52 protein-coding genes (1 of these 52 running past the window's edge) are annotated in these 57,671 nt (G+C 49.3%); 29 read left to right on the forward strand and 23 right to left on the reverse strand.

Annotated elements, in window-relative coordinates; genetic code table 11:
* Positions 1-175 precede the first annotated feature (175 nt).
* From AC27IB_RS06595 to AC27IB_RS06605, 3 genes are all read left to right on the forward strand, one after another.
* The gene (locus AC27IB_RS06595; protein ID WP_487119749.1) at positions 176-1,594 is read left to right on the forward strand and encodes a M20/M25/M40 family metallo-hydrolase; all 1,419 of its coding nucleotides are present in this window, start codon (positions 176-178) and stop codon (positions 1,592-1,594) included.
* A gap of 159 nt (positions 1,595-1,753) precedes the next feature.
* Entirely contained in the window at positions 1,754-2,674 is a 921-nt protein-coding gene (locus AC27IB_RS06600; protein WP_487119751.1) for a 6-phosphogluconolactonase, read from the forward strand.
* 313 nt (positions 2,675-2,987) lie between these two features.
* A complete protein-coding gene (locus AC27IB_RS06605) occupies positions 2,988-3,344 on the forward strand; it encodes a hypothetical protein (RefSeq protein ID WP_487119753.1) in 357 nt (118 codons plus the stop codon).
* 328 nt (positions 3,345-3,672) lie between these two features.
* Here the strand turns inward: AC27IB_RS06605 and cspD are convergent, their stop codons facing one another.
* Positions 3,673-3,891, reverse strand: a complete 219-nt coding sequence (gene cspD, locus AC27IB_RS06610) for a cold shock domain-containing protein CspD (RefSeq protein WP_070175905.1) — start codon at positions 3,889-3,891, stop codon at positions 3,673-3,675.
* A gap of 210 nt (positions 3,892-4,101) precedes the next feature.
* Between cspD and clpS the strand changes: the two genes are divergently transcribed.
* A complete protein-coding gene (gene clpS, locus AC27IB_RS06615) occupies positions 4,102-4,422 on the forward strand; it encodes an ATP-dependent Clp protease adapter ClpS (protein ID WP_105933968.1) in 321 nt (106 codons plus the stop codon).
* 27 nt (positions 4,423-4,449) lie between these two features.
* Positions 4,450-6,729: an ATP-dependent Clp protease ATP-binding subunit ClpA gene (gene clpA / locus AC27IB_RS06620; protein ID WP_296044316.1), complete on the forward strand. Its 2,280-nt coding sequence runs from the start codon at positions 4,450-4,452 to the stop codon at positions 6,727-6,729.
* 99 nt (positions 6,730-6,828) lie between these two features.
* Here clpA and infA read toward each other — a convergent pair whose 3' ends face one another.
* The 4 genes from infA to trxB form a co-directional block, all read right to left on the reverse strand.
* The gene (gene infA, locus AC27IB_RS06625) at positions 6,829-7,047 is read right to left on the reverse strand and encodes a translation initiation factor IF-1 (protein WP_014949333.1); all 219 of its coding nucleotides are present in this window, start codon (positions 7,045-7,047) and stop codon (positions 6,829-6,831) included.
* Positions 7,048-7,153: 106 nt separating this feature from the next.
* The gene (locus AC27IB_RS06630; RefSeq protein WP_487119758.1) at positions 7,154-7,918 is read right to left on the reverse strand and encodes an arginyltransferase; all 765 of its coding nucleotides are present in this window, start codon (positions 7,916-7,918) and stop codon (positions 7,154-7,156) included.
* 4 nt (positions 7,919-7,922) lie between these two features.
* The gene (gene aat / locus AC27IB_RS06635; RefSeq protein ID WP_487119760.1) at positions 7,923-8,657 is read right to left on the reverse strand and encodes a leucyl/phenylalanyl-tRNA--protein transferase; all 735 of its coding nucleotides are present in this window, start codon (positions 8,655-8,657) and stop codon (positions 7,923-7,925) included.
* A gap of 50 nt (positions 8,658-8,707) precedes the next feature.
* Positions 8,708-9,661: a thioredoxin-disulfide reductase gene (trxB, locus tag AC27IB_RS06640; RefSeq protein WP_296044337.1), complete on the reverse strand. Its 954-nt coding sequence runs from the start codon at positions 9,659-9,661 to the stop codon at positions 8,708-8,710.
* Positions 9,662-10,015: 354 nt separating this feature from the next.
* Between trxB and yfbV the strand changes: the two genes are divergently transcribed.
* Entirely contained in the window at positions 10,016-10,462 is a 447-nt protein-coding gene (gene yfbV / locus AC27IB_RS06645) for a terminus macrodomain insulation protein YfbV (protein ID WP_296044339.1), read from the forward strand.
* Here yfbV and AC27IB_RS06650 read toward each other — a convergent pair.
* The 3 genes from AC27IB_RS06650 to AC27IB_RS06660 form a co-directional block, all read right to left on the reverse strand.
* Positions 10,443-10,961, reverse strand: a complete 519-nt coding sequence (locus AC27IB_RS06650; RefSeq protein ID WP_487119763.1) for a SprT family zinc-dependent metalloprotease — start codon at positions 10,959-10,961, stop codon at positions 10,443-10,445. The two genes, yfbV and AC27IB_RS06650, sit on opposite strands and share 20 nt — an antisense overlap.
* Complete coding sequence (sppA, locus tag AC27IB_RS06655; protein WP_487119764.1) at positions 10,958-12,832, reverse strand: signal peptide peptidase SppA; 1,875 nt, start codon at positions 12,830-12,832, stop codon at positions 10,958-10,960. The genes AC27IB_RS06650 and sppA overlap by 4 nt, the downstream gene beginning before the upstream one ends.
* Before the next feature lie 90 nt (positions 12,833-12,922).
* Positions 12,923-13,111: a hypothetical protein gene (locus AC27IB_RS06660; protein WP_487119766.1), complete on the reverse strand. Its 189-nt coding sequence runs from the start codon at positions 13,109-13,111 to the stop codon at positions 12,923-12,925.
* 107 nt (positions 13,112-13,218) lie between these two features.
* Here AC27IB_RS06660 and AC27IB_RS06665 point away from each other — a divergent pair, with 107 nt between their 5' ends.
* Both AC27IB_RS06665 and AC27IB_RS06670 read left to right on the forward strand, forming a co-directional pair.
* The gene (locus AC27IB_RS06665; RefSeq protein ID WP_487119976.1) at positions 13,219-13,791 is read left to right on the forward strand and encodes an HvfX family Cu-binding RiPP maturation protein; all 573 of its coding nucleotides are present in this window, start codon (positions 13,219-13,221) and stop codon (positions 13,789-13,791) included.
* A gap of 112 nt (positions 13,792-13,903) precedes the next feature.
* Positions 13,904-14,455 carry an NAD(P)H nitroreductase gene (locus tag AC27IB_RS06670; RefSeq protein ID WP_487119768.1) on the forward strand — a complete coding sequence of 184 codons (552 nt, stop codon included), beginning with the start codon at positions 13,904-13,906 and terminating at the stop codon, positions 14,453-14,455.
* A gap of 71 nt (positions 14,456-14,526) precedes the next feature.
* Here the strand turns inward: AC27IB_RS06670 and AC27IB_RS06675 are convergent, their stop codons facing one another.
* The 3 genes from AC27IB_RS06675 to AC27IB_RS06685 form a co-directional block, all read right to left on the reverse strand.
* Positions 14,527-14,931 carry a DUF4168 domain-containing protein gene (locus AC27IB_RS06675; protein WP_487119770.1) on the reverse strand — a complete coding sequence of 135 codons (405 nt, stop codon included), beginning with the start codon at positions 14,929-14,931 and terminating at the stop codon, positions 14,527-14,529.
* Positions 14,932-15,381: 450 nt separating this feature from the next.
* Entirely contained in the window at positions 15,382-16,818 is a 1,437-nt protein-coding gene (pyk, locus tag AC27IB_RS06680; protein ID WP_296044347.1) for a pyruvate kinase, read from the reverse strand.
* A gap of 294 nt (positions 16,819-17,112) precedes the next feature.
* Positions 17,113-17,970: a MurR/RpiR family transcriptional regulator gene (locus AC27IB_RS06685; protein WP_296044348.1), complete on the reverse strand. Its 858-nt coding sequence runs from the start codon at positions 17,968-17,970 to the stop codon at positions 17,113-17,115.
* Between the two features lie 544 nt (positions 17,971-18,514).
* On the opposite strand from AC27IB_RS06685, the gene zwf reads away from it, so the two are divergent.
* From zwf to AC27IB_RS06710, 5 genes are read left to right on the forward strand one after another with little or no spacing between them, the layout of a single operon-like run.
* Positions 18,515-20,008 (forward strand): glucose-6-phosphate dehydrogenase, encoded by a 1,494-nt coding sequence (gene zwf, locus AC27IB_RS06690; protein WP_487119773.1) that lies wholly within the window; start codon positions 18,515-18,517, stop codon positions 20,006-20,008.
* Between the two features lie 2 nt (positions 20,009-20,010).
* A complete protein-coding gene (gene pgl / locus AC27IB_RS06695; RefSeq protein ID WP_487119775.1) occupies positions 20,011-20,703 on the forward strand; it encodes a 6-phosphogluconolactonase in 693 nt (230 codons plus the stop codon).
* A gap of 9 nt (positions 20,704-20,712) precedes the next feature.
* Entirely contained in the window at positions 20,713-22,542 is a 1,830-nt protein-coding gene (gene edd / locus AC27IB_RS06700; RefSeq protein WP_487119777.1) for a phosphogluconate dehydratase, read from the forward strand.
* Positions 22,539-23,489: a glucokinase gene (locus AC27IB_RS06705; protein ID WP_487119779.1), complete on the forward strand. Its 951-nt coding sequence runs from the start codon at positions 22,539-22,541 to the stop codon at positions 23,487-23,489. Before edd ends, AC27IB_RS06705 begins: the two co-directional genes overlap by 4 nt.
* A 4-nt stretch (positions 23,490-23,493) precedes the next feature.
* Positions 23,494-24,135, forward strand: a complete 642-nt coding sequence (locus AC27IB_RS06710; RefSeq protein WP_296044353.1) for a bifunctional 4-hydroxy-2-oxoglutarate aldolase/2-dehydro-3-deoxy-phosphogluconate aldolase — start codon at positions 23,494-23,496, stop codon at positions 24,133-24,135.
* Positions 24,136-24,213: 78 nt separating this feature from the next.
* Here AC27IB_RS06710 and AC27IB_RS06715 read toward each other — a convergent pair whose 3' ends face one another.
* On the reverse strand, positions 24,214-25,059 hold the full coding sequence (locus AC27IB_RS06715; RefSeq protein ID WP_487119781.1) for a D-hexose-6-phosphate mutarotase: 846 nt from the start codon (positions 25,057-25,059) through the stop codon (positions 24,214-24,216).
* Positions 25,060-25,375: 316 nt separating this feature from the next.
* Positions 25,376-26,371 carry a type I glyceraldehyde-3-phosphate dehydrogenase gene (gap, locus tag AC27IB_RS06720; protein ID WP_487119783.1) on the reverse strand — a complete coding sequence of 332 codons (996 nt, stop codon included), beginning with the start codon at positions 26,369-26,371 and terminating at the stop codon, positions 25,376-25,378.
* A gap of 232 nt (positions 26,372-26,603) precedes the next feature.
* Here gap and malQ point away from each other — a divergent pair, with 232 nt between their 5' ends.
* From malQ to msrB, 5 genes are all read left to right on the forward strand, one after another.
* Complete coding sequence (gene malQ, locus AC27IB_RS06725; protein ID WP_487119785.1) at positions 26,604-28,814, forward strand: 4-alpha-glucanotransferase; 2,211 nt, start codon at positions 26,604-26,606, stop codon at positions 28,812-28,814.
* A 37-nt stretch (positions 28,815-28,851) separates the two neighbouring features.
* Positions 28,852-31,038 carry a 1,4-alpha-glucan branching protein GlgB gene (gene glgB / locus AC27IB_RS06730; RefSeq protein ID WP_296044359.1) on the forward strand — a complete coding sequence of 729 codons (2,187 nt, stop codon included), beginning with the start codon at positions 28,852-28,854 and terminating at the stop codon, positions 31,036-31,038.
* 2 nt (positions 31,039-31,040) lie between these two features.
* Positions 31,041-33,119: a glycogen debranching protein GlgX gene (gene glgX, locus AC27IB_RS06735; RefSeq protein ID WP_487119787.1), complete on the forward strand. Its 2,079-nt coding sequence runs from the start codon at positions 31,041-31,043 to the stop codon at positions 33,117-33,119.
* 198 nt (positions 33,120-33,317) lie between these two features.
* Complete coding sequence (gndA, locus tag AC27IB_RS06740; protein ID WP_296044362.1) at positions 33,318-34,862, forward strand: NADP-dependent phosphogluconate dehydrogenase; 1,545 nt, start codon at positions 33,318-33,320, stop codon at positions 34,860-34,862.
* A gap of 27 nt (positions 34,863-34,889) precedes the next feature.
* The gene (gene msrB, locus AC27IB_RS06745; protein ID WP_296044364.1) at positions 34,890-35,270 is read left to right on the forward strand and encodes a peptide-methionine (R)-S-oxide reductase MsrB; all 381 of its coding nucleotides are present in this window, start codon (positions 34,890-34,892) and stop codon (positions 35,268-35,270) included.
* 136 nt (positions 35,271-35,406) lie between these two features.
* Here msrB and AC27IB_RS06750 read toward each other — a convergent pair whose 3' ends face one another.
* On the reverse strand, positions 35,407-36,219 hold the full coding sequence (locus AC27IB_RS06750) for a DUF2989 domain-containing protein (protein WP_296044366.1): 813 nt from the start codon (positions 36,217-36,219) through the stop codon (positions 35,407-35,409).
* A gap of 205 nt (positions 36,220-36,424) precedes the next feature.
* Here AC27IB_RS06750 and AC27IB_RS06755 point away from each other — a divergent pair, with 205 nt between their 5' ends.
* The 7 genes from AC27IB_RS06755 to AC27IB_RS06785 all read left to right on the forward strand — a co-directional run bounded on the left by AC27IB_RS06755 (position 36,425) and on the right by AC27IB_RS06785 (position 44,696).
* Complete coding sequence (locus AC27IB_RS06755) at positions 36,425-37,870, forward strand: glyceraldehyde-3-phosphate dehydrogenase (protein WP_487119790.1); 1,446 nt, start codon at positions 36,425-36,427, stop codon at positions 37,868-37,870.
* Between the two features lie 192 nt (positions 37,871-38,062).
* Positions 38,063-39,193, forward strand: coding sequence for a M14 family metallopeptidase (locus AC27IB_RS06760; protein WP_296044369.1), 1,131 nt, complete (start codon positions 38,063-38,065; stop codon positions 39,191-39,193).
* Between the two features lie 34 nt (positions 39,194-39,227).
* Positions 39,228-40,895 carry an alanine/glycine:cation symporter family protein gene (locus tag AC27IB_RS06765; RefSeq protein WP_296044372.1) on the forward strand — a complete coding sequence of 556 codons (1,668 nt, stop codon included), beginning with the start codon at positions 39,228-39,230 and terminating at the stop codon, positions 40,893-40,895.
* 192 nt (positions 40,896-41,087) lie between these two features.
* Entirely contained in the window at positions 41,088-41,417 is a 330-nt protein-coding gene (locus tag AC27IB_RS06770) for a hypothetical protein (protein ID WP_296044374.1), read from the forward strand.
* Positions 41,414-41,707: a YeaC family protein gene (locus AC27IB_RS06775; protein WP_487119793.1), complete on the forward strand. Its 294-nt coding sequence runs from the start codon at positions 41,414-41,416 to the stop codon at positions 41,705-41,707. The genes AC27IB_RS06770 and AC27IB_RS06775 overlap by 4 nt, the downstream gene beginning before the upstream one ends.
* Positions 41,697-44,477, forward strand: a complete 2,781-nt coding sequence (locus AC27IB_RS06780) for a DUF349 domain-containing protein (protein WP_487119795.1) — start codon at positions 41,697-41,699, stop codon at positions 44,475-44,477. Before AC27IB_RS06775 ends, AC27IB_RS06780 begins: the two co-directional genes overlap by 11 nt.
* 3 nt (positions 44,478-44,480) lie before the next feature.
* Positions 44,481-44,696 carry a hypothetical protein gene (locus tag AC27IB_RS06785; protein ID WP_487119797.1) on the forward strand — a complete coding sequence of 72 codons (216 nt, stop codon included), beginning with the start codon at positions 44,481-44,483 and terminating at the stop codon, positions 44,694-44,696.
* A gap of 45 nt (positions 44,697-44,741) precedes the next feature.
* On the opposite strand, the gene AC27IB_RS06790 is transcribed toward AC27IB_RS06785, so the two are convergent.
* The gene (locus tag AC27IB_RS06790) at positions 44,742-45,578 is read right to left on the reverse strand and encodes a DUF2797 domain-containing protein (RefSeq protein ID WP_487119799.1); all 837 of its coding nucleotides are present in this window, start codon (positions 45,576-45,578) and stop codon (positions 44,742-44,744) included.
* Between the two features lie 15 nt (positions 45,579-45,593).
* Complete coding sequence (ansA, locus tag AC27IB_RS06795) at positions 45,594-46,601, reverse strand: asparaginase (RefSeq protein WP_487119801.1); 1,008 nt, start codon at positions 46,599-46,601, stop codon at positions 45,594-45,596.
* A gap of 155 nt (positions 46,602-46,756) precedes the next feature.
* Between ansA and AC27IB_RS06800 the strand changes: the two genes are divergently transcribed.
* From AC27IB_RS06800 to AC27IB_RS06815, 4 genes are all read left to right on the forward strand, one after another.
* Positions 46,757-47,575, forward strand: coding sequence for an SAM-dependent methyltransferase (locus AC27IB_RS06800; RefSeq protein ID WP_487119803.1), 819 nt, complete (start codon positions 46,757-46,759; stop codon positions 47,573-47,575).
* Between the two features lie 17 nt (positions 47,576-47,592).
* Positions 47,593-47,787, forward strand: a complete 195-nt coding sequence (locus tag AC27IB_RS06805; protein ID WP_487119806.1) for a hypothetical protein — start codon at positions 47,593-47,595, stop codon at positions 47,785-47,787.
* Between the two features lie 86 nt (positions 47,788-47,873).
* The gene (locus AC27IB_RS06810; protein ID WP_487119808.1) at positions 47,874-49,553 is read left to right on the forward strand and encodes a diguanylate cyclase; all 1,680 of its coding nucleotides are present in this window, start codon (positions 47,874-47,876) and stop codon (positions 49,551-49,553) included.
* Positions 49,554-49,672: 119 nt separating this feature from the next.
* The gene (locus AC27IB_RS06815; RefSeq protein WP_487119810.1) at positions 49,673-51,454 is read left to right on the forward strand and encodes a GGDEF domain-containing protein; all 1,782 of its coding nucleotides are present in this window, start codon (positions 49,673-49,675) and stop codon (positions 51,452-51,454) included.
* Here AC27IB_RS06815 and lipA read toward each other — a convergent pair.
* The 7 genes from lipA to mrdA form a co-directional block, all read right to left on the reverse strand.
* On the reverse strand, positions 51,447-52,409 hold the full coding sequence (gene lipA, locus AC27IB_RS06820) for a lipoyl synthase (protein WP_296044393.1): 963 nt from the start codon (positions 52,407-52,409) through the stop codon (positions 51,447-51,449). The genes AC27IB_RS06815 and lipA overlap by 8 nt on opposite strands.
* Complete coding sequence (gene lipB, locus AC27IB_RS06825; protein WP_296044395.1) at positions 52,402-53,073, reverse strand: lipoyl(octanoyl) transferase LipB; 672 nt, start codon at positions 53,071-53,073, stop codon at positions 52,402-52,404. Before lipB ends, lipA begins: the two co-directional genes overlap by 8 nt.
* Positions 53,074-53,346 (reverse strand): DUF493 family protein YbeD, encoded by a 273-nt coding sequence (ybeD, locus tag AC27IB_RS06830; protein ID WP_487119813.1) that lies wholly within the window; start codon positions 53,344-53,346, stop codon positions 53,074-53,076.
* 93 nt (positions 53,347-53,439) lie between these two features.
* Positions 53,440-54,633: a serine hydrolase gene (locus tag AC27IB_RS06835; protein WP_487119815.1), complete on the reverse strand. Its 1,194-nt coding sequence runs from the start codon at positions 54,631-54,633 to the stop codon at positions 53,440-53,442.
* A 136-nt stretch (positions 54,634-54,769) separates the two neighbouring features.
* Positions 54,770-55,693, reverse strand: coding sequence for a septal ring lytic transglycosylase RlpA family protein (locus AC27IB_RS06840; RefSeq protein ID WP_487119817.1), 924 nt, complete (start codon positions 55,691-55,693; stop codon positions 54,770-54,772).
* Positions 55,693-56,808 (reverse strand): rod shape-determining protein RodA, encoded by a 1,116-nt coding sequence (gene rodA, locus AC27IB_RS06845; protein WP_487119819.1) that lies wholly within the window; start codon positions 56,806-56,808, stop codon positions 55,693-55,695. The genes AC27IB_RS06840 and rodA overlap by 1 nt, the downstream gene beginning before the upstream one ends.
* Positions 56,805-57,671, reverse strand: the end of a protein-coding gene (gene mrdA, locus AC27IB_RS06850) for a penicillin-binding protein 2 (RefSeq protein WP_487119821.1). The gene runs 1,041 nt beyond the window's last position; the window shows 867 of its 1,908 coding nt (coding positions 1,042-1,908); its start codon lies off the right edge, out of view; its stop codon occupies positions 56,805-56,807. The genes rodA and mrdA overlap by 4 nt, the downstream gene beginning before the upstream one ends.

Consider the following 57,671-nt stretch of genomic DNA (forward strand, 5'->3'; position numbering starts at 1 on the left):
GGCTTTGGCCGGTTTTTTTTTGCGCCTGGGTTTGTGTTTGATAAAGCAGCGTATTTCGCCCGGTAATAGCGTTATTGCTCGCCGAAACGTTACCACCAACTGCTAGCAGTAAAATGAATTGATACGGATCGTGTTGGTCTCTGCTATCTTTTAGTGAGCATAGGGAGAAAGCGCAATGACACGATTTACTCGCAAGGTTACCACACTGTTTTGCTCACTGTTGTGCTGGGCGGCAACCGCCATCACGCCAGCAATAGCCGCTGTTGATAAAAACAGTGAGCATGCCAGAACAACCTACCGGATCTATAAAACCATCGTTGAGATGGACTCCTCAAAAACGAGTGGTGGGGCGACCCCTGTTGCCCGATATCTGGCATCTGAATTTCGTCAGGCGGGGTTTGCTGATGCGGCAATAGAAGTGATCCCTGTAGAGCATACCTCAGCCCTAGTTGTAACTTATAAAGGCCGTGCTGGAAGTCAGCACCCGCCCATTCTGTTTTTGGGACACATGGATGTGGTTAAAGCTCTGGCTTCAGACTGGCAACGGGCACCCTTCACTTTATCCGAAGATAACGGTTACTTTTTTGGCCGCGGTACCCTCGACAATAAGTTTGGTGTGGCGCAGATATCTGGCGCATTCATTGCGCTCAGAAAAGCCGGTTACCTACCTGATCGGGATCTTATTATCGCGTTTTCGGGCGATGAAGAGTCGGGCATGGTGAGCACCCGTTATCTGGCCTCACGAGAAGATTTGACGAAAGCGGCGTATGCCTTAAACACCGATGCCGGTGGTGGAGTGCTATCTGGCAAAGGCAAGGCGGTGGTATATCGAGTCCAGGCGGCTGAAAAAACCTATGTTAGCTTTCAATTAGAGGTGAAAAATCCTGGTGGTCATAGCTCAAGGCCCCGTAGCGATAATGCAATATATGAACTTGCTGCAGCGCTCAGAGAAATTCAGGCCTACCGTTTTCCGGTTATGACTACCCCCATGACCCTTAACTACCTTAAACAAGCGGGGAAATTATCGGGCGGAGAGAGCGGTGAAACACTGCTGCAGTTTGCCAACGACCCGACCGATCGGGAAGCCGCTGACAAGCTGTTTAATGAGCCGGAATATGTGGGGACTACCCGCACCACCTGTGTTGCCACTATGTTGTCTGGCGGCCATGCGGAAAATGCGTTGCCGCAATCGGCCACGGCCACGGTGAACTGCCGGGTGTTTCCGGGCTCGGATGTCGAAGGGGTCAAAGCCTCGTTACAAAAAGCAATTGATAATCAAAATGTTACCATTACCACCATAACAGATTACGTTGAAAGTCCGGTATCGGAACTGCGTGAGGATGTGCTGAACGCCATTACCGGTTCGGTTTATCTACGGTACCCGGATGTGCCCATCATGCCTTACCTGGAATCCGGTGGTACCGATGGCATGCATTTTCGCCGGGCCGGCGTTCCTACCTGGGGGATAAGTGGCTTGTTTCTTAATCCGAAAGACATGTTTGCCCATGGGTTAAACGAGCGCGTACCGGTTGCAGGATTTTATGATTCCCTGACTCACTGGCCTCATATTATTAAAGCTCTGGCGGGTGAGTAACCTCTTGTAAAGCGAGCGAGATAAGGTAAAAGGATATGCTTTGCTGTGCACGACTCAAGTATAAATGCTACCGGTGGCACTGGTAATTTTAGTGGGTAATTGATACCGTTTGGCTGCTTATTATTATTCACTTTTATTTTACATGTTGAAGGTTGAGTTATGACTACCGCGAGCACCTTGTTTAAGCGCGATGAAAAAAATGGCAACGTTTGGCTAGAGAAAACAGAGTCCGGCACAGTAGAGTACATCGACAAGGGATTACAGCCCCAGGTGATGCAGTCAGAAGCGGCTGTTGGTCATGCCATGTTGGATGAACTTATAGCGGTTGCCGAGAGTAAAAAGGGCGACATTAATATTGCTTTACTGGGGGGAAGGGGCGCACAGCAATTACATAAGTTGCTTGGCGAAAAAGCGACCACCTCTGAGCTGGATGATATTCTGAGCCGTTTAAATGTATTTACTCAGGATGCCCTGGCACCCATGGCAATGGGTAACAGCCTCAGTTTTGTGCGGGATTTTGAACGTATTCTTGGCGACTCGTTTTTTCAGAAGATAAAAAGTTTCACACCGATGCAAACCGATACCGCCGATCTGGAAGCTGCGTTAACCCGCTATCTCGAAAAGCTTGAGCAGTTGGGTGGGTTGGATATCTTTTTTATTGGTCATGGGCCCGAGGCCGACGAAGCATCGCACCTGGCCTATATAAAACCTTTTTCCGGGGCTAAAGCTGAGCATATGGCCGGTTTGATACCCATTTCAAGCTCTATTTTGGAACATCACATTAGTAAATTTAAAGCGGGTGGAAGTGATATTAGCCCGACTGATGAGGCACAATGCCGTGCGGCTAAGTATATTCTGACGCTGGGGCCAGCGGCCATATTGTCGGCAGAAAAGATAGTCCAGTCGGTTGTAGATGCCGAAACCGCGCCGGCGAAAGTGAAAACTTACGCAAAGGTGTTGAATACGCCAATAAGTCAGGATAGCGCGATAGCTGAGCAACAGCTTGATGCCAATCCCGGCTTGTGGATCCGTTTGCACGACAATGTGAAATCTTTTGTGCTGCCAAACGTGATGATATAGAGCCAGTAAACAAAGCAGTGCAGGGAGCACCGTTCTGTTGGTTTAATGGAGTATAGCCGAATTGTTAGCCATAATTTGGCTGTTAACGTATGGTGTAATCAATAGAACAATAAAGGGAGAGACAGTAATTCCATACCATCTCTCCCTGCATCATTTAAAAAGCTTAGCCTGTTAAATCACTATCAGAAGCGTTTTTCAACGCTAGCATAGAAGTAACGTTTATAAGACAAAGACAAGTTGGCGAAATAATTACCCGGCTTCAGTTTTAGCTGCAAATCAACAACTGGGCATAGACCGTAGCCAATCAGATCTTATGGTTGAAAAGATAATTGAACTCTATAAAAGCGGAGTTGATGTATCGAAACAACCAACTTTCTTCGAAGCCAATCCATCGATTCGTGAGTTAGCATACTTCTTGGGAGGAGTTGCTATGGTATTTATATGCTCAATAGCTCTCTCATTCCTTTTAGGCGCCGCAGATGCGATATTTGATGCCATAGGATTAGGGGGCTTGGGGGAATTTCTGGTAAAAATGGGAGAAAAGGCGGCTGGTTTACTAATGGGGGCATTGGGCACAGCGGCATCTTCAGAAAATAGATCGATTGGCATGTTCATTGGGTGTTGGATTGGCTCGGGACTATATTATTGGTGGTTGTTTGAAAACCTTTAAGAGCCATAACAAGGCACATTCACTTGGACGTCAAAAGTGCCGCTACGCTCTCTTTTTCCTCCGGTAATTTGCAGTATTAATGTCCGTTCCTGACCAGTAGCAGAAAAAGTGAGAGTAGGAGAAGGACTGACTGAATTTTTCTACAGAGCCAGGTTTGATCGTAATCGGATAAACAGTTGCTTATTTCGATCGCTATAAGACAACAAAAAACAAACCGCAGGGGATAATGGGGCGGAGATAGGGAAACTGACTTTTAGTGGTTACATAAACAAGCCTTACTCGATGTACCGGGTAAGGCTTGTTACTTAATCTATTTCAGTGGAGTGCGTTAACGCTCTTCGTCTTCGACAATACCTATGTTCTCGGCATGCAAGCCTTTGGGGCCTTGCTGAACCTCGTAGGTTACTTCCTGACCGGCTTTTAACGATCGATAGCCTTCCATTTGTATTGTTGAGTAGTGAGCAAAAATGTCTTCGCCACCTTCCTCGGGCACAATAAATCCAAACCCTTTCGCGTTGTTAAACCATTTAACTTTGCCAACCGCCATACATCGACTTCCTCTTAATCCTTGAACTCACGGGAAACTGCCCCCACAATACAATTAAGGCATGGGACAGCTAGTCTTGTGCGTCACTCACAAAACATATTAAAACTGTAGATATTTTGACCGCATTATGCAAGTGCATTTTATTTTTTTCCGAACAAATTAATGGTAAAAAAGATAATAAATTGCTTGCAGACGCACTATGATTAAATTATGAGTAAAGGTAACGCCATTAGTATCGATAAGGAACGGCTACTCGAGCAGGAGAGGAAGAAGACTGAACCGCCTCCGATGTATAAGGTCCTATTGAATAACGATGACTACACGCCAATGGATTTCGTAGTAGAAATTCTGATGCGTTTTTTCCGGATGGATGCTGAAAAAGCAAACCAACTGATGCTGACTGTTCATTATCGGGGCAAGGCTGTATGTGGCATTTATACTGCTGAGATAGCAGAAACGAAAGTCATGCAGGTCAATCAATATGCCCGCAAGCATCAACACCCGTTGATGTGTACGATGGAACAGGCGTGAGTTATAAACCTAACAGGGGCAATGTATATGCTGAATAAAGAATTAGAGCAGACGTTAAACGAGGCTTTTGTATTCGCGAGAGAGCATCGTCATGAATTTATGACGGTGGAACACTTGCTGTTGGCCTTGTTAGATAATCCGGCTGCTCAGGAAGCCCTCAAGGCCTGTGGCGCGGATATAGATAATATCCGTGGCGAACTGGTCGAGTTTGTGAAGGACACCACACCGTTAATCCTGGACGACCAGGCGAGCGATCGCGAAACCCAGCCTACGTTAGGATTTCAACGCGTATTGCAACGCGCCGTCTTCCACGTACAGTCGTCAGGTAAAGAAGAAGTCACCGGTGCTAATGTGCTGGTTGCGATTTTCAGCGAACAGGAAAGTCAGGCCGTTTATATCCTCAAAAAGTCGGATGTGACCCGCCTCGACGTCGTTAACTTTATTAGCCATGGCGTGAGTAAGGCCGAAGACGAAGCGCCTGAATCCAATGAAGCCAGTGAAGAAACAGCCGAAGGCGATGAATCCGGCTCGGCACTGGCTAAATATGCTACCAATCTTAACCGTCAGGCGCAGGAAGGTAAAATCGACCCGTTAATCGGCCGTGATACCGAACTGGAGCGGACCATACAGATTTTATGTCGACGCCGCAAAAATAACCCGCTATTGGTGGGTGAAGCCGGCGTAGGTAAAACGGCGATTGCCGAAGGCCTGGCGTATCGTATCGTTGAAAATCAAGTACCTGAAGTCATTGAAGAGTGTACCGTTTACTCTCTGGACTTGGGTGGCTTACTGGCCGGTACCAAATACCGTGGAGACTTTGAAAAACGTCTGAAAGGCATTTTAAAAGAGCTCTCCCGGGATAAAAACGCGATCCTGTTTATTGATGAGATCCACACCATTATTGGTGCCGGTGCGGCATCAGGTGGTGTGATGGATGCCTCTAACCTGCTCAAACCAAAACTGAGCTCAGGCGAGTTACGTTGTATCGGTTCAACCACTTATCAGGAATATCAGGGCATATTCGAAAAAGATCGGGCGCTGGCACGTCGCTTCCAGAAAGTTGATGTGGCCGAGCCAAGTGTGACCGACACCACGAAGATCCTTCAGGGGCTGAAGTCGCGCTATGAAGAGCATCACAGCGTACGCTTCACGCAAAAGGCCCTGCAGGCAGCGGCAGAGTTGTCGGCAAAATACATTAATGAGCGTCACTTACCCGACAAAGCTATCGACGTTATGGACGAAGCCGGTGCCAGCCAGCGCCTGTTACCCCAGTCTAAGCGCAAGAAAGTGATCAACGTTGGTGAGATTGAGCAAATCATCGCCAAGATGGCGCGTATTCCGGAAAAATCGGTGTCTGCGTCAGACAAAGAAGTGCTTAAGAACCTGGGCCGCAACCTGAAGATGGTAGTGTTCGGTCAGGACAAAGCCATTGAGTCGCTGTCTGATGCGATACACCTGTCCCGTGCGGGGCTTGGTACCGAAGAGAAACCTATTGGGTCATTCCTGTTCGCTGGTCCTACTGGCGTGGGTAAAACCGAAGTCACACAGCAGTTAGCCAAAATTATGGGTGTTGAACTGGTGCGTTTTGATATGTCTGAGTACATGGAGCGTCACGCAGTAAGCCGCCTGATAGGGGCGCCTCCTGGCTATGTGGGTTTCGACCAGGGTGGGCTGTTGACTGATGCGGTAATCAAACACCCGTATTCAGTGGTCCTGCTGGATGAAATCGAGAAAGCGCACAGCGATATTTATAATATTCTGCTGCAGGTCATGGACCACGGTACGCTAACCGATAACAACGGGCGTAAAGTGGACTTCAGAAACGTGGTGCTGGTGATGACAACCAACGCTGGTGTACAGGAAACCATCCGTACGTCGATTGGCTTCAAACAGCAGGATCACAGTCACGATGCCATGAGCGAAATTAATAAGATCTTTTCGCCGGAATTCAGAAACCGTCTCGACTCGATTATCTGGTTTAATCATCTGGATACGGATGTCATTCTGCAGGTGGTCGATAAGTTTATTATTGAGCTTCAGGCCCAATTAGATACGAAAGGCGTGTCCCTTGAAGTATCACCAGCGGCAAGGGCGCATCTGGCCGAAAAAGGCTACGACAAGTCCATGGGCGCGCGTCCTATGTCACGGCTTATTCAGGAGTCACTCAAGAAAGAACTGGCTAACGAGTTGTTGTTTGGTAAGTTAAGCAACGGTGGTGATGTCAGAGTCGATTTGGAAGATGATAAACTGGTGTTTGTTTATAATTCTGAAGACCAGCCTGAATCGGCGACTGAGTCCAGTGACTAAATCTGGAATTATCAGCTTCTAACAAAAAACCCGAACACTTGGTTCGGGTTTTTTTATGCTTATCACATTATCGCGTAAGCTGGCGTATGCCGGAATGAATTAACGAGCACGATAGACAATACGACCTTTAGTCAGGTCATAGGGTGTCATTTCCACAGTTACTTTGTCGCCGGTCAGAATGCGGATATAGTTTTTACGCATTTTTCCAGAGATATGCGCAGTCACTACGTGACCGTTTTCTAATTCAACACGGAACATGGTATTCGGCAGGGTATCCAGTACCGTACCTTCCATTTCAATACAATCTTCTTTCGCCATCTAAAGCAATAACCTCAATTAATCACAAATTTTTCGCCGCGCAGACATTAACCAATTCATAGATATAAGTAAAGGATTAAATAAGCTTATTAGCTAATTGCTGTGGCTAGCGGAGAAAATCGATCAGCAAATCGTTCTGACGGTCAGCGATCTCTGTCACCTGTTGTGCATTTTCAAAGCGCTGCCACTGATGATTGATATATCGTTCGTGGGGTAAAAAGCGGTTTTTGTAGTTCATTTTATTGCAATCATCAATCTGATAGCCCAAATACAGGTAGTGCCTGTTTTGCGCCTGCGTATGATAAATTTGCTGCAGGATCATCCAGGTACCCAAAGAACGATGATGGTAATCCGGGTCGTAGAACGTATACATGGCTGAAAAGCCGTCAATATTGTCGTTGCTATCGATAATATCGGTTACCGCTACCGCAATCAGCTTGTCACCATCGTAGGCCTCTACGAATAGCGGCGAGTTCCATTCACAGGTCAGAAAGCTTTCAAATTGCGCTGGATTTGGCGGGTACATGGTACCGTCTGCGTGACGCTCGGTGATGTAGCGTTCGTACAGCGGGTAATACGCTGCGTTGGTTTGAGAGGCGGTGTGGGTGGTTAATGATTTATTTTTATTGAGTAATCGTCGCTGACTACGTGACGGCGTAAACTCGGCCACCGGCAGGCGGATAGAGTGACAGGCTGTACACTGCTGGCAATAGGGGCGGTACACCTGGTCGCCGCTGCGTCTGAATCCGGCTTGTATAAGCTGCGGATAGTGCACTGCACAATCAGTATGGCTGCCCACATACACCAGTAACTGCTCTTCTTGATCAGGCAGGTAACTGCAGTCGAATGTTTGGGTAATGCCAAATTTCATGGGGTTATTCACTTAAGTCTTGAGCGCACCAGGTACGTTGATAATCTGAACAAATATAACCGTCCTGATCAAGTGTTTGGTTATTGCGCGACAATCGCGAGATAAAGGCTTCCCGTTCAATACTGATAGCCCCCAGGCTCATCAGGTGCTCGGTAGGCATCTGACAGTCAATAAAATCGCCGCCATGACACTGCATGTGCTTCACCAGAAACGCCAGAGCGAGTTTTGAGGTATTGGGCAGGCGGTGAAACATTGACTCGCCGCAAAATACTCTGCCAACGGCCACGCCGTATAGACCACCTACCAGTTCATCATCTTTCCAGACTTCAACAGAATGGGCCAGGCCCAGTTCATGCAACGATTGATAAGCGGCGATCATTTCCGCAGTGATCCAGGTGGATGTCTGGCCATACTGAATGCGTGGGATATGGGCGCATTGGTCTATGACGGCGGCAAAGTCTCTATTCAGGGTCACCCGGTAGGTTTGTTTGCGCATCAGTTTACGCAGGCTTGAGCTGGCGCGAAACGTGTCGAGCGGGATAATCGCGCGCGGAGAAGGGCTCCACCACAACAATGGTTCGCCTTCACTGAACCAGGGGAATATTCCCTGACTGTAAGCGGTCAATAATCTGCCTGGCGATAAGTCGGCGCCGTAAGCGAGTAAGCCATTGGGCTCATCCAGTGCATGTTCGACCGGAGGAAAAGGGCTGTCAGGGTCTAAATAGGGCAGGGTAATCATGCTGTGAGCATGCCTGACGGCGGCTATCCAGCCACCGCCAGTCGTCAGGATTACTCCTGAGCGTCCAGGAAACGCTCCGCATCCAGTGCTGCCATACAACCGGTGCCGGCTGATGTGATAGCCTGGCGGTAGATATGATCAGACACATCACCCGCAGCAAATACACCGGGTACGCTGGTTTGTGTAGCCATCCCGTTAGTACCGCTGTTTACTGTGATGTAACCGTCTTTCATATCCAGCTCACCGTCGAAAATGTCGGTGTTAGGCTTATGGCCAATGGCAACAAACAGGCCCATTACGTCGAGGTCTTCAGTCGCATCAGAGTCGGTAGCTTTGATGCGCACGCCGGTGACGCCCATTTCGTCGCCAAGGACTTCGTCGAGGGTACGGTTAAGGTGCAGTACCACGTTGCCATTTTCCGCTTTATCCAACAGACGGTCAGCCAGAATTTTTTCACTGCGGAAACTGTCGCGGCGGTGAATCACATGCACTTCTGAAGCGATGTTAGACAGGTACAGAGCTTCTTCAACCGCGGTGTTACCGCCGCCAATAACCGCTACTTTTTGATTGCGATAGAAAAATCCGTCACAGGTTGCACAAGCAGAAACGCCTTTACCCATAAATGCCTGTTCAGAAGGCATGCCAAGGTATTTAGCCGATGCTCCAGTGGCAATAATCAGGGCATCGCAAGTGTAGGTGCCGCTATCACCGTACAGCGTAAACGGACGCTTGCTTAAATCAGTCTTGTTGATATGGTCAAAAATGATATCGGTATTGAACTTCTCGGCATGTTGTTGCATACGAACCATTAAATCAGGGCCGGTAAGACCTTCCGGATCGCCAGGCCAGTTCTCTACTTCGGTGGTAGTGGTTAGCTGTCCACCCTGTTGCATACCCGTAATCAGTGTCGGGGACAGGTTTGCACGGGCTGCATAAACAGCGGCGGTGTAACCAGCCGGGCCAGAACCAAGAATGAGTAGACGAACGTGTCTGCTTTCTGCCATGTTTTTCTCCAGTTAACGCCTGACGCAGCAGTACGCGACAAGCACATCGTATTGGTTAATGCGTTGGGTGAAAGAGTCTTTGTAATATCAGTGCACCGAATTAAACTGGCACTTATACGCAGTTGCGTATGCTACAGATTACCTGTCACCCTGCAATCATAAGTTATTATGAGTCATTGTGCGGTCGAATCGAATACTTTCAATACCCGGGTGTGATATTATCTTAAAAGCAGTGCGGAAATTCACGGTTAAATAAACCATTTTCGACATTCCGGACTATTATTAGTAAACAGGCACCAGGTCTTGCTACGGTAAAGCCACCAAAATCCGCGGTTTCCACTCACGAGGTTCACTATGGCCCAGTCAGTTACCAACATGCTTAAAGATGGTCAGGAATACATGAAAACCTGGCCTTTACGTCGCGAGCTGTATACCTTGTTCCCGGATTGCAGGGTAGTGGCCGCTACCCGGTTTGCAGTGCGCTTTATGCCGCCAGTGGCCGTTTTAGCCTGCGCCACCTTGCTTAATACCCTCGGTACCGACTATTTGCCCCAGGCACTTGCTGTGGGCGCATTCTTTCTGAGTATGCCTATGCAGGGGTTACTGTGGTTAGGCAAACGCTCTAACGAGAAACTGCCACCGCAATTGAGCCATTGGTATCAGGAAGTGTTAACCAAAATGCGGGATCAGGGGTGTTCAGTACAAAAACCAAAGCATGAGCCCCGTTACCGCGAGCTAGCGCGTTTACTGAAAACCGCATTCGAAGATTTAGACAAAGCCTTTACCCGCCAGTGGTTTTAAGCTGCCGGTTTAATTCCAATCTGCATAGAACCTGCCTGCACTGGCGGCACTGATACTGCCGCTGGCCGCGTACCACGGCGTTATGCCGGCGGATACTCAACTCAACGTCTCCACAGCCACAGCGATAGCGTACGCTGGGAATATTCAGCGGTGATAAATCAAATTCATGGCGGGTTTCGGGAGCGCAGTTAAACACCTCCTGCATCATGGCCTGCCATTCCTTACCGTGGGGTTTTACCCGCCCGTACAACTGATAAACCAACAGGTGGCTGACCTCATGGGGCAGCACGTCGGAAAAGTAAGCTTGCTGATTGTGAGCAAACAATACCGGATGAAGATTTATCCGGTTTTGCTGCAAAAACGCGGTGCCTGCATGGCGGCCACTGCGTCTGAAGGTCAGAGTGGGGCGTACGAACGTTCGCCTGAAATAGCTATCCGCCTCGAGGTATAACGCCTCGAGACGGTCATTGAGTAACTGCTTATCGCTGGCGGATATCAATGGTTATCCATCACCCGGCAGCGCACACAGAGGGTGTAAATGTTCTGTGGATCGTTGAGCGATGAAATCAGATCAACCTGGGCCATCGTTTCGCGGACCAACCCGGTTAAAACATTATTGCTGTCAATCAGATTGAGCTTGAGGCCATAAATCACAGCCTGACCAAAAAACTCCTTCCAGAACAGTTCTTTTTCAGACAGCTTACGGGTAACGTAAACGGTATCGTAATCGTTTACACCGGCCAGTTCCGCCGCCGCTGTAACGGCATTTTCCAGCGTACCCAGTTCATCCACCAGGCCGATATCCAGTGCATCGGTACCAATCCACACCCGGCCCTGGGCGATTTCATCTACCGCACTGACATCCATACCGCGCTCGCTGGCAACCAGCGTTAAAAATTCACTGTACTTACTTTCGATGCTGCGCTGAATAATCTGCTTATACATCGGATCAATACCGCGCAGGGTTGAAAATCCGGCCATTTCAGTGGTTGCTACGCCGTCGGTATCCACACCAATATAGTCGGCCACATCTTCAAAGGTTGCTAAGGCCGCGAACACACCAATGGAACCCGTAATGGTACTTGGGCTGGCGAAAATCTTGTCGGCAGAGGCAGAAATCCAATACCCACCGGAAGCCGCATAAGTATTCATAGAGGCGACGACAGGCTTACCGGCACTGCGCAGGTTGAGCACTTCCTGACGAATAATTTCCGAAGCTGATGCGCTGCCGCCGGGGGAGTCTACCTGTAAGACTACCGCTTTAACCTGATCATCAAGACGGGCCTGACGAAGCAATTCAGCAGTGCTGTTACCACCAATATTACCGGCTCGTTGTTCACCATCCATGATGGTACCTTTAGCCACCACTACTGCAATCTTATCGCCCTGGCGCATTGCCATCGGCATTGGCGGATTGATAACCCGGTTGTAATTACGGTAGGAGGTGAGTTTGAAACCAGCCCGGTTATCATCCTTACCCACCAGTGCAATGATTTCCTGGCGAATTTCTTCGCGGGTTTTCACTTCGTCTACCCAGCCTTTCTGAATAGCGTATTGCGCCGAGTTGCCACCGGCCTGCTCAAAGTTATCCAGCATTTCCTGCAGCGTTTCATCAAAGTTGTTGATGTCTACGCCGCGGGCCGCTGCCACATCCGCTTTGTATTGTTGCCAATACTGATTAAGCCAACGCTCGTTCATTTCCTTGGCCGCGTCAGACATGTCTTCGCGAATATAGGGTTCAACGGCTGACTTAAAGGTACCCACCCGGAATATGTGCATATTGACTTTAAGCTTTTCCAGCGCGCGTTTGAGATACATGCCGTAGTTGGCATAGCCGTCTATAGACACGCCGCCAATAGGGTTGAGATACACTTTGTCTGCATGGGCTGCAAGATAATACTGCGCCTGGGTGTAGTAGTCGCCTACTGCAATCACGGGCTTTTCAGACGTTTTAAAGTCGTCGATGGCCTTGGCTACGGTACGCAATTTATCCAGACCGCCGCCTTGAAACCCTTGCAGGTTCAGCACCACGGCCTTAATACGATTGTCCGCTTTGGCGTTTTCTAACACTTTAACCACATCGCGAACCAGTACTTCCGGGTTATCAGGCTCTTCATCAAAGGCTTCCTGAAGAAACTCCGAGACCGGGTCGACGGCCGTTTTCTGAATTACCAAAGCGCCATTCAGGGTAAGCATCAGGGCACTGCCGGGCGTTACCTGAGGAACACTTTCTTCGCGACTGGCAACGGCGATAATACCGATAATAATGACCAGAAACACAACATTGAAAAATAATTTTCGACAAAAATTCAGGGCGGTCCATAACCCCACAAACAGAGCTTTGGTCCAGCTTTTACTTTTTTCGGCCATATTGACTACTTACCTAATTTACACAACAGTCTAATGTTATCGATTCAAAAAATTATCGCGAGTTAATTTTGTAATGAAATGTTATTGCCGTTATCTCTGACGCTTTTTGCCGGCATTCTCTTTTGTAGATGGTGATGTACTGCCATCCAACCAGTGTTGTAGTAATTTCGCGATGGCTTTGTGCTGTTCATCAGACAGAGTCATCAGCAAGCGCCCCTGACGTTGCCTGTAATTTACCTTACTCTGGCCTTGTTGCATTAACTGAGAAAAACGGCTCATTGATTGAAAGAAATAACCTTAACTCACGGTCTTTATCGTAATTCGCATTATTGAGGTAAACCGGAGTGAGCGCAATTATCCGTAAGTTAAATACTAAATTAAATGGGATGGCGGCATCCCTGAGCGGTATTCCCTTGCTACTGACAAGGTTATACCTGGCTCCGGTGATGGCGCAGGCGGGCTGGCAGAAACTGGTTAATTTTGAGAGCACGGTAGACTGGTTTGGTAATCCGGATTACGGGTTGGGCTTACCGCTGCCATTCCTGATGGCCGGACTGGCTGCACTAAGTGAGTTTATTGGAGCTGTATTTCTGGTGTTTGGCTTTGCCACACGGTTAACCGCCATTCCGTTAATGATTACCATGATGGTGGCCATGATTACCGTTCACTGGCAGCACGGGTGGCCTGCCATCGCCGATGCCGGCAGCTGGCTGGCCGATGGTACGCTGTTAACGAATGAGTCGGTGATGGCGGCCCCTGAGAAGCTCTCTGCAGCTAAGGCTATTCTCAACGAGCACGGTTATATCGACTGGCTGACGTCCAGTGGTAACTTTGTGATCCTGAATAACGGGATAGAGTTCGCCGCTACGTATTTCATTATGCTCATGGTGCTGTTTTGCTTTGGTGGCGGACGTTATGTGAGTGTTGATTATTATCTCGCGGGGCATTTTAAGCGCTAATAAATTATGTTGCAGGGATTGCACTAAAACGACTTGTCAGTATGCTGGTCTTTTTGTGAAATAGCCCGTATCAGCACGGGTATACTCATTATTTTGCCAGAAGGAGAGCACTATGGATGCACTGGATCTTGTTATCAATCGTCGCTCACAGCCCCGATTAACCTCGCCGGCACCGGCCGGTGAGGCGTTGGATAATATTAAACGCGCAGCTTTGCGAGCGCCGGATCACGCGGCCCTTAAGCCATGGCGATTTATTGTGTGTGAGGGCGAAGGGCTCAACAAGCTCGGTGCGTTGTTTGAGCAGTCCGCTATTGATAATGATAAAACGGAGCGTGAAATTCAGCGCGCGCCGCAGTTACCCACCCGTGCGCCCATGATTATTGTGATCACAACGGCCTATCAGGAGCACGAAAAAGTGCCTCAGGTAGAACAGTTCGCCTCGGCCAGTTGTGCGGCGATGGCCATGCAAATGGCGGCTGTTGCCCAGGGCTTTCAGGGCATGTGGCGCACCGGCGAATATGCCCATTGCAATATTGTAAAAGAAGGGCTGGGTGTGTCTGCCGATAACGAAATTGTTGGCTTCTTATATCTGGGTACGCCAGCACAGGACGCCGGACCTAAGCCTGCATTAGAACCGCAAGACTACTTTACGGTATTCGCATAACGGCCACTCTGGCCCAGACATTTACACAGAAAAAGCGCCGCCGACAGGCGGCGCATTGCAAAAGGAAAAACCTAGCTATTATCCTGGTCGTTAACGATGTTCATCACACGTTGGCGAAGCACTTCATCCTGACGCACCAGCTGAGCGATAGTGGTATAGGTTTTTACCTCAAGACCCGCTTGTTCTATTTCATCCACCATCGCCTCACGTGCGTTGGTTTGCAGTTGTTGCTGTTTTTCGGTGGATTGCGCTTGCTGTAATTTAACCTCAAACGCTTTCGCGACATCTTGTACTGCATACATCGCCACGGTAAATTTTTCTAACGTTGAGTCATCAAACGGTTGTTGTTCAACAGAAGTCTGAATTTGAGTTATTGCTTTTTCGTTGTCCTGCACTTTCTGGGCTGCGTAAACCGAAGAAACTGCGCCGGTGGTAAGAGATAGCGTTAAGGCAATGAGTTTTGCAAGTGGTGTCATAATACACTCCAATTTGATGAATGACCCCATTACGGGGAATGTCATAATGTATAAAGCGAGTGCTATGCCAGGTTGTAATTCATCAATATAAACAATAGTTTATTATGTTTTTAGCGTAATTTTCCAAGCGCAGGCTGGTTATGCTTTCTAAATGTGTCGCAATTTTTCACGGTAACAGCATGCATGGCAGGCAAAATTACATGGGCATTGGCTTTAATTTTATGACAGCGCCAGTGGCAGGTGACTTTTGTTGATAATTACAAGCGCTAACAAGTCGCTTAAGCTGTAACTGGCAAGAATATGTTGGGGAGTAATGGTTGTCGGGTGCTCTGGTGATTGTTGAAAATGTTACGGGGCAGGGGATTAGATGGTTACGGAGTAGAGTTAATAGCGACGCCTGAAAACGCCATTGGCGTTTCCGGCATCAGCATATTACTCGTCTTACTCGTCTTACTCAACTACGATAATTTTTATCGCGTCAGTGGCGCCGATGGTTTCCATGCGGTCACCATGGGTCAGGATCACTATATCACCGTTCTCCACCAGGTTTTTCTCTTTCAGCAGAGCGACGACATCTTTACGCAGCTCACCTGGTGCGCTGTCGCGAGAGTCAAAGAAAACCGGTTTTACGCCACGGTATAACGCCATCAGGTTAAGCGTTTCTTCGTGACGTGACATAGCAACAATAGGCAGGGTAGTGGTGATACGCGACATCAGACGCGGCGTGCTGCCACTTTCTGTTAAGCCTACAATAGCCTTTACGCCCGGTAAGTGGTTAGCGGCATAAACGGCTGATAAAGCAATAGTCTCGTGCACTGAACCAAAGAGTTCGTCCATACGATGTTTAGAGATTTTAACGCTCGGGTGGGTTTCTGCACCTTCACAAACCCGCGCCATCGCTTTAACGGTTTCTACCGGAAAGCTGCCCGCGGCGGTTTCTGCTGACAGCATCACGGCATCGGTACCATCGAGTACGGCGTTCGCTACGTCCATCACTTCTGCACGAGTAGGCATCGGGCTTTCAATCATCGACTCCATCATCTGAGTGGCAGTAATGACTACTTTATTTAACTGACGTGAGCGGGCGATCAGCTTTTTCTGTACACCAACCAACTCGGCATCACCAATTTCAACACCCAAATCACCACGGGCAACCATTACTGCGTCAGAGGCACTGATAATGTCATCGATGGCTTCATCGGTGGCCACTGCCTCAGCACGTTCTACCTTGGCGCAAATTTTGGCTTTACAACCAGCGGCTTCAGCCAGTTCGCGGGCATAATTCAGATCTGCACCGCTGCGTGGGAAAGAAACAGCCAGATAATCTACGCCGATTTCAGCGGCAGTCAGAATGTCTCGCTTGTCTTTTTCAGTCAGTGCTTCTGCTGACAAACCACCACCGAGACGATTAATCCCTTTGTTGTTAGACAGTTTACCGCCAACCGTTACCTTAGTGAGTACCTTACGGCCCTCAACGCCGGTCACCTGAAGCTGTATGCGACCGTCATCCAGTAACAGGATATCGCCCGGGCTGACGTCGTCAGGCAGTGCCTTATAGTCGATACCAACCTGTTGTTCATTACCGGCGTCACGATCCAGTTCTGCATCCAGTACAAACGGGTCGCCTTCAGTAAGGAACACTTTATCGTTGGCAAAACGTGAAACCCGGATCTTCGGTCCTTGCAAGTCGCCTAAAATAGCAACGTATTTACCCAGTTTAGTGGCGGCAGCGCGGACACGCTTGGCGCGCTCAATGTGATCTTCGGCCTGGCCATGGGAAAAATTCATGCGTACTACGTTTGCTCCGGCGGCAATAATCGCTTCAATTTTTTCTTGCGTGTCTGTAGCAGGACCTAGTGTAGCCAGGATTTTCGTTCTTCTAGTCATGTCTGTTATCGCTTGTTAATAGTTTATGTGGGACACCCAGTGATTAAGTATAGCTGAAAATCTATTTCGTAATTTAATTACAAAATAGTAGACGAATTTGACCAAATTGTGAATGGTTGATTAAAGATTCTTTATAATGGTCTGAACAGCTGTGGCAATAAAAAGTAACACAAATGAACCGCCAGGCCCTGATGCAGCGCATTGGTGCGGGGAATGGAAGGGAATGATTGAAAAATAAAAAATTTATCAGGAATTGATAAGAAGCGGGCAGGTGAGCCTGCCCACTGTTACCGATCAGGCATCGTTGCCGCGCTTTTCAAACCGCGAACCACGCAAAGTATCTTTCACGCGCTTGAGGTTTTCACGAAATTTATTGCCGCGACGCAAGGTAAAACCGGTAGCGAGCACGTCGATAAGGGTTAGCTGAGCAATACGCGACGCCATGGGCATATACATGTCAGTGTCTTCAGGCACTTCCAGCGACAATACGTAGGTACACTCATTAGCCAGTGGACTGTCGGCCGACGTAATGCCGACCACTGTGGCATCATTGGCTTTGGCAATCTGAGCAATTTCTACCAGGCTTTTTGTTCGGCCGGTGTGTGAAAACAACATAACCACGTCGCCAGAGCTACAGTTCATGCAGCTCATGCGTTGCATCAGAATATCTTCAAAATAAACCACCGGCACATTGAAGCGGAAAAATTTATTCAGTGCATCGTGTGCCACTGACGCTGATGCGCCCAGGCCAAAGAAAGAAATACGTTGTGCCTGAGTGAGCAGGTCGACAACCCGGTTTACGGTGTTCACACAGACTGACTGACGGGCGACTTCCAGCGACGCCATAGTGGATTCGAATATCTTATTTGTATATTCGTCCGGGCCATCGTTCTCGTCTACATGCCGGTTAACGTAAGGTGTTCCGTTGGCAAGACTTTGCGCCAGGTGTAGTTTAAAATCCGGAAAGCCTTTGGTGTCAAGGCGACGACAGAATCTATTAACCGTTGGCTCGCTGACATCTGACATTTTTGCCAGAGTTGCTATACTGGAATGGATCGCCGATTGAGGATTTGCCAGTATCACTTCTGCCACCTTTCGCTCCGATTTACTGAACGCAGATTTGTGCTGTGTGATTTTCTCTAGAATATTCATATTATTTTCAATAACACTGAGTGTGAAAAGTGTGTTCTCCCAAGCGCTATACTACTGAATATGAAAGATCGTACAAGAAAAATGTAATTTATTAACATGATTTGCAGTATTTCATCTCGAAATTAATCTTCAGGGTGATCAAATGTCAGGTTCGCCGTCGGGTAACGGCAGAGCTGAAAGTTAATATTGTATGATGAGTGACAGGAGGGTTTGCCTTAATTGCTTCATATATAGTGTAAAAGGTGAAGAACCCTGAATCAAACATCAGACCGGTTCAAACCGGTAAATGAATAGGTAAAAGGGCCCTTTGAGGGCATTTTAAATGATTACTACTTTGGTTGTATTTGAGCTAAACTTATTCGATTAAGTCCGCGTCCGGCTTGCGATGTGGCAATGACGCACAAAGAAAATATTTTGTTAATTCAAATGCGAAACAAAAGTTGTAATTTTACTACATTTGTTGTTAACTATATGGCAACAAATTACCACGATGGCATGCTGTATCACAGCAGCCGACTGTATAAATTGAAATAAGGCCAAATTCATGGTGATGGATAGTTCTTTTGAAGCCTGCGATTTTGTGTTGTTTGGTACCAAAGGCGACCTTTCTCGACGCAAACTGCTGCCGTCTTTATATCAACTCGAAAAAGCAGGGTTGTTGCATCCCGATACAACAATTGTCGGTGTCGCCCGACAAAAGCTCAGTTCCGAAGATTATGTAGAAGAAGTTAAGAATGCTCTGGCTGAGTTTTCTGGTGAAACGGTATGTGAAGATACCTGGGGCAAATTTAAAGACCGACTGGCGTACGCGCAAATCGATATGAAAGATATCGCCAGTTATGCCGCCCTGGAGCCACACGTAAATCCCGACCGCACAATGGTGTGTTATCTGGCTACGCCGCCGGCGATATACGGTGACATTTGTCGTGGTCTGCATGGCTGCAACATTATTGATTCCAGTGTACGTCTGGTACTGGAAAAGCCCATCGGTCATGACCTGAAATCGTCCAAGGTCATTAACGAACAGGTTGCAGAGTATTTCAACGAGACTCAGATTTACCGTATCGACCATTACCTTGGTAAAGAAACGGTGCTTAACCTTATTGCATTGCGCTTTGCAAATTCCATCTTTACCACTAACTGGGATCACAACTGCATCGATCATGTGCAGATTTCGGTGTCGGAGTCAGTCGGTATTGAAGGGCGCTGGGGCTATTTCGATGATGCTGGTCAAATGCGTGACATGGTACAAAACCACCTGTTGCAAATTTTGTCGCTGGTTGCCATGGAGCCGCCTGCGAACCTGAACGCCGATAGCATTCGTGATGAGAAACTCAAAGTTCTTAAAGCGTTACGTCCAATTAATGCCAGCAACGTAAACGATGTGACCGTTCGCGGTCAGTACACGGCCGGTTTCGTTAAAGGCAAGGAAGTGCCCGGGTATCTGGAAGAAGACGACGCTAATACTGTTAGTAAAACCGAAACCTTTGTAGCGATTAAAGCAGAAATCGACAACTGGCGCTGGGCCGGTGTGCCGTTTTATCTGCGCACTGGTAAACGTCTGCCTACCAAGGTGTCTGAAGTTGTTATCTACTTCAAGCGTCAGCCGCACAACCTGTTTACTGAAAGTTTCAGCGCGCTGCCACCTAATAAGCTGGTTATTCGTTTACAGCCTGATGAAGGTGTCGAAATCACCGTAATGAACAAGGTACCGGGACTAACCAGCTCAGGCTCTATGGATCTGCAAAAGTCCAAACTTAACCTGAGTTTCTCGGAAGAGTTTTCTGACGACCGGATTCCGGATGCTTACGAAAAACTGTTACTGGAAGTGATGCTGGGTAATCAGGCGCTGTTCGTGCGTCGTGATGAGATTGAACAAGCCTGGACCTGGGTAGATTCTATCCTGGCTGCATGGCGCAACAGTAATGAGCCGCCAGAGCCATATCAGGCGGGTACCTGGGGCCCTGTTGCTTCCATTGGATTGCTGGCGCGTGAAGACCGCAGCTGGTACGAAAGCAAAATCACAAAGAAAAAATAATTATGCCATTAACACAATCATTATATGAAAGTGCTGAATCGCTGAACGAGGAATTTGCCGCGGAGATTGCTGAAAAGCTCGCCGAGGGGATTGCTCAACGCGGTCGGGCAAGCCTGATGGTTAGCGGTGGTCGTACGCCGTTACCGCTGTTCAAGGCATTAAGCGAGAAAGACATCGACTGGGCTAAGGTAGATGTATCCTTAGTGGATGAACGTTGGGTTGAGCAGAGCAGTGATGCCAGCAACACCCGTCTGGTAAAAGAAAATCTGTTGGTGGGTAATGCCAGCGCGGCGCGCTTCATTGAAATGAAGTCGGCGGAAGCCGATGCTACCGACGCGGCCACTGCTTGTGAGAGCCGACTCGCCGCCATGTCTCAGCCATTTGATGTGCTGATCCTGGGCATGGGCGAAGATGGCCACACTGCTTCATTGTTCCCTTGCTGTGAGCAACTGGCAGATGGCCTGGCCATGAACAGCGGCCGGGTGTGCATTGCCACGCAGCCAACTACCGCTCCACACCAGCGCATGTCGCTGACGTTGCCAGCGATTGTTGCCAGCCGAAATATCTATCTACACCTGACCGGTGATAAAAAACGTCAGGTACTTGAAGACGCAGTTGCCAATGCCACGGCCACTGAAAAGCCAATTGTTGCTGTGATTAACGCAGCACAAGTGACCTTGAAATGGGCACCGTAGGAGTCATTAATGAATACACAGGTAAACGAAGTTACGCAGCGCATTATTGAGCGCAGTAAAGCCAGCCGACAGGCCTATCTGGCAAAAATCGAGCGTGCCCGGGGGCAGGGTCCACACCGTGGTGTGTTGTCTTGCGGTAACTTAGCGCACGGATTTGCTGCCTGTAACACCAGTGACAAATCAGATCTGCGCAGCATGACAAAAGCCAATATCGCGATTGTTTCTTCGTACAACGATATGCTGTCAGCTCACCAGCCTTATGAAACCTATCCTCAGATTATCAAGGATGCGGTGAAAGAAGTGGGCAGTGTGGCGCAGTTTGCTGGCGGTGTGCCCGCTATGTGCGATGGCGTTACCCAGGGTAATCCTGGCATGGAACTGAGTCTGATGAGCCGTGACGTGATTGCCCAGGCCGCAGCCGTAGCCTTGTCTCACAACATGTTCGATGGCGCCATGATGCTGGGTATCTGTGACAAAATTGTCCCGGGACTGCTAATGGGCTCGCTGAGCTTCGGTCACCTGCCAACTATTTTCGTACCAGCAGGCCCAATGCCAAGCGGTCTGCCAAATAAAGAAAAAGCCCGGGTTCGTCAGGCGTTTGCCGAAGGTAAAGTCGGTCGCGATAAACTTCTCGAAGCAGAATCTCAGTCTTACCACTCAGCCGGAACCTGTACTTTCTACGGTACGGCTAACAGTAACCAGTTAGTGGTAGAAATGATGGGCCTGCATTTACCGGGTTCTTCCTTTGTTAATCCGGGTACTGAAATGCGTGATGCGCTGACCAAAGCAGCCTCACGTCAGGTAACCCGTTTAACCGCGCTGGGCGATAACTATACGCCAATTGGGCATATTGTTGACGAGAAGGCCATTGTAAACGGTATCGTAGCGTTACTGGCGACCGGTGGTTCAACCAACCACACCATGCACCTTATTGCGGTAGCGCGCGCTGCTGGCATTATCGTGACCTGGGATGATTTCTCAGAACTGTCTAATGCGGTACCGCTTTTAACCCGGATTTACCCGAACGGCTCTGCCGACATCAACCACTTTGTGGCGGCTGGCGGTATGGCACTGCTGTTTAAACAGTTACTCGATGCCGGACTTATTCATAACGATGTGAAAACCATCGTCGGTGATGGACTGGATCTGTACACCAAGGAACCTGCACTGGAAGACGGTGAAGTGACCTGGCGCGATGGTCCGGTTAAATCTCACGATGCTGAAGTTTTTGCCAGTGTTGAAGCGCCGTTTAAACCCGATGGCGGCCTGAATGTATTGTCAGGTAACCTGGGTCGGGCGGTGATTAAAACCTCTGCTTTACGCAACCCCCATTGCCAGCTTAAAGCCCCGGCTGTGGTGTTTGAAGATCAGTATCAACTGGATGCCGCGTTTAAATCCGGCGAGCTGGATAAAGATTGTATTGTGGTTGTACGTTTCCAGGGCCCTGCGGCCATTGGTATGCCGGAACTGCACCGCTTAACCCCACCACTGGGTGTGCTGCAGGATCGCGGCTACAACGTAGCGCTGGTTACCGACGGTCGTATGTCTGGTGCTTCCGGTAAAGTACCGGCTGCCATCCATGTCACCCCGGAAGCCTTTTTAGGCGGTCTGCTGTCAAAAGTAGAAACCGGCGACATTATTGAACTGGATACTAAAACCGGTTCACTGAGCCTGCACGTAGATGAAGCAACACTCGCCCAACGTATACCAGCAGTAGCCGATCTGACCCTGCAACACGAAGGCATGGGCCGCGAATTATTTGGCGGTATGCGTGGTGTTATCTCCGGTGCAGAAGAGGGTGCCTGCACCCTGTTTTACACGCAGGAGCAAAATGTATGAGCGCCTGGTTTGTCGCAGACGTAGGTGGCACGAATATTCGTGTTGCCACGATAACCGAAAGCGGCCTGAGCAATATCAAAAAGTATCTTTGTAACGACTTTGCCAGTATTGATATTGCTCTGAAACAGTATTTCTCAGATACCGGTGAAACCTTCAGTGCTGGCTGTATTGCCATTGCCTGTCCGGTTACCGGTGATGAAGTTGCCATGACAAATCATAGCTGGACCTTCTCCCAGCGTGCGTTAAAGCAGCAGCTTAGTCTGCATGATTTACATGTGATCAACGATTTTACCGCGGTGGCTCATTCACTGCCGGTATTAGGCGATGAGCAGCTTATTCAGATTGGTACCGGTCATTCGGTTGATAAGGGCAACGTAGCCGTATTTGGTGCCGGCACCGGTTTAGGTGTTGAGCATATGATGCACACTGCTGAGGGCTGGAAAACCCTTGACGGTGAAGGCGGCCATGTTGACTTTGCGCCGGTGGATGAGACCGACATCGTGGTATGGCGTCATCTGCAAAATGAATTGGACAGAGTCTCTGCCGAAGACGTTTTATCCGGACGCGGACTATTAAATATCTATCGTGCCCTGGCATTGCATCAGGGCGTGGAGCCGGCGATTACCGATCCGGCTCAGGTGACTGAGCAGGCGTTAAGTGGTCAGTGTGCGATCTGTTTATCGGCGCTTACTCAGTTCTGTCGGATCATGGGCAGCTTTGCCGGTAACCTGGCGCTGAATCTGGCAACAACCGGCGGCGTATTTATTGGTGGCGGTATTGCTACCCGCTTCACGGAGTTTCTGATTAACAGCGATTTCAGAGCCCGTTTTGAAGCCAAAGGACGCATGAAACATTACGTTAAAGATATTCCGACATACCTGATTAATGAGCCGGACCACGGCTTATTAGGCGCATCAGCGTATTTACAACAACAGATTGCGAGTTGATTTTATGACTAATTGGAAAAGTTCACCTGCAGACATCTTTGCCGCAGGCCCGGTAGTACCGGTGCTGGTTATTGAAGATGTTGAAAAAGCGGTGCCGCTGGCTCATGCGTTAATGGCAGGTGGCATTAAAGTACTGGAAGTGACTTTACGTACCCCAGCCGCGCTGGACGTAATTAAACGCATTGCAGATGAAGTCCCTGATGCGTTAATTGGTGCCGGCACCGTAACGAATGCGCAGCAGCTAAAACAGGTTGTTGAAGCAGGTGCTAAGTTTGCTATCAGCCCGGGAATGACGGACGACTTGTTAAAAGCGGGTCATGATTTTGAAATCCCGTTGATCCCAGGTATTTCATCAACCTCTGATCTGATGAAAGCAAAAGATGCAGGCTATACTTACCTGAAATTTTTCCCGGCGGAAGCCTCGGGTGGCGTGAAAGCCATTAAATCGATTAGCGGACCATTCCCGGAGACGGTATTTTGTCCGACCGGTGGCATCGGCCCTAACAACTACAACGAGTACCTGGCGTTACCTAATGTACGCTGTGTAGGTGGTTCGTGGCTGGCCCCGGATGATGCCATTAATAACGGTGACTGGGATCGTATTACTCAACTGGCAAAAGAAGCGGTAGCTAACGCCAGCAAGTAATGTAGCCCCTGTAATACCAAAAAAGGGTATGTCATCAGACATACCCTTTTTTTTATGGCTGTCATCTCAGCCTGGCTGTCAGGTAATCACCTGCGTCAGCTTATGAACCTCACCGGGGTTGAGGGTAGTGCCATTCGTCACGGCAGTTTCCACACACAGCATTTGTTTGTAACCAAAGGCATCCATGTCGCTCATGCTGGCAGCGGACTGCCAGGGATTCCATACGACAATACTATCGTGACCCGCAGAGCCAATTGTAATGTAAGGCGATTGATTGGCGACGATGGTTAGCGTTTCTGGCGCTTCCTGATGGATCCGATCGGTTTCACCAGTGAAAATATAGGGTACTGGTGCTGGCTTTACCGCCCAGTCTTCCAGTTTATCCTTATATTCACCGCTGAGGCCTTCCAGTGCCACGTCAGCGATGTTACTGACATCAAAGTAGCTATGCAGGGCACAATTTAGCGAAAAGGCCTCCTGCTGCTCCAGGCTGGTAGTTTCAAGGCTCACCGAAAGCTCACTGGCAATGTTGATACGCAATTTCACGGCGCATTCATACTGAAAGCCTGGTCCTTTGGTAGAGGCCGGTGTGAGGACCATTTCTGAACGGGTACCATCGCAGCTAAACTCACTGATGTCCCACATTTGGGTGCGAAGAAAACCATGCGAAGGCAGTTCGCCTTTGGCCTTGCCGTGGGCATCACTAAACCAGGGCCAGCACAGTGGTATTCCACCACGGATAGGACGATCGCCGTTAAGCACTGCGACCGGGCTGACCCATAAGCGGTCACGATTATCGTGGCTTGGAATAAACGACAGCACGTGTCCGCCAAACAGGCTGATGCGACAACTGGCTGATGCGTTGGTCACCGTAACGAAGCGGTTACCGTCTTTCTCTTCTATTTGATAAGATTGGTCATTCATTCGTGATGTCCCTTGACCCTGTCAGTTGGTCAGTTAAGTGTGTACTTAACCCCATTTTTTGTTTTTGATATCTGCGTCATCTCACAATGCATCTGGCTGCGCAGCACGCAGAATAGCGGCCCGGGTGAAAGGCCCCGGTCAGTCACCGTGCCAACAAGGTTGTTATCCGGCTTTGTCCGGTGTTGTTGGCATTGCCGTGGCCAGCACTGTCCGCCTGACGTCGATCATTCTGAGGTGGCGCGGGTATACTTATCTTGCCTGATAAATAAAAAAGGTGCGATAAAAATCGCACCTTTTTCGTCATCACCAGAAGGGATTACTTGCTGATGTGAGCAACCAGTTCAAGTACCTTGTTGGAATAGCCCCATTCGTTGTCGTACCAGGATACCACTTTCACGAAAGTGTCGGTCAGGGCAATACCTGCAGTCGCATCAAATACACTGGTGCGTGCATCGCCAACGAAGTCGTTAGATACCACGGCATCTTCAGTGTAACCCAGAACACCTTTCAGCTCGCCTTCAGAAGCCGCTTTCATGGCTTCACAGATAGCTTCGTAGCTGGTTGGCTTGGCCAGGTTCACGGTTAAGTCAACCACAGATACGTTAGGCGTAGGTACGCGGAACGCCATACCAGTCAGCTTACCGTTAAGAGCTGGAATAACTTTACCTACCGCTTTGGCTGCGCCAGTTGATGAAGGAATGATGTTCTGACCCGCACCGCGGCCACCACGCCAATCTTTCTGAGATGGGCCGTCAACCGTTTTCTGAGTTGCAGTAGTTGCGTGAACAGTAGTCATCAGACCGTCTACAATACCAAACTTGTCGTTCAGTACTTTGGCTACCGGGGCCAGACAGTTAGTGGTGCAAGATGCGTTAGAAACGATGCTCTCACCGGCGTAGCTGTCGTGGTTTACACCCATAACAAACATTGGCGTGTCATCTTTTGAAGGTGCTGACATTACCACTTTCTTAGCGCCTGCTTCGATGTGCTTGCTGGCCGTTTCTTTAGTCAGGAATAAGCCGGTAGATTCAACTACTACGTCGGCATCCACTTCTGACCACTTAAGCTGAGCTGGATCTCTTTCTGAAGTAACACGGATTTTCTTACCGTTAACGATCAAATGGCCGTTATCAACGCTTACGTCAGCGTCAAAAATGCCATGTGTTGAATCGTATTTTAACAGGTATGCAATGTAATCTGGGTCCAATAAATCATTAATAGCAACTATTTCAATGTCTTGTCTGCTCTGCGCAGCACGCATTACGAGCCGTCCGATTCGGCCAAACCCATTGATCCCGACGCGAATTGTCATAACATGCCTCTGTATCGTTAGTTAATAAATTGAAAAATAATTACGTAAAGTATGGATCAAAACTACACCTAAGGCAAAACTTTATGCTAATTTTGTTGCAAAATTACAGAAATGCCAATGCAAACGTATTCAATTTTACGTCTGAACATCTTCAACAATAATGTAGAGTATTGTTAAATGGCCTATGCCACCCGGTTTGCTTATCAGGCAAACCTCACACACAGGAACAACTATGACTAATCAGGTTTTGCAAAAGCTTGTCGAAATGCGGGGCGTAGAAACCCAATACGTTGATGCATGGGGAAACCCAGCGACAATTTCCGAAACCAGTAAAGCGAAACTTCTTCAGGCTCTCGGATATGACATCAGTAACGAATCAGTGATAGCTGAACAGCTCGATACGGAGATCGCTACAGTATGGTCGCAGCCTCTCGATCCGGTTTGCGTGCAACGAACTGCCGAGGAAAAACAAATTCGGCTGCGGTTGCCACTGGCTTTGGTCAATTCGACGTTAACCGTTAAACTTGACCTTGAAGAAGGTGAGAGCCATACCTTTACAGTTATACCAGTTGATCAAACTTTGCTCAATGTTGGCGTGGTGGAAGAACTGGAATTTCATGAATACAGTATAGCACTGCCTGAAGATTTGCCCTGTGGCTACCATCAGCTTTCAGTGAGTGAAGCGCAAACCCTGATTGCTGAAATGCGATATATTGTTGCACCGACAGCCTGTTATCAGCCGGAGGCGATTACCGCCGGTCACAAATTATGGGGCTTAAGTGTTCAGCTTTATTGTTTACGTAGTGAAAGTAACTGGGGCATTGGTGATTTTTCTGATTTGGCCCAGCTTGTCACCAAAGCGGGTAAGCAGGGCGCCGGCTTTATCGGCCTCAATCCCATCCATGCACTTTATCCGTCTAATCCCGAAGCCTGCAGTCCTTACGGTCCGTCTTCCCGTCGCTGGTTAAACTTCCTGTACATTGATGTAACCGCATTACCTGAATACGACAGCGCTGCGGTGCAAGCGGTTGTTACTGATGAGGCCTTCCAGGCCCGGCTGGAAACGGCCCGAAGCGTTGAATATGTGGATTACAGCCTGGTCACAGACCTTAAAATGGCCGCGCTTAACCGCTTGTTTGATGAGTATTACACCGCTTACCTTAAGAAAAACACCAAACAAAACCGCGAATTTAAAGCGTTTATTCAAGCCGGTGGCGAAAGTCTTCAGATGCAGGCCACTTATGATGCGATGCAGGAATATCTGCAAAATGATGGGAAAGAAGCCTGGGGCTGGCCGGTCTTTCCTGAAAACTGGCGGGACTTTCACAATGAAGCCGTAGCGAAGTTTGCTAAGAAGCATAAAAAGCGGGTGCAGTTTTACATGTTCCTGCAGTGGCAGGCAGCAGCGCAGCTCGAAAAAGCCAATCAGGCTGCTATCGCTGCAGGTATGCCGGTAGGGATCTATCGCGACCTGGCTGTGGGCGTTAGTGAAGGCAGTGCCGAAATTTGGGGTAACAAAGACCTCTACTGTACCGCAGCCAGTGTTGGCGCTCCGCCGGATATTCTCGGCCCGCTTGGCCAGAACTGGGGCTTGCCTCCGATGGACCCTGAGGTCCTCTATCAGCAGGGCTATCAGCCAATCATCGATTTATTTGCCACCAATATGCAATCGTCCGGTGCATTGAGAATTGACCATGCCATGGGGCTGTTACGCTTATGGTGGGTTTGTCAGGGAGACCACGCGAAGGAAGGCGGCTATGTTTATTATCCGCTGGAAGACCTGCTGGGCATTCTGGCGCTGGAAAGTCATCGTCATCAGGCGCTGGTGATTGGTGAAGACCTTGGTACCGTGCCGGAAGAAATTCGCCAGGTACTGGCCGACAACGGCGTGTATTCCTACCGGGTGTTCTTTTTTGAGAAGGCCGAAGACGGTGGTTTTTACTCTCCCGCGCACTATCCAGAGCAGAGCATGTCTACCCTGACCACCCATGATATGCCAACCCTGATTGGTTACTGGCACTGTCTTGATTTGGAATTGGGTAAGCAATTGGGCTTGTATACCGACGACGATGTGCTACAAACCCTGTATGCTTCTCGTCATGAAGACAAGCAGGAAATTCTTAATTCGCTGCACGGCCACGGTCGGGCAGGGAGTGAAGTAGGTACCGATGTCAATGTGACGGGGATGAGCAGAGAGCTTAACTTTGCACTGCAGACGCATATGGCCTACGGCAGCAGTGCGTTGCTGAGCCTACAGCTCGAAGATTGGTTACAAATGGATAAGCCGGTCAATATACCAGGCACGTTTATGGAATATCCTAACTGGCGACGTAAGTTGTCACGCAATCTTGAAAGCATTTTTGCCGATCAGGATATTCAGTCTCTGGCCGCCGGCATTGATGCGGGTCGCCAGGCCGCTGGTCGCAACGAAGACGAGCAGTAAATTAACCGCTTAGACGCAAAAGAAGTAGGAGTCAGGAATGCATTTTGAAGGACAGTTAGCGCAGGCACATTGCCAACATCCGTTTGCCGTGTTGGGCCCGCAATATAATGGCACGAATACCTTTGTGCAGTACTGGCAACCTGGTGCGCAAGCGGTGGAAGTTGTCAATGCGGCTTCAGGTGAGTCGCTGGGCATGCTGAATGCCATCAATGGAGACGGATTGTTTAATGCCGTGATTGAGGGCCTTAGCAGCGCATCGGCTTATCAGCTTAAAGTGACCACTGATGAAGGGCAATCGCTGGTTACCGATCCCTATCAGTTCCAGGCCGAAGCGTATCATGCGGTGCATTTTATCGATCACGAGCCGCAAAACTTATACCGCCAGGCCGGCGCCCAGCTTATTACGCTGGAACGTGATGGCTTCAGCGCCGAAGCGGTTAGGTTTGCGGTGTTTGCGCCTAATGCATCAGCGGTTTCCGTTATCGGTGACTTTAACGGCTGGGACGGCCGTTGCCACCCTATGCAAAAGACCGACATGGGTTACTGGGTGCTGGTTGTGCCGGGCTTAACAGAAGGCGTGCGGTATAAATATCAGGTAAAAGATGCCAATGGTCATCAGTTACCTCACAAAGCCGATCCGCTGGGCTTTTATGCAGAACAGTATCCCTCTCATGCATCGCTGATTTACGACCACAAGCAGTATGAATGGCATGACGCTGACTGGCTGCAAGCGGCGGCACAGCAAAATAAATATCACAGCCCCATGAGTGTTTACGAGGTGCATCTGGGGTCGTGGAAGCGGCCGGGAAACCCCGAACAGCGTTACCTTAGTTACCGCGAACTGGCCCAGGAGCTGGTCGCCTATGTTACAGAAATGGGGTATACCCACGTTGAGCTATTGCCGGTATCTGAATTTCCCTTTGATGGTTCATGGGGGTATCAGCCGGTAGGGTTATTTGCACCGACCAGTCGTTTTGGTTCGCCGGACGATTTTAAATATTTTGTCGATACCTGCCACCAGAATAATATTGGTGTCATCATCGACTGGGTACCCGCCCACTTCCCGGAAGACGGCCACGGCCTGGCCCGGTTTGATGGCACCCATGTTTACGAATATGCCGATCCGCGCCGGGGCTGGCATCCTGACTGGAACTCCTGTATTTACGACTTTGGTAAAGAGACCGTCAGGCAGTTTCTGGTTGCCAACGCGTTGTACTGGCTGGAGCATTTCCACGTTGATGGTTTGCGGGTGGATGCAGTGGCCAGTATGCTGTATCTGGATTATTCACGGGAAGAGGGCGAGTGGATCCCCAATGTACACGGTGGCAATGAAAACCTTGAAGCCATCAGCCTGCTTAAATGGATGAACGAGGAAGTTTATCGTCACTTTCCCCATGCGATGACTATTGCCGAGGAGTCCACCAGCTTTCCAAAAGTATCGCGACCGGTGTTCGACGGTGGTCTTGGCTTTGGCTTTAAGTGGAATATGGGGTGGATGCACGACTCATTGCACTACATCAGCAAAGACCCTGCCTATCGTACCTATCATCACTCTGAAATGACCTTCAGTATGGTGTACGCTTTCGACGAGAATTTTGTTCTCCCCATTTCCCACGACGAAGTTGTGCATGGCAAAGGCAGTCTGCTGGGGAAAATGCCGGGTGACGAATGGCAACAGGCGGCGAACCAACGCTGTTATGCGGCATTTATGTTTGGCCATCCGGGTAAAAAGCTTAATTTTATGGGCATTGAAATTGGTCAGAGCAGCGAATGGAACCACGATGCGTCGGTTGACTGGCGCTTGCTGGACTTTGACAAGCACCAGGGCATACAGCGCCTGTACCGTGATTTGAATCACCTGTACAAGCAATTACCCGCTTTGCATGAGCGCGATCACGATCCCGCGGGTTTTGATTGGATAGACTTACACAACCATGAACAAAGCGTGTTCTCGTTTGTTCGCCATAACCTCAGTGACACACAGCAGGTTTATGTGATCAGTAATATGACCCCTGAGCCGCGGCAACAGTTTCGTGTTGGCGTGCAACAGGCGGGTGAATACCAACTGGTATTGAATACTGATGATAGCGTATATTGGGGAAGCGGCGCAGCAACGCCTGAAACCTGTATCGCTGAGCCGGTGCCATGGAATCATCAGCCTTATTCAATCAATGTGAATTTACCCCCATTGGCAACATTATTTATTGTATTTAACAAGGAGTGACTTTGAGCGGCGCACGGAATTTTACCTCCAGGGAAGTAGATTTAGGCAGTCCTTTTCCGTTAGGCGCGACGCTTACGGATAAAGGGTGCAATTTTGCCGTGACCTGCACGGACGCCAGAGCGGTGATTTTATGTCTGTTTCATGCCGATACCGAAGAAACGCTCGATGAAATTGTCATGCCGGCAAAATCCGGTGACGTGTGGCATGTCTGTCTTAAAGGCGTAAGTGAAGGCATTCTTTATGGTTACCGGGTCGACCGCGGCACGGAAAGTCTGCACTATTCACCCACCGACAAATTATTAATTGACCCCTACGCACGGCAACTGAGCCGGCCAATACACTGGAATGCCCGTCAGTATCAGGGGGACAGTCAGTTTATGGTGGCTAAAGGGGTTGTTGTCGCAACTAATACGGCGTCACGGCCAGCTAAACCGAATATTGAGAAACATCGCCGGATCCTTTACGAGGCGCACGTTAAGGGACTCACTCAGCGTCATCCCGAGGTGCCCGCAGAACAGCAGGGTAAATATCTTGGCGCCTGCCATCCGGCGGTGCTCAGCCACCTCAAATCGCTGGGTATCACGTCGGTGCAGTTTATGCCGCTGGCGTCATTTATGCCTGAGCCATACATTACCGAAAAAGGACTGACCAACTACTGGGGTTACAACCCGGTTAACTATTTTGCGCCTGAGCCGCGTTATGGTCACAGCGATCCGCTCAATGAATGCAAAACAATGGTTGATGCCTATCATGAGGCGGGTCTGGAGGTCATTGTTGATGTGGTCTATAACCACACAGCTGAAGGCGGCAAAGACGGTCCGGTACTGTGTTTCAGAGGGATGTTTCCCCATCAGGCCTATCTGATGGAGCAAACGGCCAAAGGTGGACTGGTTTACAGCAATCACTCCGGCTGCGGTAACACCGTGTATTCGGCTCACCCGATTATGACCACAATGATTATGGACGCGCTACGCTACTGGGTGAGCGAAATAGGCGTCGACGGTTTCCGTTTTGATCTGGCCGCCTGCCTTGGGCGGGATCCTCAGCATTTTTCCGTATTTGCCGGGTTACTCAGAGCCATTCATCAGGATCCGGTTTTAAAGACCGCGGTATTAGTGGCAGAGCCCTGGGACATTGGGCCCGGCGGCTACCAGTTAGGCACTTTTGGGGCCCGGTGGTTGGAGTGTAACGATAAGTTTCGTGATTGTGTCAGAGCGTTCTGGCGCGGCGATAAAGGGACTACCGCTGACTTTGCTACCCGGTTGATGGGCTCGCGTGATGTGTTTCACAAAGGGTATCGCACCATCAATACTTCGGTGAATAACGTTACCTATCATGATGGCTTTACGTTACAGGATATGGTGAGTTACGCCGAACGCCATAATGAAGCCAATGGTGAAGAAAACCGCGACGGTCACGGCCATAATTTGTCGGCGAATTACGGCGTTGAAGGGGAGACTCAGGATAAGTCAATCCTGGCTATTCGTGCGCAGCAGAAACGTAACCTGTTTGCCACGCTGCTGTTTTCTCAGGGCACGCCGCACATTCTGGGCGGGGACGAGTTGAGTCGTACTCAACAAGGTAACAATAATGCCTACTGCCAGGATAATGAAATAAGTTGGTTTGACTGGGAACTGGATAAGTATAAACAGGACTTTTTAGCCTATTGTCAGAAAGTCATTGCTATTCGTCAGCAGTCAGAACTGTTAAGCCGCATGTACCTGCCTGATGATGCGTATCAACTGCATTCCAATGTCTCTGCAGTTAACTGGTATAAGCCGGATGGGTCTGGAAAAGGTGATGACGACTGGCAATCCGGTGGTAACAAAGCGTTTGCAGTGGAAATTATTGGCCATCAGGAAGCCGGCTACAATTGTGAACACTGGCTGCTGTGTTTTAATGCCAGCAATCGGGATATAAAGTTTAATACGCCGCTGAAATCGCCTAATGGTGGCTGGTCGCTGGTATTGGATACCCGTTATAGTCACCCGACGAAACAACCGGGATTGCGGATCCAGCACCTGTTTTTGCAAGCGGCGCATTCTTTCGCCTTGTTCCGCTACACCGACTTTCCCCGTTAGATGACGCCGTTACCGGCACAACATGGCGACACGTAGTCAACTAGTTGAGTGAGACTTTCGTACAGGGTAGTAAGCCATGCCTTATTTGTGTCCGGTAGCGGGGATTAGCACAAATTGACGATAATCGGCACGGTTGTGCTTTTCATTCCGTAAGTCGATGGTATTATGCCCACCCATCGAAGTGTAGAGGGTTTTTTGATGCAAAATAATGGCGGTTCTCAGCCGAATAATTCATGTGATATTGGTGTCATTGGTTTAGGTGTTATGGGTAAGAACCTGGCGCTTAATTTAGCCGACCATGGTTACCAGGTGGCGTGTTTTGATTTAGACGCTAATCGAATTGATGCCATTGTTGCTCAGGACCGCAAGGAAAATGGCGCGGATTCAGCCAGAATCGTGCCGGTCGATACCCTCGAAGCGCTGCGCGGTGCGCTAATTTCGCCAGCCGTTATTTTGCTGTCTATCCCTGCCGGTAAGCCGGTGGATATGGTCTGCGAGCAACTTATTGCCGCTGGTATCGATACCGATGATGTGATCATTGATACCGGTAACAGCTTATGGAGCGACTCCGTTGAGCGCGAAAAACGCTTTGCGGATAAATTCCTGTTCTTCACTACCGCGGTGTCTGGCGGCGAGGTAGGGGCACGTTTTGGCCCTTCGTTAATGCCCTCCGGCTCAGAAAAAGCCTGGCAACGTGTAGGCCCGATGTTGCGTGCTATTGCTGCAAAGGTTGACCCTGACACCGGTAAACCCATCGAAACGGCAACGCCGGGAGAGCCGGTTAAGCATGGTGAGCCCTGCGCGGCTTACATTGGCCCTAATGGCGCCGGTCACTACGTCAAAATGGTTCACAACGGTATAGAGTATGCCGATATGCAGTTAATTTGCGAGGCTTACCAGATCATGCGCGTGGCGCTGGGCATGACGCCAGGCGACATTGCCGCAGTGTTCCGCCGCTGGAATCAGGGCCCACTGGACTCGTATTTAATTGAAATCAGCGCTGAAGTGTTAGATCAAATCGATCCGGACACCCAGGCGCCACTGGTTGACGTAATTCTCGACAAAGCCGGTATGAAAGGCACCGGGCTGTGGACGGCCGTCAGTGCTTTACAAACCGGCAGCCCGGCACAAACTATTGCTCAGGCCGTGTTTGCCCGCAGTTTGTCAGCGCTCAAATCAGAGCGCGTTGAAGCCGCAAAAGTGCTGGCTGGTCCTGACGTTCAAGCGGTGAGTGATGAGCAACGTGAGAGTGTTATTAGCCAGTTAGAGCACGCGCTGTATTGTTCAAAGATCTGTGCCTATGCACAGGGTTTCCAGCTTATGAATGCGGCGGCGCAAGAGCAGGGCTGGACCTTACATTTTGCTGAAATTGCCAAAATCTGGCGCGCCGGATGTATTATTCGTGCGGTGTTCCTGCAGTCTATTTCCAATGCTTTCGACCGGGATATTAACCTGCCTAACCTGCTGGTGGATCCGTTTTTTGCTGAGCAGGTTGCAACTTACCAGTCTGACTGGCGAGCTACGGTGGCGCTCAGCGCGGTACAAGGCGTAGCCTGTCCGGCTATGATGTCGGCGTTAAGTTATTATGACTCCTATCGCACGGCTGTTCTGCCCGCTAACCTGTTGCAGGGACAACGGGATTTCTTTGGCGCTCATACATTTTCGCGCACCGATAAGCCCGCAGCTGAGAAATACCACATTGAGTGGAGTGATCCATCCCGTCCTTTGCAGCTTATCCAGTAGCAGGTCTGCCAGCACGAGGAGAGAAGAATGACTGATAACGATAAATGGCGTGACAAGCTCAGCGAAGAAGAATACCGGGTGACTCGCTTAGCCGGTACTGAGCGTCCTTTTTCCGGTACTTTGTTGTATGAGTCACGCAGTGGTACTTATGCGTGTAAATGTTGCGGCGTGGCGTTGTTCGACAATACCAGTAAGTTTGAATCGGGTTGTGGCTGGCCTTCGTTTTTCTCGCAAACAAACGACGATAACGTAGGCTATCGTTTTGATGAAAGCCATGGCATGCGCCGCACCGAGATTTATTGTAAAAACTGTGAGGCGCACCTTGGCCATGTGTTTGACGATGGTCCGGCGCCGACCGGACAGCGTTATTGTGTTAATTCCGTGAGTCTGGATTTTAATCCGGAGTAAATTGCACTATCTTGCCAGGAGCCGGCAGCAGACTTTGCCGGCCTCCTGAATAACATTTCCCTTTATTTCGCCACGCAATAACCATTATTTGAAAAAAAATTAAGTTTTTTTCTGTAATTAAATTTCAAATTTCTTATCACAAGCGATCAATTTTTAAGGTGTGGGCATCAAACTCCCGGGCCTCAATTGCGCTGGCAATATCATCGGCTAGTCGATCAAGAATATCTACCGGTAAACTGTGCTGAGTACTCAGAGCTACCAGCTGACTACTATCGATGCTGTCGGCAAAATGGTTGGTTACCCTGGTCCAGACATACGCCATACGGTAATTTTCAATGTCCATCGACAGCGTCATCAGCATACTGCTGATATGACCGTCAATTTCCTGTTCCACGTTAGCGTACTGACTCAGTGCCATGAACAACGCATCCCGGGCCGCCAGTGGATCGTCGGCAATCAGAATGCTGGCCAGGTCGATATAGTACTTCGGTTCACTGAACACACCTTGTCTGGCTGCCGCCACAAAACGCGCTCTGGCATCCTCGTAGCCAAATCTAGACCATTGATAATACGAGATATAAGGGTCTTGTGAGTTCTTGGTTTGCCATTGTAACTGCTTTAGCGATTTGTTGATGGAGACGGTGGCTTCCTTACGGGCAAATTCTTTATCACGGTATTTGATATATTCAATCTGTGACGCCTTGGCAATACAGGACTCGTAGTTTTCGTAGTTGATCAACAAATCGTACTTAGGCCGGTCGCTGTCATCGTCTTTAAAGTTAAAGCGGTGACGAATAATTTCTGACCGTTCAGCCCGACACCAGCCATCGGTGTTTAAATCGGCACAAAAATGCGGGTAGTCTTCGCAAATAGTTTTAACGCTGGGCGCAAAAAAATCGCCACACGCACTGAGCAGCAGGGCAGAAGTCAGACAAATCCCCCCTTTCAAAACTGTGGAAAAATTACTTAATAAATCCCTCTGCTTCCTTGTTTTTATTGATTTTCTGAAACTTTTCAACAATTTGGAGTTACCTCTTTGATTATTTAGAATACCTGCCGACGGGAATAAGAGGTAGGAGTGTTCTGACGTACAACCACATATTCCTGTACACATCGTCAATTTTATACATGATTTATTTGATGAAGGCACTAGTATGAACCAACCCTTTGAGCAAGAATTGCAATCCAGCTGGCAGGAGCGCCAGGAATACGCAGAAATGATGTTACCGATTATAGGTAAATTATACCGTAATAAGTCTATTGAAATCTCTGTGTACGGTCGCACACTGTTAAACGCCAGTGCGATTGATGTAATCAAAGCTCATCGTAAAGTCCGTCTGCACGAAGGCATTAAATTACGCCTGCGCGAGAGCTATCCTATTTTAGAAGCCATCAACGCTATGCAACTGGCACCAGCCCAGATTGACATTGGTAAACTGGCTTTCGATTTTCACTATGGCAGTGCCGTCGACAAAACAGACCTTAACGCCTACCTGAAGGACAAGTTAGCGGACGTGGTCGATAAATCAGATGATCATGAACCCCAGGACGTTGTACTGTACGGTTTTGGCCGTATCGGTCGGTTACTGGCTCGCTTAATGATTGAGCGTCAGGGACAAAATAATAAACTCCGCCTGCGCGCCATTGTAGTGCGTGGTGGTCGTGACGGTGATTTGGAAAAACGTGCCAGTCTGCTGCGTCGTGACTCGGTCCATGGGCCGTTTAACGGCAGTATTACTATCGACCACGAGCGTAACGCCTTAAAAGCCAATGGCTCATATATTCAGGTGATTTACGCTAACAGCCCGGATGAGATTGATTACACCGAGTACGGCATTAACAATGCGCTGGTGATTGATAACACCGGTATCTGGCGCGACCGGGATGGCCTGGGCCTGCACCTGAAAGCGAAAGGCACAGCAAAAGCACTGCTGACAGCGCCGGGTAAGGGCGATATTAAAAACATCGTGTACGGAGTAAACAACGCCGATATAGGCGAATCTGATACCATTGTGTCGGCGGCAAGCTGCACCACCAATGCTATTACGCCGGTGTTAAAAGCCCTCGACGAAGAATACGGTATTGTTAACGGCCACGTTGAAACGGTTCACTCGTACACCAACGATCAGAACCTGATTGATAACTACCACAAAGGCGAGCGTCGCGGGCGGAGTGCACCATTGAATATGGTTATCACGGAAACCGGTGCTGCCAAGGCTGTAGCGAAAGCTTACCCGAAACTGGCGGGTAAACTGACCGGCAACGCAATCCGTGTGCCTACACCCAATGTGTCGATGGCCATTCTGAACCTGAACCTGGATAAATCGACCGATAAAGTGGCGGTAAATGAGTTTTTGCGTGATACCGCGCTGTTCTCCTCTTTACAGCATCAGATTGACTACACCGCGTCGACTGAAGTGGTGTCAACCGATATGGTAGGCACCCGTGCGGCATCCGTAGTTGATTCACAGGCGACCATCGTAGCCGACAATCGTTTAACCCTTTATGTTTGGTACGATAATGAATTTGGTTACAGCTGTCAGGTAATGCGTGTGGCGATGGATATGGCCGGGATCACCGTGCCGACACTGCCAGCGTAAGACGCAATTGTACAAGCTTTAAACGGCACCTTCACAGGTGCCGTTTTTTTATCCGCGGCTAACTGACTAATAGTTGGCCAGAATCCACAAAAATCCGCTTTTCACCGTTTAAGTGCATAGTATTGTTAAACTCTACTGTGTTAAATTAAAGCCATTCGCACACCAAAATAAAACAGATAACTATAACGACAGATGCAGATATCCAGCCTTTTTGACAGCGGTAACATCCGCGTAATCCGTGCCGAGCAACCTGACGACATCATGCTCGCGATCAATAAAGACAATCAATCCGATTTTTATCAGTGGTTTCACTTCCGCCTGACCGGAGAGGTCAACCGCTTGCATACACTGCATATCAGTGATCTTGCTTCATCAGCCTATCCAAAAGGCTGGGAAGGGTATAATGTACTGGCGTCCTACGATCGCCAGACCTGGTTTCGGGTCGACAGTGAATTTAACGGTGACATTCTGACGTTCAGTATTGCGCTGGAGCAGCCGCAGGTATACTTTGCTTATTTCATTCCTTACAGCTACGAGCGACATCTGGACTTATTAGCCGATGCGCAGTGCTCGCCGTTGTGTGAACTTAAGTATCTGGGCGATACTCTGGACGGACGCGACATGTCGCTATTGGTGATAGGTGAGCCAGGAGAAGATAAGCGCAATATCTGGATCACGGCTCGTCAACATCCCGGTGAAAGCATGGCCGAGTGGTGTGCGGAAGGTATTATTGGCCGTCTGTTAGATGAGCAGGACGGGATCAGCCGCGCCCTGCTGGAAAAGGCGGTGTTTTATATTGTGCCAAATATGAACCCGGATGGCAGCGCACGGGGGCACCTGCGCACCAATGCGGTGGGTGCAAACCTAAACCGTGAGTGGAAAACACCTAGCCTTGAGCGCAGCCCGGAAGTCTATTACGTACTCAATGCCATGCATGAGGTGGGCGTTGACATGTACCTCGATTTGCACGGCGATGAAGCTCTGCCCTACAACTTTGTGGCAGGCAGCGAAGGGATTCCGGCCTACAGTGACAAGCTGAAAGCGCTGGAAAACCAATTTAAGGACGCCTTGCTGATGGCGACTCCCGAATTTCAGGATGAGTTCGGCTACGCCAAGGACGAGCCCGGACAAGCCGACCTGACCATTGCGTCTAACGCAGTAGGGCAGGCGTTTGAATGTCTGGCCTATACGATAGAAATGCCTTTTAAAGATAATAATAATTTACCTGATCCATTATTCGGCTGGTCTGTGCAACGATGCCAGCAGTTTGGTGAAGATATCCTGGTAGCCGCGAACAACGTGGTTGGCAGTTTAAGGACATAACAACAATAAACATTAACAACAAGGGGAAACTGGTTTGGAAGGCTTGTTTAATTTTTTAACGTCGCTTGACGGGATGCTCGGGGGGGCTGATTGGTTTCCCTTTGTGCTGTTGGGTGTCGGTCTGTTTTTTACGATATACCTGAAATTTCCACAAATTCGCTTTTTCAAGCACGCATGGAAAGTGGTCACCGGTAAGTACGATCATAACGACGATCCCGGCGATACCACGCATTTCCGAGCGCTCACCACCGCACTCTCGGGGACGGTAGGTACCGGTAACATCAGCGGTGTGGCGTTTGCTATATTCCTGGGCGGTCCGGCGGCGCTGTTCTGGATGTGGGCCACGGCATTTTTGGGTATGACCACCAAGTTTGTGGAAGTCACGCTCTCTCATAAATACCGGGTACAAACCGAAGATGGCACCATGGCTGGTGGACCCATGTACTTCATGGACCGGGGCCTGAACATGAAATGGCTGGCGGTGGCTTTTGCTATCGCGACGGTTATCTCTTCTTTCGGTACCGGTAACCTGCCACAAAGTAACGGTATTGCCACCAGTATTGAGACCACCTTTGGATTTGAGCCATGGATAGTAGGTAGCGTACTGGGTATTTTACTGGCACTGGTTATCCTCGGCGGTATTCAGCGCATCGCAGCTTTTACGGCGCGGGTCGTGCCTTTTATGGCGGTGGTTTATCTGATTGGTGCGTTGGCGGTGATTTTTGCCAACATCGAAAACGTGATCCCGTCGTTTATGTCGGTAATCAGCGATGCCTTTACCGGTTCAGCAGCGGCCGGGGGCTTCCTTGGTGCGTCACTGGCTTATGCCTTTAACCGCGGGGTAAACCGGGGATTATTCTCTAACGAAGCGGGCCAGGGTTCTGCGCCCATTGCTCACGCTGCGGCAAAAACCAAGGAACCGGCTTCTGAAGGCATGGTGTCACTGCTCGAGCCATTTATCGATACGATTATTATTTGTACCATCACCGGTCTGGTGATTTTGTCATCGGGTGTGTGGAAAGAAAAACACGAAAACGTGTTTGATCGCTCCGACATGGTGTTTGTAGCCGGTGAATATACCGATAGTGTTGATGCCGACAAAAGTCAGTTGTATGGTTTCCTGAATGGGGTGGACGGTAATGAAGTGGAAAGCTATACCGGAGCCATTACCGTGGTCAATGGTTCGGCTGTTACCGGTGGCTACACCTTAATCAACGCCCGTTCTGTTGCTGAAGATGTTCAGTATCTGGTGGGCAGTGAAGATCCGTTCTCCGGCACGTTGCAAATTAAAAATGGTAAGCCGGTGAAAGAGAACCTCATCATAGAAGGTAAATCACTGGTTCACTCAGCCTCGCTGACGACCATTGCCTTTACCCGTGGCTGGTTTGGCGACTTTGGCCAGTACATTGTATCGATTGGTTTATTGTTATTTGCCTTTTCAACCGCCATTGCCTGGTCTTACTACGGTGACCGTGCCATGACCTATTTGTTAGGGCCACGTTCAATCATGCCGTACCGGGTAATTTATGTGGCCGGGTTTGTTTGGGCGTCTTTCTCTGATACAACCCTGGTCTGGGCACTCTCTGCGGTGGCAATTGTGGTGATGACCCTGCCTAACCTGTTCGGTATTGTATTACTCAGCAAAGAGATGAAGGCGACTGTCGATCACTACTGGCAGCGTGTAAAAGAGAACGAAAAGTAAAAGTAAACCAGAGCCGGTTTCTGTCAGTAAAAAGACTGGCACCGGCATTGTTTTTAAAAAGCCAGGGCTGACTCCTGGCTTTTTGATATGGTGTCTTACTGCTCCTGATCAGGGTAAAAAACGAAGCGTCGTTAGTTTACCGTACAGAGCGAGCAGTTAGTCACTCCGGAAATAACGATTAGAGGAGATAGAATGGCGTTAATTGATTGTCCGTCGTGTGGTAAGAAGATGTCAGATAAAGCCAAGACTTGTTCTCACTGTGATTTCTCTTATGGCGAAGCCTCGGTAGAGGATATTGAGCGTAAAGAGAACATGAAACGGTTTAAGAAAATGCATAGCATTCAAAACCAGTCTATGCTCGCTATGCTGTTGTTCATTGGTGGTTTCGGTTTTATGTACTGGGGTGGTGTGTCGCCAGGCGATACCCAGCATTCGGTAGCGCTCATGACCTGTGTGATTGGGTTTTTATGGTATGGCATCAATCGGGTTCGAATTGTGCTTTTAAAACGGTCGGGTAAATGAATGTAGAAAAACTTCTCGCCGCCATGACACCAGACGTTTACGAACGTCTGCGCCTGGCGGTTGAAACGGGTAAATGGCCTGATGGTAAAGTACTGTCTGACGAACAAAAAGAAAACTGTCTGCAGGCGGTATTGCTGTATCAGGCCAGGGTAGCTCAATCCAACGAACATATGACCGTTGGCGAAAGTGGCGAAATTATCCACAAGAGCAAAAGTGAGCTGCGTCGCGAATTACGCGAAAGCCAGTCTAATGAACAATCCATTGCGCGGTTTAAACAGGATGATATTTAGTCGATTTTTTTCGCCTTCCCATAGTAGTAATGATCCGGACACAAGATTAAAAGCCATTGAAAATTTATCGCCAGATTCGCCTAATGAACGGCGTATTCTGCATGAACTGGCCTTCAATGATTCGGTTGCGGCAGTGAGTCTGGCGGCACTGGAGAAACTTAATTCCTTTGCCCTGTGGTTAAAGATGTCTCAGATTGCCAGGGAGCCCCGATTATTAACCGCTGCTCAGGCCAAAGTCGAGTGCGCTCTGATTGATGGGGATGCTGAAATCAGCATGCCGGAGATCAAAGAGTACCTGCTGAAGTCGGCACCGGCTGAACAGGTCATAAAATGCCTGCCGTTGATGACCGAGCTGCACCAGGATAAAACTTTCTGTCTGGCAATAGTTAACAAGCTGGGACGGAGCAGTTTTACGCAGCAGTTGATTTCAGCGACGCCGGAAACGGGGTTAAAGCTTGCTATCATCGAGCGGAGTCAGAATTCCGATTTATTGCAGAAGCTATTGCGTAAAGCAACCGATACCTCGGTACAGCAAGCAATTGCAGAGCGTCTGGCTTATTTACAGGAACAAGCACAAAAACCCGTACGTCTGGGCCGTGAGGTCACTCTGGTGCTGTCAAAACTATTGGCACTGCTGGAGAAGTCAGATTACCTGCAAATCGGCGCTGACCAGACCTCACTTAATCAGGAGTTTGAAACACTCAAAGCGGATTTTGCGTGTCTGGACGACGAAACCCGTGACGAATATAACACCAAATTGCAGTCTTTGAATGAGCGGGTATCCGCGCTACTTGCCCGCCTTAAACCAGAGTTTGAAGCCCAGCAGCAAGCCGCCGCTCATCAGGCAGCCAGGCAGGCATGTAGCAAAGCCGTTGCCGAAGTAAAACAGCTTCACAAACAATTGCAGGGTGAACAGATTCTGAGTCTGACACTGGGTGAGGTGACGGTATTTCAGCAAGCCGTAGAAGCGGCTGAGCAGGCTTTGGTGACCTTACAGGCATTTGAAGCGCCGGCCGACGAAATTGAAAGCACCCTCGACAGTTACCGGCATATCTGGGATCGGCTGCCGGATTTACAGCGTCAGGTGGCGGCATTACAAACGCAGTTGCAAACCTGGCAACAGTGGCTGTCCGACCCAAATGTTACCTGGCAGCTTGAAGAGATCAAAAACAGTTGGCGGGAGCAAACCGCTTCCATGGCATTGGTGCCGGCCTTTCTGCGTACCCAATGGCAAGCATTGCTGGATCAACTGAAGGTGCGTGAGCAGCAGCGACAGTCCAGTCAACAGCGCCATTTAAAACACTGCCGTAAGCACCTTAACATTATTAATAACATGGTAGAGCAGGGCAAATACCGCGCCGCCATGGCCCGTTTTCAGCACCTTGAAAACGATTACCAAGACCTGCCGGCAGACACGCAGGCGATGCTAGAAAAACGCTTCGAACAAACCCGAGAGCAGATAGCCCGCCTGGAAGGCTGGCAGATTTATCTGGCAGCACCGCGCAAGCCTGAATTAATTGAGCAGGCTGAAGGGCTGCTTAAAGAGAGTCAGAATGATATGCCGGGCCGGGCTCGTTCGATTAAATACCTCAGGCAACAATGGCAAAGCCTGGGCGAGTCGAATACGGTGGAAGATCAGGCTTTAAACCGTCGTTTTGATGAGCTCCTGGAACAGGCATTTGAGCCTTGCCGTCGCTATTACGCAGAGCTGGAATTACAAAACGATAAGGCTGCCGCTGAGCGTCAGCAACTTATCGAGCAAATGCTGGCTTTACCGGCATCCGGTGACGATAACAGTCAGCGCTTTCAGCAATTTGAAACCCTGAAGAAACAATGGCAGCAGGCGGGACAAACAGACAGTGAGCGATACCGTCAGTTGCGTGAGGCCTGGGATCAGGCGTGCAGTGCCGTTACCGAGGTGATTACCCCGTGGCTACAGCAAAATCGCCAGGCCAAGCAAGCGTTAATCGATAAGGTTAATGCCTTAAGCGAACTCGATGATATCCAGCAGGCAAGAGCGGAAGCGAAGGCTTTACAAGCTCAGTGGAAAACGCTGGGGCCAGCCGGCAAGCGCTTTGAATCAAAATTGTGGTTTGCCTTTAAAGCGGCGAATGACAACTTGTTTAACAAAGCCAAGTCGGTCCAGGCGCAACAAAAAGCGGCTCAGTCACAAGCCGCAGGGCAATGGCGCGAACAATTGCAGGCGGTTAAGCAAGCGTTGGACACTCAGTCTGAGTCAGTCACTGCTATCCAGCAAATGCTTGACGAATGCCAGTTAACACTTAAGGAAGTTAAGGACAATAAGCTGCAGAAGACGCTGGCAAAAGAGCTGGCATCCGTCCAGGCCGGTCTTGATAAACAGCTTGAACAGCAGTTGAACGAAGCCTTTATCAGTGCCACCGAACAACTGGTGGCGCAGGTGTTAAGCGACGTGCAATCGGTGTCGACGCTGAGCACTGAGTATCCTATGTTGCCGTCCACGTGGTTTAAGGCCAAAGGCGTAGAGGCGCCACAGGACTGGCTTAAAGCACTGTTAACCCTTGAGGTACTGGCGCAACTTGATTCACCCGAGGCCGATGGTTCCTTGCGTTCAACCGTGCAGTTACAGCTGATGCAGGCAAAACTCAATGGCGAGCCTCTGCCTTCGTCTAATCAGCTGATCGGTGAGTTACTGGCCAGTCAGACGGTGCTGTCTGAGCTGGATACCTTCCCCTTTAAACAACGATTGTTTGAAGTGTGTGTGTATTTTGGCCTGGCCGGAGACGAATGAGCCGTGAAAAACAGCGTTGAATATCAGTTTCCTTCACAGCCGCTGGCTTATCGTTTTTTAAATACGGTAAAGCACTTTGACGCTGATCAGTTAGTCGTCAGGTATGGCAAATCTAACCACCATGTAAAAGTGAGTTACCGGATAAAAACGGAAGGCTTTGATTCCACCCTTGGCGAGCTCGATGACTTAGCGAGCCAAATGGAGGGCTCGGAAGTTTAATCTCAGTGGCAGGCCAGTGTTATTTAACTGGCCTGCTGCGATTGCTTACCCGGCGCTAAACGCCACCTCATAACCTGCGTATTTACGAATATTGATCACCCGATCGCCATCGAGCATCCAGTACTGGCCTTTAATGCCCGTCAGCACACCACTGAACTCAGGTGTTTTATCCAGATTAATTGATTTAATTTTTACCGGATAATCGTATACCGGGTAGTTAATCTGATGGCTGACATCCTCTACCGGCGTGACAGCCTGAATACCTTTTTCTGCAGCTATCTGCGCTAAATCATCGGCAAGTTTCTCCAGCATCTCATGCTTTAAGGCGATCAGATCCTGCTGGTCGGGCTGCCCTTTCAGCATTGTCCGCCAGTTGGTTTTGTCACCGATATACTGGGTACACAGCTGTTCTACCTTCCCACTGGTGAGGCGGTCGGGGACTCTTAGCATTACGGTAGCCTGGCTGGCACCCTGATCAATCCAGCGACTGGAAATTCCTTCAGTGACATGACGGGTAATACCCACTTTTAAATTTCCGGTGTTGGCCAGATACACGAAGTGGTCGGAGAAACAATTCTCTTCACCCCATTCCGGTTCGCGACACGTCCCTTCATGGTAGTGACACTTCTCCGGTTTGATAATACAGGTATCACACTGGGCCAGTGAGATTACGCAGGGGTAACAATAGCCCTGGTTAAAGCTTTTCTTGGTTTTACGCTGGCAATGTGTGCAATAAATATTGCCACTGAACGTCAGGCTTACCGGTTTACCGATAAGCTCATTCATTGATACGGTGGCATCGCCCACTGGTAGCTCATACAGAGCTACGTGTTCGGCATCCGTGGCGACCCGCATCTTTCTTAGTGTTCCTGAATACTGCATGGTTGTGTGTTCCTGTTAATTGCTCAGTTCACCCTGCAAACTCTGGCTCAGCTGGTGCTTAAGCTCATCGAATGACAGTGACTGACTGAGCAGATAATGTAATTTTGCCAGTGTGGCTTCCGGGGTCATGTCAAAGCCGGAGACAACGCCCGCCTGGGACAGGCCATGGCCGGTTTTATAACCCCCCATATTCACCCGTCCTTTAAAGCACTGGGTACAATTAACGACGACAATTTGGCGCTCTGCAGCGGTTTCTAACTGCGCTAACAGCTGCTTGTTCTGCGGCGCGTTACCCACCCCATAACTGAGTAAAATGAGTGCATTGACCGGCTGTTGCAAAGTATTCTCTATGACCATAGGGGAAATCCCCGGATACAGACTCACCAGCCCGATGGGCTGGGCGGTTACCTTACTCACTTTCAGTTCAGTGTTACTGGCTCCGGCAATTTTACCGGCTTTTACACGAATATTGATACCCGCTTCCAGTAAGGGTGGGAAGTTAGGTGAATCAAAGGCGTCGAAGCCATCGGCATCGACCTTACGGCTGCGATTGCCGCGAAACAGTTTATTGTTAAAAAACAGACTGACTTCGGCAATGGGATAATTGGCGGCAATGTACAGGGCATTTAATAAATTCACCTGACCATCGGAACGAAGTTCTGCCAGCGGGATTTGCGAGCCGGTTACGATCACCGGTTTGCTCAGGCCCTGTAACATAAAACTCAGTGCCGAGGCCGTATAAGCCATGGTGTCGGTGCCGTGAAGGATGATAAAGCCATCAAATTTATGGTAGTTGGCAGCTATGTCATCGGCGATAAATTGCCAGTCTGCGGGGCTCATATCCGATGAGTCCATGAGTTCATCATATTCACGCAGAGTGAATTGTGGCATCTCCGGACGATGAAATTCCGGCATCGAGGCCAGGGTATTCGCCAGGAAGCCGGCTGCTGGAACATAGCCCTGGGATGAGGGGCGCATACCGATTGTGCCGCCGGTGTAGGCAATATAAATTTGTTTACGCATAGTGTTATCACAAACTGCTGACATTTTAGTGATTGTAACAAGGGAATGGTGCCAGGCTAAATGCTTAATGTGCCTGGTTGTGGATTGTTGAGTTCACTTTGGTTGAAAGTTGGCTGATAATGCGGGTGGCTTACTCAGTAATAGCAGGGAAAAAGATGAATAATAAAAAGGGAACGCTGGTCTGTGTCGGGCCTGGAATGGTGCTTGGTGCACATATGACCGAGCGTTGTAAAAATCATATTCAGCAAGCAGATATAGTGTTTACCAGTTGCCATCCGGTGATTGAGAAATGGCTGGCGACGCTCAACTCATGTACCTATTCATTGCAGCATCTTTACGCTGACAACAAAGACCGCCGTAATACTTACCAGCAAATGCAGGCTGCTATGCTTGCTGAGGTGCGCAACAATAAAAAAGTGGTGGGCGCGTTTTATGGCCATCCGGGCGTGTTTGCTCAGGTGCCACATCATTCCATTAAACAAGCAATCGAAGAGGGCTTTGAGGCATGGATGGAGCCGGGAATTTCCGCTGACGCTTGTTTGTACGCTGATATGGGCATCGACCCTGGGGCCTATGGTTGCCAGCAATTTGAGGCAAGTCAATTTATGTTTTATCAGCGCAAGCTTGACCCCAGTGCCTATGTTATATTGTGGCAGTTAGGGCATGCAGGGGACTTGTCATTAACGCCAAGGCTCACCGGCGCGCCGGAAAGGCAGGTACTGGTGGATATGTTGCTTGAGTATTATGCGCCTTCACATCAGGTGGCCATATACGAGTCGCCGTTTTTACCCACTCAACAACCGCGGGTTATCTGGCAACGTCTTGATGAGCTGCCTCAGGCTGATATCTCATTGATTTCGACGTTGGTAATCCCGCCCGGTCGGCGGTTAATCCCTAATGATGATATTGTCACACGATTAAAGTCGATTTATCCGCCGTCACATGATAAAAATACAACTAATGCATTAGGCTGACAAAAAGGAGCAATAAAATGGGTGCGATTTCTTTGTTAGAAAAGTTGGGGGTAGACCCGAGCTTAGATATAAATGATTTGTCGCCGGCGGAGCGGGCCGAACTTGACCAGTTGTTAGCCACTATTGCCCAGGACAAGAATAATCCCACGTTGTCGGTCAACGAACCTACCGACCCGGATGAGCCTGAAGATAAGCCGTCGAAGGACGCTTAGATTTTTTATCCCGCAACAGGAAGGTAAATAAAGTACAGATGCGACGTTTTCTTTGGTTCGGTTTTCTTCTGTGCGTGAGTTGGCCTGTGGTGAGTTCTGTTCATATCGACAAGCTCAGGCTTGTCGATAGTGTTCGTTTGTCCGATCACGAACAGGCGAAAGAAGCACTTGCCAGCATTCCATTGATGTCGCTGGATGGCGACGAAGTCCAGTATTACCGTTACCTCGAAGGTCTTATTTTGACTTTGGAAGGTAATGAACTTACCGATATTATCGCTCGTTATGACGGGCTTTTAGAGCAAGCTGTGCAGCCGGAGCTAAAGATCCGTATACTCGGCTCACTGATCAACCTGCTTGGTGTCAGGCGCGATTGGAAGAGCGGTTTGCAACGGGTTGAGGAATTGCTAGCCCTGCTGCAGGAAATCCCTGATTCTGCCTACAAGCCGGATGCTTACCTGAATCTTGCCCATTTTCATCTCAATATTGGTCAACCTGAAACCGCGTTGCATTTTGCCGAAAAGGCGTTTTCCAGCGAAGCACTGGTACCGCGAATTCGCTGCGGGTTGCATCTGGTCATTATTTCTACCAAGTCTAAATTGCAACTGGATGACCTGTCGCTGGCCGAATTTTCCCAGGCCGATCAGGTCTGTAACAACGCAAATCAGAATTACACCATTGTTAATATTAATATCTGGAAAGCCAAGTGGTTGTTACAGCAAAATCGGCTTGATGAAGCGCAAACAGTATTAACGACCACTCTGATGAAAGCGGAAAAATTCCCTACCGATGGACAACTTATTGAGATTTTCAGTTTGTTTGCTATCGTTTACTGGAAAAATGAAGCCTTTGACAACGCCCGGCACTACGCCGACAAAGTCATGGCGGTGGAGTTTAAAGAAGACTTTCCGCAGCCCTTAATCGATACCTACGATATAAAGCGCCAACTGGCCGAGCGCAATGGTGATTACAAGCAGGCATACCAATACCTGACGGCCCGTCAGCAATTAGAACAACACATGTATGAACGCCAACTGGCGGACGAAATTGCCATTCAGCAGGCCCGCTTTGACATAGATGCCAAACAAAGTGAAATTGAGCTGCTGGACAAACAAAATGAACTGTTAAAAGCGGAATCCATGCTTATTAACGAGCGCCTGGAAAATTCACTATTGGCACTGGCGCTGGTTTCTATCCTGTTATCATCGTTGTTATTCTGGTCGTATCGTAGCCGTAAAGTGCAATCAAAGTTAAAGATGTTTGCGCAAACCGACGCGCTGACGCAGATTGCCAATCGTGGCCACTTTACCGATTGTTTAACCGAAAAATTATCTCAGGCGCAGAAAAACGGCAGCCTGGTTGGCCTGATCCTGCTCGACCTCGATCATTTTAAAAATATTAATGATACCTATGGCCATCAGGTGGGTGACTGGGCACTAATACAAACCGCTAAAGCCATAAAAGAAAGTGTTGGCGACGATGCCATTGTCGGCCGTCTGGGCGGAGAAGAATTTGGCGCGGTGATTACCGGCAAACGGGAAGCTGAAATTATGCACATCGCCGAGCGCTGCCGGATGGCAATTGAACATATCCAGTCAACCATGAGCGAGTATCAGTTTAAACTGACTGTCAGTGCTGGCGTAAGTAATTCTTCTCAGGCGGGCTACAAGCTTGAAAACCTCTATGCAGCCGCTGATTTGGCGCTCTATCAGTCCAAACATTATGGTCGCAATCGGGTTTATGAATACTCTTCGACAATGGTAGGTTAATTCTCACTATTTACTGCTATATTTCCCCCTGCGAGCGCATTCAACTGGCATGGGTAGTTATCCTTGATTATCCGTGCAATGATTAATAAGTCCGTCTGTATGAAGCAAAGGCAAGTTATTTGGTATTGCGAGTAATTCCCAGACCGTTATGGCAGCAATCCGGTGTCATCGGATTGCTGATAATAATGCTTTCGTTGCCGGTAAGCGCAACAGAAGCTCCTGCACAGTTGTTGGCACAAGCCGATACGCTGAGAGTGACCGATCCTGCCAAATCGCGGCAGATATTACAGGCATTGAGCAACCAGTCTTTAACGCCGGCTGAGCAGGATTACCGTGACTATCTGCTGGGATTTCACGCTGCAATCGGCAGTGATTCTGACCGCGCCGTTAGCATTATAGAGCCTATAAGTCGCAGGCATCCGGCTGATGAACTTGGCTTACGTGCCAGAGCTACGCTACTTAGCATTTACTACGGTTTCCGGGAGTGGTCAGAGGGCTTGCTACTGTCTGCTGAACTAAAGGCACTGTTAGGCCAATTGCCGCGGAACAATACCTGGTACACAGCGAACATTAGCGTGGTGAATTACTATAGCAACCTGCAAATGTATAACGAGGCGCTTCAGTTGCTTGAACGGGTTACCGGCCCGGAACTGGCGAAGGTGAGCGGCGAGATGCGTTGTCGCTATATTGCACAGGAATTCCGAGCGCAAAAGGGGCTCGATATTAACGCCATTACGCCTCGTTGGCTGGCAACGCTGGAGGCCGCTTGTCTGTCGTTGCCAAAATCACTTTATACCGTTGAACCCTTTATTAACTGGACGCGTTATTTACTTGACTCCGGGCAATATGAGGCCGTTTTAGCGGCCGTCGGTCGTTATGAACCAGCCATTAAAGCACTCAACTATTTTTACTATTGGGTGGTCCTTAAAAACATTGAAGCCCAGGCTCTCTATGCATTAGGCCAATACGACGAAGCCGAAGCGAAAGTAAACCCAATACTGGCTCGACCGGAGATGGCTGACTATTCAGAAGGGCTGGTCACCGCAGCTACTCTGAAAGCAAAAATCCGCAAACAACAGAACGATTACCCGCAGGCTTATCACTGGCAGCAGGTCGCCATTGAGAGCGAAAGCAGTCAAAACCGTCTCGACGCGACCCAATACCTGGCAGTGAATAATGCTCAGGCGACCTTACGTCAGGCCGACGAGGAACTTCGGCTGTTATCCAGCCATCAGGCATTATTGGCTAACCAGGTGGCACGGGCCGAACAAAACGTTATCGGCACTTATTTACTTATTGCGCTGGCGGCTTCACTGTTATTTATTACGGTTTTCGGTATTCGTAAGTTGCAAAAACAGCAACAATTGCTGGCCAGGCTTGCCTCAACAGACTCGCTCACAGGGCTCGATAACCGCCGCGAGTTTATGCAGGTAACACAACAGGCACTGCAGCATAATAGCAGTGCAGAACCGCTCAGCCTGATCATGTTTGATCTGGATAATCTGAAGTGGGTTAACGACAATTATGGCCATCAGGCGGGTGATTGGGTGTTGATGCAGGTTGGTGAAGTATTAGCCGCGCAGTTGAATGATGCGACGGTGAGTTGTGCACGAGTTGGCGGGGAAGAGTTCGTGCTGTGCTTAAAGGACACTGATGTCAATCAGGCGCTGGCCTATTGTCATGACATTCAAGACTGGCTGGGAGATATTGATACCCAGGCACAACTCGATGGTTTACAACTGAGTGCCAGCTTTGGGGTGTGTGATACTGATCAGGTGGGCAAGCAACTGGACTCGCTTATTAGCGGCGCCGACCTTGCTATGTATAAAGCGAAAAAAGCCGGACGCCGTCGGGCAGTTAAGTACCCCATGGACAAGAAAGATAAAGAAGAGGCTATTTAACCTCTTCTCCGGCCGCCTGACGGTCGGCATGATAACTGGAACGTACCATGGGGCCACAGGCGGCATGGGTAAAGCCTAATGCCTTAGCGGTATCACCAAGTGCATTAAATTCATCCGGGTGTACATAGCGTTTTACCGGGAAGTGGTGACGGCTAGGTTGCAGGTACTGACCCAGTGTCAACATCTCCACATCGTGCGCACGCAGGTCTTTCAGAACCTCAGCAATCTCTTCCTGACTCTCACCCATGCCCATCATCAAACCAGATTTGGTAGGGACGTCAGGATGCTGTGCTTTAAATTTTTTGAGTAAGTCGAGTGACCATTGGTAGTTAGCGCCTGGACGACATTCGCGGTACAAACGCGGAATGGTTTCCAGGTTATGGTTAAATACATCCGGTGGTGTGTCTTTAAAGATGTCCAGTGCGCGGTCCATGCGGCCGCGGAAATCCGGTACCAGTACTTCAATTTTAGTCGCCGGGCTGTGTTCCCGAATGGCTTTAATGCAGTCAACAAAGTGCTGGGCGCCACCGTCACGCAGATCGTCGCGGTCTACGGAAGTAATTACCACATATTTGAGCGCCATTTCCTTAATGGTTGTGGCCAGCTTCAATGGCTCTTCAGCACTTGGTGGTAACGGTTTACCGTGGGCAACATCACAAAACGGGCAACGACGGGTACAAATATCACCCAAAATCATAAAGGTAGCAGTACCATGATTAAAGCATTCCGCCAGGTTAGGGCAGCTGGCTTCTTCGCATACCGAGTGCAGGTTATTTTTGCGCAGGGTTTTCTTGATGTGATCAATGCGATCCGTTGTGCGTGGCAGCTTAATCTTTATCCATTCAGGCTTACGCAGCATTTCCTCTTTTTCAGTAGGAACGATGGTAACCGGAATGTGCCTGACCTTTTCATCATCGCGGAGTTTAACTCCGGCTTTTGCCTTTACGTTACTCATTAAAGCCTTCTATAGTTTGCAAAGTTGGCAGAGCGAGTTCAGCCTGTAAGTGGCTCAGCATTAACTCTGTCGCTTTTTGAATGTTATCCGGCCCGCCTAGACGGGCGCAATCAGTCATGGCCATGCCCTGGTAGCCACACGGATTAATCCGCTCAAACGGCGTAAGGTCCATGTTAACGTTGAGTGCCAGACCATGAAAAGAGCAGCCTTTACGGATGCGTAATCCCAGTGAACAAATTTTCTGACCGTCAACGTAAACGCCGGGCGCATCGGGACGGGCATTAGCCACAATATTACTGGCTCCCAGGGTGGCTATTACCGCATTTTCCATGGCAGTCACCAGTTCGCGGACGCCCATTTTGCGGCGTCGTACGTTCAGCATCAGATATACCACTAGCTGGCCGGGACCGTGATAGGTAACCTGACCACCGCGGTCAACCTGAACCACCGGAATATCGCCGGGCATGAGGATGTGCTCAGCCTTGCCAGCCTGCCCCTGAGTGAACACCGGCTCGTGCTCTACCAGCCAAATTTCATCGGCATCATCAGTGGTGCGTTGATCCGTGAAGGTTTGCATGGCCTGCCAGACGGGCTCATAAGCTCGTTTGCCTAAGTGCCTGACAATCACCGTTTCCCGGGCGACCTTATCAAGGGTGTCTGTCACTTAAAGTACAACTCTCACTAATTCAATTTTTGCCAGTTCGGTATAAATTAATTCCATATGTTCTTTGCTCGTTACCGTTACAGCAACTGACACAGAGTGGTAATTCCCTTTAGCGCTTGGCTTTACCGTGGGCGCATAATCGCCCGGGGCATGTTCCTGCAGGCAGGATACCACATGTAACGGCAAATCCTGGTGAGCAATGCCCATCACTTTAAAGGTTTGAACCGTGGGGAAGTCCAGCAGTTCATCAAATCGAGTGTCTAATTTAGTCACTTTGTTTACCTCTCAAAATAGCACGGCACGAATTCTACCAATTCGTGCCGTACACCACCAGACTGCATGTAATAAACAAGCGGTTATCTGGTATTAATCATTCAGACCTAACTGTAAAGTTACATAATCAAGTAACCTGTCGAAGAGTCCACCTTCTTTGACTTCCTGAAGGGTCACTAACGGGTACTGGGCCACGTCTTCCCCTTCTAACTGGATATACAGGGTACCTACCACTTCGCCTTTGGCTAGCGGCGCTTCAAGATTCTTATCCAGTTCAAAGTTAGCTTCCAGGTTTGCCACCTGACCGCGTGGAATCGTAATAGGGGTAGACTGGTTAATACCTAAATCAACCGTGTCACGATCACCCATATAGATACGATGAGACACAAAGCTGTCTCCGGCCTTGTAGGGGGTGACGGTTTCATAAAAGCGGAAACCGTAGCGAAGTAACTTTTTGTTTTCCACTTTACGTGCACGCTCACTGTCGGTACCCATTACCACTGACACCAGGCGCATATCACCCTGGGTGGCTGAGGTAATCAGCGAGTAACCGGCATCTGAGGTATGACCGGTTTTAATGCCGTCTACGTTAAGGCTTTGATCCCATAACAGGCTGTTGCGGTTGTACTGCTTAATGCCGTTGTAAGTGAATTCTTTTTCACTGTAAATCTTATACATGTCTGGCGTTTCTTTCACCAGCGCGCGGGACAGGGTAGCCATGTCGCGCGGCGACGTATAGTGATCCGGATCGTGCAGACCATGAGAATTCACAAAGTTACTTGCATTCATACCGAGGTTGGCGGCATGAGCGTTCATCATACTGGCAAACGCACTTTCTGAACCGGCAATGTGCTCTGCCATGGCCACGCAGGCATCGTTACCAGACTGCACGATAATACCGCGAAGCAGATCGTGAACGGTCACCGTGGTGTTCACTTCAATAAACATTTTTGAAGAATCCGGAAAATTCTTCGCCCAGGCGTTTTCGGAGATTTTCACTTCGTCATCTAACGAAATATTACCGGCCTGTATCTCTTTGCCAATGACGTATACTGTCATGATTTTAGTCAAACTGGCGGGTGCCAGCTGCATGTCAGCATTTTGCTCGGCAATACTGGTGCCGGTTTCATAATCGAGTAACACGAAGCCTGCAGCGGCAACGGTTGGTGGTGGCGGAATGACTACTGCGGCCCTGGCGGTTTGCCAGTAAGCACTGAGTAGCAGGGCAATGCTTAATAGCAAGGCAGAGATAAAAGACGGTTTAGCGCGCTTTATTTTATTATGCATGGTTTTACCGTTTGAGTTGAAAGCGAAAATCTGATGTATCGACAGCATTTTAACGTATGCCGTAGGCTTGGACTAGAGTCGGGGCAAAAAGTTTAATTTCAATGAGGCTACGGGACTATTTCCAGGAATTTTATGCTTAAAGACTCGCTGCCACCTTATAAGCGCCCGGATAGCCGTTTTGTTTGAGTTCGTCGAGCAGCATATTGAGCTTAAATCTATCGGTGAGCGGCCCCAGTCGTAGCCGGTAGATATCGTCGATCAGCGGAAATTCTGCCGGTACCTGATACAGCGACGACAGGCCGTCAGAGAGTTGTTTGGCCCGTTTGGCATCAGACAGCGCTGCTACCTGAATATAATATCCCTGACTGGCCGCGATATCAGACAGGGCGGCACTGTCACTCGTTTCTGTCTGCATTGTGCCAGCCACGGTTTCTGCGGCAGGCTTGCTGGCGGTTTGTAATACGTCTTCCGCCGGCAGTTCTCCGGCATACAGCGCATAAGGGACGGCAGGTTCAGTCCCCACGGTCACCATATCGTCAGTGTCGACGTGGATAACCTCGAGTTTTACCTTTGTAGTGCCATGCTGATGAAAGCCGAGCTTTTTGGCCGCTGCATAGGATAAATCGATGATCCGTTCAGAATGAAACGGACCACGGTCGTTGACCCGCACGATGGCCTGCTGCTGATTTTCCAGATTGGTGACGCGCACGTAAGAGGGCAAGGGCAGTGTTTTATGCGCCGCCGTCATGGCGAACATGTCATAGACTTCACCATTGGACGTAAGATGACCATGAAACTTCTGACCATACCAGGATGCTTTGCCGGTGGCGGCATAGCCTTTGCCAGTTTTCAGCGGTCGGTAATGTTTACCGAGCACTTCATAGGGTAAGCTGTTTTGTTCGCGATAAGGCTCGTATCTGGGTTCTGCATCTTCCATTAGCGGTTCCGGATACACAAAGTCCGGCGCGGAATCCGTGGTTTGGGTATAGCGTGACGGCGCCTGACAGGCGCTCAGCAATAACATTGCAGAAAAGCTAAGTAATAATGAATATCGGGTCATTAGCGCGACAATAATCTTTTTTGTGTGCCGATACCCATTAGCATGCCAAATCCGGCTAATAAAGTCACCATTGATGTGCCGCCGTAACTCACCAGCGGTAATGGTACGCCAACCACTGGCAGAATGCCTGATACCATGCCCATATTGACAAAAACGTAAACGAAAAACGTGAGTGTAATACTGCCGGCCAGTAGTTTACTGTAAGCATTTTGGGCGCGTACCGCGAGCATCAGCCCACGGATAATAATAAACAGATAAATGGCCAGTAACAGCAACACGCCGGTGAGGCCAAATTCCTCACTGAACACGGCAAAGATAAAGTCAGTGTGACGTTCCGGCAAAAACTCCAGCTGTGACTGGGTACCTTGCAGCCAGCCTTTACCTTCCAGTCCGCCAGAACCTATGGCAATTTTTGACTGGATAATGTGGTAACCGGCACCCAGCGGATCGCTTTCGGGGTTCATAAAAGTGATCACGCGCTGTTTTTGATAATCCTGCATCAAAAAGTACCACATAATAGGCAGAAAAGCGCCGCCCAGTCCGGCCACAATAGTAATAAGACGCCAACTCATACCGGCCAGAAAGATGGCAAAGATACCGGAACTGGCGATCAGCAGGGACGTGCCGAGGTCGGGTTGTTTAGCAATTAAAATGGTCGGCACAACGACCAGCATAAAGCCAATGATAATCTGCGGTAGTCGCGGTGGCAGGGTAAATTTGCTGATATACCAGGCCACCATCATGGGCACGGCCAGCTTCATTGCTTCAGAGGGCTGGAAGCGAATAAAGCCCAGGTCGAGCCAGCGCTGGGCGCCTTTACCTACATCACCAAACACCAGTACGGCGATGAGCATTAATATGCCAGCGCCATAGGCATAGATACTCAGGCGCCGAAAAGCCATTGGCGGCACCTGGGCCAGAACAACCATTACGCCTATGGCAATACCAAGGCGGACCACCTGGCGTTCAATAAGAGCCATGTCCTGGCCACCAGCGGAGTAGATGGTTACCAGACCTACTCCCATCAGTACGAGCAAGCCGAGTAGCAAAGGCAGATCAATGTGGATACGATCCCAAAAACTGATGTGATTTTCTCTTAACCTGCTGCGCTTCACTGTTCCGGCTCTCCGTTACTTGCCGGTGCGGAGGCGAATAACTCCGGCTGATAAAGTTCAAAATAGGCATCCATCATAACCCGCGCCATCGGGGCGGCATTTTTACTGCCTCCGCCGGCGTTTTCGAGTACCACTGCCACCGTTATTTCCGGCTTTTCATAAGGCGCGTAGCCAATATACATGGCGTTATCCCTTAAGCGCTCGTCGACTTTTTCAGCGTCGTACTTCTCACCCTGGGCAACTGAGAATAATTGCGCGGTGCCGGTTTTGCCCGCTGATATATAGGGGGTGTCGGCGAAAGCAAAGCGAGCGCCTCCTCGTTCGCCATTAACTACCATGTACATAGCGTTCTGGATTACATCCCAGTTTTCGCGGTTAACAATATCGATAGGGCGCAAAAATTTAAGCGGCTCTGGTTGCAGGGTGCCGTCGGCCTCACGGTAACCCTGCAGGATCTGTGGCACAAACCGGGCACCGTAGTTAACCAGTGCATTCGTAGCATGAACCAGCTGGATTGGGGTGGTTGTCCAGTATCCCTGGCCAATGCCTACCGCGATGGTATCGCCGATGTACCATGGCTGATTAAAGCGAGCCCGTTTCCAGCCTCGACTGGGCATGTTGGCGTCGCTCTCTTCGTATAAGTCGATACCGGTATAATCACCAAAGCCAAACTCAGACATGTAATCACTGATCCTATCGATACCCATTTCATAGGCCAGATCATAAAAATAGGTATCGCAGGACACCTCGACCGCGCGGGTCAGGTCTACTTCGCCATGACCCCATTTACGCCAGTCGCGCCACACATGGGAGACATTGGGTAAACGGTACTGACCGGTATCGGTAATTGAATATTCTGGTGT

Source organism: Alteromonas sp. 4NH20-0104, assembly GCF_057547795.1.

What these genes read in the sequence shown, in the direction of transcription:
- lipA (WP_296044393.1), bottom strand. Translation starts at nt 52,409, where the DNA reads ATGAGTAACGTAAAGGCAAAAGCCGGAGTTAAACTCCGCGATGATGAA.
- AC27IB_RS06840 (WP_487119817.1), bottom strand. Translation starts at nt 55,693, where the DNA reads ATGACCCGATATTCATTATTACTTAGCTTTTCTGCAATGTTATTGCTG.
- AC27IB_RS06835 (WP_487119815.1), bottom strand. Translation starts at nt 54,633, where the DNA reads ATGCATAATAAAATAAAGCGCGCTAAACCGTCTTTTATCTCTGCCTTG.
- AC27IB_RS06715 (WP_487119781.1), bottom strand. Translation starts at nt 25,059, where the DNA reads ATGAATGACCAATCTTATCAAATAGAAGAGAAAGACGGTAACCGCTTC.
- msrB (WP_296044364.1), top strand. Translation starts at nt 34,890, where the DNA reads ATGACTGATAACGATAAATGGCGTGACAAGCTCAGCGAAGAAGAATAC.
- zwf (WP_487119773.1), top strand. Translation starts at nt 18,515, where the DNA reads ATGGTGATGGATAGTTCTTTTGAAGCCTGCGATTTTGTGTTGTTTGGT.
- AC27IB_RS06805 (WP_487119806.1), top strand. Translation starts at nt 47,593, where the DNA reads ATGGGTGCGATTTCTTTGTTAGAAAAGTTGGGGGTAGACCCGAGCTTA.
- glgB (WP_296044359.1), top strand. Translation starts at nt 28,852, where the DNA reads ATGCATTTTGAAGGACAGTTAGCGCAGGCACATTGCCAACATCCGTTT.
- clpA (WP_296044316.1), top strand. Translation starts at nt 4,450, where the DNA reads ATGCTGAATAAAGAATTAGAGCAGACGTTAAACGAGGCTTTTGTATTC.
- aat (WP_487119760.1), bottom strand. Translation starts at nt 8,657, where the DNA reads ATGATTACCCTGCCCTATTTAGACCCTGACAGCCCTTTTCCTCCGGTC.
- AC27IB_RS06685 (WP_296044348.1), bottom strand. Translation starts at nt 17,970, where the DNA reads ATGAATATTCTAGAGAAAATCACACAGCACAAATCTGCGTTCAGTAAA.
- edd (WP_487119777.1), top strand. Translation starts at nt 20,713, where the DNA reads ATGAATACACAGGTAAACGAAGTTACGCAGCGCATTATTGAGCGCAGT.
- AC27IB_RS06790 (WP_487119799.1), bottom strand. Translation starts at nt 45,578, where the DNA reads ATGCAGTATTCAGGAACACTAAGAAAGATGCGGGTCGCCACGGATGCC.
- AC27IB_RS06675 (WP_487119770.1), bottom strand. Translation starts at nt 14,931, where the DNA reads ATGACACCACTTGCAAAACTCATTGCCTTAACGCTATCTCTTACCACC.
- yfbV (WP_296044339.1), top strand. Translation starts at nt 10,016, where the DNA reads ATGGCCCAGTCAGTTACCAACATGCTTAAAGATGGTCAGGAATACATG.
- pyk (WP_296044347.1), bottom strand. Translation starts at nt 16,818, where the DNA reads ATGACTAGAAGAACGAAAATCCTGGCTACACTAGGTCCTGCTACAGAC.
- AC27IB_RS06775 (WP_487119793.1), top strand. Translation starts at nt 41,414, where the DNA reads ATGAATGTAGAAAAACTTCTCGCCGCCATGACACCAGACGTTTACGAA.
- AC27IB_RS06600 (WP_487119751.1), top strand. Translation starts at nt 1,754, where the DNA reads ATGACTACCGCGAGCACCTTGTTTAAGCGCGATGAAAAAAATGGCAAC.
- sppA (WP_487119764.1), bottom strand. Translation starts at nt 12,832, where the DNA reads ATGGCCGAAAAAAGTAAAAGCTGGACCAAAGCTCTGTTTGTGGGGTTA.
- AC27IB_RS06780 (WP_487119795.1), top strand. Translation starts at nt 41,697, where the DNA reads ATGATATTTAGTCGATTTTTTTCGCCTTCCCATAGTAGTAATGATCCG.
- AC27IB_RS06630 (WP_487119758.1), bottom strand. Translation starts at nt 7,918, where the DNA reads ATGAAATTTGGCATTACCCAAACATTCGACTGCAGTTACCTGCCTGAT.
- gndA (WP_296044362.1), top strand. Translation starts at nt 33,318, where the DNA reads ATGCAAAATAATGGCGGTTCTCAGCCGAATAATTCATGTGATATTGGT.
- AC27IB_RS06705 (WP_487119779.1), top strand. Translation starts at nt 22,539, where the DNA reads ATGAGCGCCTGGTTTGTCGCAGACGTAGGTGGCACGAATATTCGTGTT.
- gap (WP_487119783.1), bottom strand. Translation starts at nt 26,371, where the DNA reads ATGACAATTCGCGTCGGGATCAATGGGTTTGGCCGAATCGGACGGCTC.
- AC27IB_RS06710 (WP_296044353.1), top strand. Translation starts at nt 23,494, where the DNA reads ATGACTAATTGGAAAAGTTCACCTGCAGACATCTTTGCCGCAGGCCCG.
- AC27IB_RS06665 (WP_487119976.1), top strand. Translation starts at nt 13,219, where the DNA reads ATGGCGGCATCCCTGAGCGGTATTCCCTTGCTACTGACAAGGTTATAC.
- ansA (WP_487119801.1), bottom strand. Translation starts at nt 46,601, where the DNA reads ATGCGTAAACAAATTTATATTGCCTACACCGGCGGCACAATCGGTATG.
- AC27IB_RS06660 (WP_487119766.1), bottom strand. Translation starts at nt 13,111, where the DNA reads ATGAGCCGTTTTTCTCAGTTAATGCAACAAGGCCAGAGTAAGGTAAAT.
- AC27IB_RS06605 (WP_487119753.1), top strand. Translation starts at nt 2,988, where the DNA reads ATGGTTGAAAAGATAATTGAACTCTATAAAAGCGGAGTTGATGTATCG.
- malQ (WP_487119785.1), top strand. Translation starts at nt 26,604, where the DNA reads ATGACTAATCAGGTTTTGCAAAAGCTTGTCGAAATGCGGGGCGTAGAA.
- AC27IB_RS06755 (WP_487119790.1), top strand. Translation starts at nt 36,425, where the DNA reads ATGAACCAACCCTTTGAGCAAGAATTGCAATCCAGCTGGCAGGAGCGC.
- AC27IB_RS06770 (WP_296044374.1), top strand. Translation starts at nt 41,088, where the DNA reads ATGGCGTTAATTGATTGTCCGTCGTGTGGTAAGAAGATGTCAGATAAA.
- AC27IB_RS06670 (WP_487119768.1), top strand. Translation starts at nt 13,904, where the DNA reads ATGGATGCACTGGATCTTGTTATCAATCGTCGCTCACAGCCCCGATTA.
- AC27IB_RS06595 (WP_487119749.1), top strand. Translation starts at nt 176, where the DNA reads ATGACACGATTTACTCGCAAGGTTACCACACTGTTTTGCTCACTGTTG.
- AC27IB_RS06760 (WP_296044369.1), top strand. Translation starts at nt 38,063, where the DNA reads ATGCAGATATCCAGCCTTTTTGACAGCGGTAACATCCGCGTAATCCGT.
- cspD (WP_070175905.1), bottom strand. Translation starts at nt 3,891, where the DNA reads ATGGCGGTTGGCAAAGTTAAATGGTTTAACAACGCGAAAGGGTTTGGA.
- pgl (WP_487119775.1), top strand. Translation starts at nt 20,011, where the DNA reads ATGCCATTAACACAATCATTATATGAAAGTGCTGAATCGCTGAACGAG.
- clpS (WP_105933968.1), top strand. Translation starts at nt 4,102, where the DNA reads ATGAGTAAAGGTAACGCCATTAGTATCGATAAGGAACGGCTACTCGAG.
- AC27IB_RS06800 (WP_487119803.1), top strand. Translation starts at nt 46,757, where the DNA reads ATGAATAATAAAAAGGGAACGCTGGTCTGTGTCGGGCCTGGAATGGTG.
- trxB (WP_296044337.1), bottom strand. Translation starts at nt 9,661, where the DNA reads ATGGCAGAAAGCAGACACGTTCGTCTACTCATTCTTGGTTCTGGCCCG.
- infA (WP_014949333.1), bottom strand. Translation starts at nt 7,047, where the DNA reads ATGGCGAAAGAAGATTGTATTGAAATGGAAGGTACGGTACTGGATACC.